We start from the raw sequence: 57,671 nt of genomic DNA on the forward strand, positions 1-57,671 counted from the left end.
GTGGTGCAGAACCGCATGGCTCACCGATCCCACCAGTAGTCCTGTGAATCCACCGAACCCACGGCTACCGACCACCAGGAGCTCAGCGGTGCGGCCCTGTTCGATCAGTACCTGGCGGGCCCCACCACGGACCACCGTCGGGGTGACCTCCACCGTGGGTGGGTGGTCCTCGGAAGCGAGAAAGGTGCCCAGACGCTCGCGAGCCTGCTGCTCACTGTCCGCCCGGGATGCCGATGGCGTGTCCGCATCGACGCTCGTCCAGCGGCGTGGTGGTTGCCAGGCCAACACCGCCCGAAGTCCGACATCCCGCGTCGCCGCCTCGGCGAGAGCGAAACGCAGGGCTGCACGGCAGGACGCGGATCCGTCGATCGCGGCGACGATCTCCCCCTCGGGACGGGCCGAATACGCCTCGGGAACGCTCACCACCGGGCCGAGCCCCAGGGCCACCAGCTCGGTGCCGGCGGAACCGATCAGTACGGCACCCACACCGCCCAGACCCCGGGAACCGACCACCATCACATGGGCCCTCCGCGCCTCCGCGGCCAGGACCGCGCGGCGGAATCCGGACACGTACTCCCCGGAGACCACGACCTCCGGGACCGCCTCCCGTGCTCGCGCCACCGCGTCGTCGACGATCCGCTGTGCGGCGTTGGCCAGTCCCGAGTCGGGCGGGCCGCCTGCCGGTGGACCGAGGTACACCTTGAACATCGGCCACTCGAAGGCATGCACGATCCGCAGCGGCCGGGCGTGCCGCCTGGCCGCGCCTGCGGCCCAGTCCACCGCGAGAAGCGCCTGCTCGGAGCCGTCTACCCCAACCACGATCGGGCTGGGTTGCGGGTTCATCACACGGATCCCTTCCTCGTCGCCGGCTCCGCGGGCACCGCGGAGGGGCGTCGAACCAGCGGCGCGCCACGGTGCGGTCCGCTGGTCCCGGCCTACGGTGCTGCCCGGCCGGGACCGGCTCGTGGCGGGCTATGGGAAGTGGCCTCAGATGGGGCGGGGAGCCGACGGAGGCAGCATGTCCTCCGTGATCCAGGTGAGCCGGTCCTGGATTCCGACCAGGCCATCCACCGTACGCACCATCTGGGTCACCGTTACACAGTGGCTGCGCTGTTCCAGCACACCCTCCAGCGTGACCATGCCGTCCTCGACAGAGTAGGAAAGCCGATCCGTGTCCAGCCACGGCGGCGCGGTGGCCAAAACAGACTCGAGGTCCTGCCGAATGTCCTCGTCGGGACGGACGAACACCCGCAGCAGGTCCCGGCGGCTCACCAGGCCGACCAGGTGGGCGTGCTCGTCCAGGACGGGCAGCTGGCGTACGTCGTAGCGGTCAATCATGCGGGCGGCGAACACCACGGTGTCCTCCGGCGAGACGGTGACCACGTCCGTGGTCATGACCTCGCGCGCGGTGTGGGCCTGGGCTTTGGTTTGCGGACTAGACGAGCCAGTTCGAAGCAGGCGACGTAGCCGCGAGCGCAGCGATTCGCCGTGGGCACCGTCCGGTCCCCCCGGAAGGTACTCCTCCTTGCGCAGCAGGTCTGTCTCCGAGACAAGCCCGACGAGCCGGTGTCCCTGGATAACCGGAAGGGCGGTGAGGTTGTCGTTGACGATGTGCTCGGCGAGGTCCTTGAATGTCGCCTCTGGGGCGACCGTGGTGACGTTCCGGGTCATCACGTCGCGAACGATCGTGGTCATGGGGGTCCTCCCTGTGTTCGTGACCTGGTTTAACGTTAGGTTTCGGAGGGCGCCGGCGGCAGAGAACTACGCCCCGAGGTCGTGGGACCTTCGCCCCTTCGTTGTCGATGGCTCGTTTCCCGACGGCGTCGAACACGCCGCAGGCGAACGGGGCGGCCCCTCGGTTCGGACGGGTTGGGGCGCGCCCACCGGTTCGCGTCCCGTAGGGGGCGCTTCCCCACCCACGGTGCGGGCCACGAAAGTGGGTCGGTCTACGGCGCCCCCGCGGACTGCCATGTCGTGTCCTGCGCCGGTTCCGCCACCGAGACGTCCTGGTTCCGGACCACGACTACGGGCACAGTGGCGTGCTGAAGTAGTGCCTGGCTGACCGAGCCCAGCAGGAGACCACGGAATCCACCGCGCCCACGGGATCCAACCACCACGAGCGCGGCTGTGGCCGATTCCGTAAGTAGAACGTGCGCCGGATGGTTCACCCCGATCACGATCTGCACGGGCACCTCCGCGGTGCGCGTGGATCGGGCCTCGGCCACCAGGGTTTCGACCCGGGCGTGGGCGCGGGAGCAGGCCTCCTCCTGATCGACGGTGTACCCCGAGGCGGCCAGCGCGGCCGGGTCGAGGGGAACCGGAACGTACCAGGCGTGCACCACGGTCAGTGACGCGTCCCGGCGCAGGGCCTCGTCCAGAGCGAACCGCAGCGCCGCGTCGGACAGTTCCGATCCGTCCACGCCCACGACCACGTGGCCCATCCGTTCCGCGGTGTGCGACGCCGCCGGCGGGATTACGGCGACCGGGACGGGTGCGTGGGCGGCGACGCGCAGCCCCACGGAACCACGGAACATCGCCGAGATGGTGCTGAGCCCACGGGATCCAACCACCACGAGTGTGGCTGCCGGTGCGGCGTCCAGCAGGGCGGTGGCCGGGTCACGTTTCGAGACGTTCGTGCGTACTGGCAGATGTGGATGGGAGGCGGTCACCCGGCGCGCGGCTTCCAGCAGTGGCGTATCCGAGGCCAGGGTGGACTCCTCCTCGGGGGGCGGCTCCGCGGGGAGGTAGGGGACTGCCGGACCCGGGTCGTTTCGCGCGAATAGCAGGTGTAGTTGGCCGTTGCGCAGTGTGGCCTCCTCGGCCGCCCAGTCCAGTGCGGTCATTGCCGGAGCCGACCCGTCGACGCCAACGAGGATTTCCGGCCGCTCGGATACGGGCACCTGTTCGGGTGGATGTGACATGGATTCGCTCCTGACGTCGTTGCGGCGGCAGCCCGTCCGGGCCCTGCGGAGTGGGGTCAATCCCTCTCCGGAACCAGGGTTGTCGGCTGTCCACATGGATTCCAGAGTCCTGAGGCCGTGGTTGCACGGGGCCTTCGTCCCAGATCGGATCCACACCACCCCGGGCCGGGCGCGCCACGGGGTGGGGACGGTATGGAGTCCCGCGGACGCCCGTGTGTCCTGACCCCGGTCCATTCCACTTCCCAGGCTCGGGTGGGCACCGCCGCGGCCGTAGCTGCGCGGCAAGGATCACCAACGTAGGCTGGTTCGTGTGCGAAGCGAGCGCCTGGTCGCCCTGATGTTCACCTTGCAGAATCGGCGCCGCGCCACGGTAGCGGAGCTGGCCGCCGAGCTGGAGGTGTCTCCGCGCACCGTGCACCGTGACCTTGCGGCGCTGCATGCCGTGGGAGTTCCGCTGTGGAGCGAGTCGGGGCGCCACGGCGGGGTGGGACTGGTGGAGGGATGGCGAACTCGGCTGGATGGGCTCAGTGCCCGCGAGGCCGTCACCCTGTTATCCATGACCGCTCCACAGGAGTTGGCCCACCTGGGCCTGGGGTCGGCGGTGACGGCGGCCCAGGCGAAGCTCACGGCCGCCCTTCCCGCATCCCTGCGCGACCAAGCCCAGCGGCTAGCCCGACGGTTCCATCTGGACGCCCCGGGGTGGTTCCGCGACGGTGACGACACCGAGCAGCTCGCACCGGTTGCCCGGGCCGTGTGGGAGCAGCGGCGACTGCGGATCACCTACCGGCGCGGTGACGGCACCGTACTCCGGCGGGTGGACCCGCTTGGCCTGGTCCTCAAGGCCGGGATCTGGTACCTCGCGGCCCGGGTCCTGGGCGAGGACACCAGCAAAGACCCCAGCGCCAGGCCGGTGCGTACCTACCGAGTTGGCCGCATCCTCGCGACCGAGGAGCTGGGAGTGGGCTTCCCCCACCCCGCGGATTTCGACTTGGCCACGTGGTGGGCGACATCGGCGGCCCACTTTGAGCGTTCCATCTGGCGCGGCACCGTGCGGCTGCGCCTCAGCCCGGCCGGAACACGGCTTCTTGCGCGGATCATGGAGGCTGAGAGCGCCACGTGGGCCCTGGAACAGGCGCCGGATCCCGAAGCCGACGGCTGGGTCGAGGTGCGCGTGCCCATGCAGGACCCGGAGATCACCGCCCACCAGCTGTTGGCGCTGGGGCCGGACGTGGAAGTTGTGGAACCCCCCGAGGTGCGTGCCCGGTTCGTCGAGTACGCTTCCCGCATGTTGGACAGGCACCGCTAGTCCAGCCTTTCTGCTGGTAGGGGTGCAGTTTGGGCAGATCCTGAGCCATCCTGGGGCGCATGACGATCCCACACGGACCCGCAGCGCAGCAGTTCGTCGGCGCGATCCACCAGGCCGCGGCGAATACCCCCTACACCTTCGTGCCCACCGAGCAGGGGTTCGATCTCATGATCGACCTGCCCCGCTGGCACGTGCGTATGAACGAACGCCTGTTGCAGCGCACCTTCGTGCACCGGGTGAAGCTCAACGAAGCCAAGCGGACCTTCACCATCACCCAGACCGAGCACGCCGTCACCTGGGGCGCCTACGGGCCGACGATCGGCGTGCAGGTGTCCGCCTTCCTTGGGCGCAGCCGGAACTTCACCTTCGGCGCGTCCTACGGACCGCGAGCCGACGGCAGCTTCGGCCAGACCGGAGGGTTCACCTTCGACTCCGAGGAGGGGCGACGCCTGATCAGTAACACCGGCCAGGCCCTGGGCTGGACGGAACGGATGAACACACCGGCCAAGATCGGACTCGGCTTCGCAGTGTTCGGGTTCGTGGGTGCTCTCGCGGCAGCCGTGGGGCTCCTGCTTTTCCTGTGAGCCATGGCGCTGCCGCGGTCTGTGCCAGAGGGACCCCGGGGCCGGAGGACGCCACCGTGGATGATGGTTCCCGAGCCGAGGGGGTGGGTGAGCCCCGCCGGATCGACGCGACCCACCCACGTGGACCAGATCAGTGCACGGGCACGCCGGGTCCGAGAGGAAGCCCCAGTGCGTACCAGCCGAGGAAGAACAGTGTCCACATCACGAAGATCGCCACCGAGAACGGCAGTGTCAGCGACACGAGCGTCCCGATTCCGCTGTCCCGCCGGTAGCGCTGCATGAAACCCAACACCAACACGAAGTATGGGCTCATCGGCGTGATGATGTTGGTGGAGGAGTCAGCGATCCGGTACAGGGCCTGCGTGGTCTCCGGGTTGATGCCCAGCAGCATCAACATCGGCACGAACACCGGCGCGATCAGGGTCCACTGTGCCGAACCACTGGTGATGAACATGTTCAGCAGTGCCGCCAGAGCGATGAAGCCCACGAACAGGACCGACGTGGGCAGGGCGAGATCCCCCAGCCACGCCGCCCCACGGATCGCCAGCACCTCGGCCATACCCGACCAGTCGAAGTAGGCGAGGAACTGCGCGGCCGCGAAAAACAGCACCAGCACCGGCGCGAGGTCCCGGATACCCTTCGCCATGTACACCGGAACGTCGGCCGGCTTCGTCACGGTGCCCGCCACAATCCCGTAGGCAACACCGATTGCCAGGAACACGATCGCCAGCACCAGCGCGATCTCCGACACCAGCGGCGACGCCATCACGGTTCCGTCCTCACCGCGGAACCACGACTCCTCCGGAACCAGCGCTGCGAGGAACATCCCCGCCGCAACGAGCAGGGTGAGGCCGGCGGCCACCAGCCCCCAGCGCTCCGCAGAACGCAGGGCGAGGCTGCCCAGCTCGTCGCCGGCGCTCTCCTCACCGTCCATGCCCGCGGTGCGTTTCCTCAGGAGCAGCTCTGTCACCAACGTGATGAGCAGGGCCAACATCACGGCGCTGCCAACGTTGAAGAAATAGTTGGCGATCGGCGTCACGACGGCGTCGTCGTCAACGAGCCGTGCCGCCTCCGTACTGATGCCGCCCAGAAGCGCATCGGTGGGCACCACGAACAGGGTCGCGTTCCACCCGGCCGACACGGCCGCGAAGGCCACGACGATACCCAGCGTGGGACTGCGTCCCACAGCCTGGAACACCACCGCCGCCAGCGGGATCAGCACAACATAGGCGGCGTCACTGGCGACGCTGCCGCAGATGCCGACCAGGGCGACCGTGAAGGTCATGTACTTCGCCGGCACCCGGACCACGCTGCCGCGCAGCAGCGCGTTGAGTAGCCCCGTCTGCTCGGCGACGACGACGCCGAGCATCATCACCACGATGAGGCCGAGCGGCGGAAAGTTGACGTAGTTCTCGATGGCATCACCGAAGATCACGTCAATGCCGTCCGGAGACAACAGACTGCGCACCTCGATGCGGTCACCGTCGACCGGGGAGACGGCGAACGCACCCAGCCGGCTCAGCAGCTCGCTGAGCAGGATCACGGCGACAGCCATCCCGGCAAACAGCCAGAACGGGTGCGGAAGCCGGTTCCCAACGCGTTCGATACCGCGCAGGAAGGCCAGGACAAGGGACAGTGATCTGCCTGGTGGCTTCTCGGTGGTGGTGGCCACGGACACACTCCTTTGCTGTGCCGGGGCCGCGGGATGGGCGGCCCCGGCACGGACAGAACCTCATGGGATAGCCCCATTGTGGAGTCACATCAGGTGATGATCCCAACTGTGTGGTCTTAGTTGCCTGGTGTCGTGCTCCGGGGCACACGCATCCCCCGGGGTGCGGCGGGCATGGTGAAGCGTCCATGTCGGAGTGTGGTCCACCCGTACACCGGTGCGGGGCTGGGTTCATCTCCTGGTGGGTGCGGTGTCGCGGGAGGTTGGTGGCGGTGATTGGGTGGCTGTGTGCGTCGTGTGTCTGTGCGTCGTGGTGGACGCTGCCGGCGGCCGAAAGCCGACACGAAGAGCATCCGGGCCGCACTATCCCCGCGGAGGGATTCTGGTTCTGGTGGTTGGTGAGTCGTGCGGGTGGTGTCGGCCGCCGGCGGCGTCGCGCCCTGGGGGCGCTCCCCCGCACGACGGCCAGCGGGAGTATTGGGGGCACGGTGGACGTGCCCCGGCCGGCCGGGAGATCCCCCACCCCGCTGGCCGTCCTACGGGGGAGCGTCGCAATCGGCTCAGGACGCGGCCAACCGCGTGGGTGCAGCCCTTTTCGGCTGACCTGAGGGGCGGCTGAGATACGGCCAACTGCAACTAGGAATGCAACTAGAGGCAAATCGGGGGGTTCGACGCTGAGCGTCGAACCCCCCGTGACCTGCGGAGGATGAGGGATTCGAACCCTCGAAGGAGTTGCCCCCTAACCGCATTAGCAGTGCGGCGCCCTAGGCCACTAGGCGAATCCTCCCGGCTGCGATAAGCGTACCGACCTGCTAGCAATCCAGCAAAACGAAGCTTGGAGCGGACCGTTATCGTCCCAGATCCGGCTCCGCTGCCAGCTCCGTGTCTTTGCGCAGCTTGGCCACGGCCCGCGCGACCGTGCTCTTGACCGTGCCCACACTTACCCCCAGCATGCGCGCAACCTCTGCCTCGGTGCGGTCCTCGTAGTACCGCAGCCGCAGCGTGGCCTGTTGCCGCGGCGGCAGTTTGGCCACCGCCCGCTCCACCGCGTCCGCCAGGTCACTGTGCCAGGTGGGGTCCTCGGTGAGCTGTTCCGGAATCTCGGCTGTCGGATAGATCTCCAGGCGTCGGCGGCGCCATTCCGAGATCTGCGTGTTGGTCATGGCCCGACGGACGTAGCCGTCCCGCGCACGGGGGCTGGAAATCCGGTCCCACGCGAAGAAGGTCTTCACCAGCGCGGTCTGGAGGAGATCCTCGGCGTCTTCCCGATTGCCCGCCACGGATATCGCCATGCGCAGCAGGGCCGGGCCGCGGTCCTCGACGTAGCTCGCGAACTCCGCGTACCGGGCGAGCGGGATCGACTCGGCCACACAACCACCGACCAGTGCCGTGGGGGCACAATGCCGCATTTGCGGCGGTACCCACCGTGTTGATCATTCTTGTCCCCACTGTCGCACGAAGTCAGTAATCAGGACCCACGATCCATCTCATAATCGAACAAACTGTCCTGGTCAGCTCCAGTTGCGCCGGAGCATCCAGCGCTCCCGGTCCGGGTCGAAAGCCAGGTCCGCGATACTCGCGTGTCCGGTGTCGGATTCGGACGCAACCCGTACCAGGCGCCCCCGCGCCGGGCCTGTGCGGGTTTCGCCGGCTGTCTCCCAGGTCTCGATCACCCGCCGTACCCGGTACAACTCGCCCCGCCAGGTGAACAGGGCCGGGTGCCCGCCCATGGTCGCCGCAACATCGATGTGCTCGTTCAGTAGACTCACACCTGCACCGTATCGAACACAGGTTCGATTTTGGTGGATTTTTCAGTCCGTGTCGCCTGACGTCGTATCTCACTCCAGGCCGCGGCGGCGTAGCTCGGCCACGATCCGGTCCAGGAAGGTGTCGACATCGCCGGGATGGTAGCTGGCCCCGAACCGCACCACCGGAAACTCCACGGCCTCGACCTCGGTGGCGGTGAGCCGCTGCTGGTCACCGACGCCGTGTGGGTCAGTGGCCAGTGTCGCTTCCACGCGATCCAGGAATGTGTCCACCGCCTCCTCGGCGTAACCGGGGCGCAGATAGACCGTACGGAACAGTACCCCACGCACGTCCGCCGTGGTCAGTTCCGGGGCCGTGCCGGCCACGGTGTCGGCCGCGTTACCCGTGTCGGTCCCGTCCGGCGGCCCGGCCTCGGGATGACCCCCGACGTGCTCGGGATCCTCGGTGGTCTCCTCGCTGTCGGTGGCCGACTCGGTGTCTCCGGGCGCGTCCCCCGTGCTGGGGGTGCAGTCGTCTGATGCCGCATCGGTCTCGGGCGCGGCCTGCTGGGTAGGCTGCGGCTGGACGGCGTTGGCGGCGTTGGCGGCGTTGGCGGCGTTGGCGGCGTTGGCGGTGCCGACTGTGTGTTCCGAGGCCACGGCTTCGTATCGGGTTCGCAGTTCGTAGGCGACGCGCAGGAGGAAGGCGTCAACTTCGGCCGGGTTGTAGCCCACCTGGAACACGCGGGTGCGGGGGAAGGTATGCTGCGCGATCTCCTCGGCCGTCAGCGGTGGTGTCTCCGGGCCCACGGCCGGATCTGTTCCGTCGCGGTGGGCCAGCGTTGCGGCGACCCGGTCCAGGAACGCGTCCACCTCATTCTCGCGGTAGCCGGCACGGAGCCACGTGGTGTGGAAGCGTGCCTTCTCTACATCATCCGACGTCAGTGGCATGAGCTCAGTGACCAACCCGCCCCTCGAGACGGGCGAGCTCGGCGATCATGGACGTGACGTGGCAGTCCACCTGCCGTCGGTCGATCCCGCGTAGCTGAACCGGGAGCATGCGGTGCACGGCTTCGGCGTCGCTGGCTGTGATGAGCACGGTGGAACCGTTCCCGGACCGTAGGGCGCACAGGCTCGCATCGAGCCGCACGATCAGATCCTCCACCTCCGTGGGCGCGTAGCCGCGCAGCACGGTGGGGAAGGTGGGGTGCCGGGACGACGTACGCGCCACCGTGGCCTGGGGGTCGTCCTCCAGCCGACGGAGTGTCGCGATCATGGAGCTGAGATGGGTGTCCACCTCGGCGCGGTTGTAGCCACGCCACACGGTCCCCAGGCTCTGGTGGGCGGTCTCGGCGTCCGTTGCGGACAGTGTTCGGGTCGGGGGCTCACCGTCGGTACGACGTAAGGTTGCGATGTTCTCCTCCAGCCCGGTCATCAGTGCGTCCACCTCGTCCCGGTCGTAGCCGCGCAGGACGATGTTGAATGCCGGACGGTCTGCGTGGGGAAGCGACATGGGACCATTCTGTAGCGTTCGGCAACAGGCGCTGTAAACGCGGTCATGGCCGGTTGCGGCCAGTGCGTCCCGGTCACAGGTGGTTCCGGATCGCGGTGTCGATCGCAGTCGCAGCATCGGCACGCCACGACTCATTGGTCAACAACTCGGCGTCCTCGGCGTTGCGCATGTTTCCCGCTTCCAGGAAGACGGCCGGTATCTCGGACAGGTTGAGTCCGCCCAGATCTCCCCGCACGTCGATGCCCTCGCTACCGACATAGTCGGCAACCGGCATGTCCGTACCGTCGCGGAAGGCATCGCGCAGGGACTCCGCGAAATCCAGCGAGGGTCCGGCAATGTCCTCGGTGTAGTCCGGCAGCAGCTCGGGTGCGATGACGTGGAAGCCGCGTCCGGTGGGAGGGCCGCCGTCGGCGTGGAGGGAGAGCATGAGCTCGGCGTCCGCGTCGTTGGCGATGGCGGCGCGTTCGTTGATGCAGGGGCCGACACCGTCGTTGTCCTCGCGGGTCAGTACCACCTCGGCTCCCGAGTCGCGGAGCTCCTCGGCAACCTGCTGCGCAAGCTCGAACGTGAACTCGTGTTCCGGGTAGCCGTCGCTCGTGGCTGCTCCCACAGTGTTGCAGGCCTTCGTCTCCGGGCCCGCATCCACCTCGCGGTTGATCTGTTCCGGGGCGTCGGCGTTGCCGCCGTTGTGCCCGGGGTCAACCACGATCGTGGTTCCGGACAGAGGGCCCTCGCTTTCGGCCGAGAGCGCGTCCGGGGCTTCGGCGGTGGGGGCGTCGGGCTCGGGCCGGGGCAGGGTGGCGGTGCTGTCCGCGTCGTCCGTGCCCCCGGGAAACGCATCCACATCTGAGGCTGCGCCGCACGCCGTCAGTGCCAGTGCCGCCACGGTAACCACCACGCCGTGTGCGACGCGACGGTGGCGAAGGCGGGTGCGGCTGAGCATGGATGTCAATCTCGGAGCGGGCGGAATCGGCCGTGTCCAAACCTATGCCATCATCCGCGACTGCGGTATGTGGGAGCCCCCGGTGGTGGGAATCCCGTCCCGCTCCGGTTGGTCGCAGCTTCCGCGCCGCAACCAACCGGAGCGGGCCGTTCCTACAGCAGGCCGTCCGTAACGTCGCCCACGTCGTCGGTGTCCACACCGTCGACGACGTCACCCACGTCGTCCAGGTCACCCACGTCGTCGAGATCACCCAGGTCGTCGAGATCACCCAGGTCGCCCAGGTCGCCGATGTCGACCATGTCGAGTAGCTCCACCAGCTCGGTCAGCTCCTCGACGTCAGCTCCCTGCAAGAGGGTGAGCAGCTCGTTCACCTGGGCAAGGTCGACACCGTCCACCAGCTCGGCGAACTCCGCCAGCTCCTCGGGGTCCGTGCCCTCCGGAAGCTCGGGGATCTCGTCCGGCACCTCATCGACGACGTCATCGGATATGTCAACCTCGGGCTCGTCCGGAGCATCGGCCGGCTCGGGTTCCGCCGCGGCGGGTGCGGCGGAGAACAGCAGTCCGGACGCGGCAATCGTGCTGATCAGCAGGGCCTTGTTGGATGTCATGCGTGAACTCCTCGTGAGTAGTGCGTCCCTACGGTGGCGGCACCGGTTCGTGCGCCCCGCTAGGCCCTGTTCCCGAGGACACCCCAATAGTCACTATATGAAGTTTTATTATTACTCAAGGTGAATATCGCGGCTGATGTTCCCGGAGCAGACACGTGTCGGGGCGAGTGATTCCACCCGCCCCGACACGTTCAAGGTTGCTGCGGACTAATCCCCCCGCTTGCCTGCCCCCCGAATGCCCTCGCACGGACCGGGGAGTCTACTCGGTGCGCTGGTTGGGGATCCCCGCCAGGAGTGCGCGAACTTCGGTCTCCCGGTACCGGCGGTGCCCACCCAGGGTTCGGATCGAGGTCAGCTTGCCGGCCTTCGCCCAGCGCGTGACGGTCTTGGGGTCCACGCGGAACATGGTGGCAACCTCGGCAGGGGTCAGCAGGGGCTCCGCCTCGGGCGTGCGAGTTGACATGTGTACGGCCTCTCCTCCTGGATCTGTGTGCCGATCCTGAGCCTTATCCTGGCACTTGGCCCGGATGTCCAATATTTACCGCTGGGTCTATATTGGCATCACCCGAGGTGATTGCGCGACCACTTAGTGCGACTTTCTCGGTGAAGCTCACCCAAACCTGTCGATGGTGCGCGTCACGCTGAGTGATTCTAGCGATACGTTTAGTGTCATGTGGCAGATTCGGTCAAAAGTTGGTTCTCCGGCCCTGTTTCACTCGATCCGAGGGGACGTGAGTGGTACCGCGCACCCGGTGCCGGCGGGCGTTCAGCCCCCGGGCGCGTGTCGCGCTAGCTCCCTGACCTGGGGTTCTCATTCCGTGCTGCCGAGGTGAGGGCGGTGGCCAACCTCGCGAAGAAATCTGGAATGCCACGTGCGCGTCCGACTCATGGTCCCGGCGCGTCGTTACGGAGCGTGTGTCGGCGTGTCGGCAGTCTAATCTGTCCAGATCATCCGTGTCTGCCCATATTCACGATGGTGCGGGAGCGTCCCGCTCCCTCCCGGTCTGGTTATGGGACCAGGACGCGCCCGACACGCCGAGGGCTACCCCAGCCTTCTCAGTTGGCGCGTCCCAGGGACCGCACCGCACGCCACCGCCGAGTCAGCCGGCGGTGCATCGCCACCGCGACCCCCTGCTGCTCCTGTTCGAGTCCCGTGACGACCGCCGACATCTCGGCCACCGAATGGTCGTTGGAAAGATGCTCGTCACCGAGTAGGCGCACCAGCCCGGCATAGTCGAGTTCCACCAGAGAGCTGGGATGCCAGTGGTGCAGCCAGTCCTGCACCTGGTGCACCTGCCCGGGCAGCGAACCACCGTCGGGCAGCTCGGCCACATCGAGGGCACGGACCGCCCGCTGCACCCGCTTACGGGCGCTGGCCATGTCCGTGACATAGAGCAGGGTCCTGGGCGGGGCAAGCACCTGCTCGGAATCCCTCCCGTCCCCATCCGGGCCGCAGGGACGCGGATCCTTGCCCGAGCCGAGGAACAGGCAGCGCTCCGACGCGTCGAACGGCACCAGCCATGCCAGTGGAACTTCCCACGTGTGTGTTCGGATCTGGGTTCGGGTGGAGTTGCCCGCGTCGCGCCACTGCTCGAAGTCGCGACGGGAGCGCTCGGACACGGAGACGGGGAGCCACTCCCGGGCGAGATGGGCGGGAAGCTGTTCGTGGGCGTCCTGGACGGCCAGCCAGGAACGCAAGCGCGTCTGCCAGGGGCAGATGAACACCTGTCCGCCCTGTCTGCGCACATAGGCCTCGGTGCTTTCCTCGGCCGGTGCGACAGCGGCGGGAGAGGCCGTCATCCGGCGCAGGCTATCCTCATGTTCGGCCGTCACCGCCGCTGCCCGCCGTGGGCGTCTCGGCGTGTCCGCATACGAGCGCCAGTGTGTGCGTTCGTGCGTCGGGAACGCTGGCAGCGGCTGGTACACGCGGAGATAGACGGTGTACGGCAGGAAGGGCAACACGCACGTATCCTGGCATACCCGCACAGTAGGCGCTCCCGCGGGGCCGTTGCCGCGCGTGGGCGGGGCTGCGTAGGCACGGTGGTGGCAAAGCGGGTACGGTTGTAGCAGGATGTAGGCTGGCGCCGCTCGTCCGTGCGGCAGGGTGGCGTGCAGCCCGGCGGGCTAATGACATGGGGTTTACCCAATCGTTGAGGGGGTCGAGCCAATGGGGCGCGGCCGAGCCAAGGCCAAGCAGCAGCGGGTCGCCCGGCGGCTGAAGTACAGTGCCGCAGGCGGGACCGATCTGGATCGGCTGCGGGCAGAGCTGGGTGTCGCTGACGAGGACCGGCCGTCCAGGTACGAGCCGGACGGTAACTATGCGGACCCTTACGATGAGTTGGTTGACCGCTACGCGGATTTCGCCGATGGCAACCCGCGTGGCACGGCGGAGGATGAGTCCGACCGCCACTGACGCGCGGCGAGGTCGGCCGACATCCGTACGGAGTCGGCCGGCCTGTGCCTGTGTGGGAGGCTTGCGGTAGCAGCATCCGACAACGGTTCCGCGGACGGGCCGGTTGGGTGCGATCGGTCAGCGGTGCGTGCCGGGGCCGGCACTACGGCTGTCGCCACGATCATGATCGGGTCCCATGGGTGCCCACCAGGCGGGCACGTCCCTCTCCGGCGGTGGTCGTTCCCAGCTGCCAGGCCGGGATTCCCCGGTCCTGGAGGAGAGCGAGCGCCGTGTTCACGGAATCCTCGGCAACCACCGCGACCATGCCCACGCCCATGTTGAATGTGGCTTCCATATCTGCCCGAGTGACGGATCCCGCCTCGGCGAGGACCTCGAAGACCGAATCCGGGGCCCAGGTGCCGCGGTCGACGATCGCGTCGACCGTGTCGGGGAGCGCACGCTCCAGGTTCGCGGCGAGCCCGCCACCGGTAATGTGACTCAGCGCTCGTACCTCGGTGGTTCTGATCAACTCCAGGCAGTGTGCGGCATAGATCCGGGTGGGTTCGAGAAGGACCTCGCCCAAGGGGCCTCCCAGTTCGGGAACGTGGGAGTACAGATCCAGCCCGGCGTCCGCAATGATGCGCCGGACCAGGGAGTAGCCGTTGGCGTGCGGGCCGGACGAGCCCAGAGCCACCAGGGCGTCACCCGCGTGGACCCGGCGCGGCCCCAGGATCGCGTCGCCTTCCACGATCCCGGTTCCCGAACCGGCGAGGTCGTACTCGTGGGGCTCGAGCGCACCGGGATGCTCGGCTGTCTCTCCGGCCAGCAGGGTGCAGCCCGCCTGCTCGCACCCGGTGGCGATACCGCCGACGATGTCGGCGATCCGTTCCGGGACGAGGCTGCCGCAGGCGATGTAGTCGGTGAGGTACAGCGGCTCGGCGCCGCACACCACCAGATCATCGACAACCATTCCGACCAGGTCCTGACCGATGGTGTCATGCCGGTCCAGCTGCTGGGCCAGCATGACCTTCGTACCGACACCGTCTGTGGAGGTGGCCAGAACGGGGTCGCTGTAGCCGCTGGTGTCCAGGCGGAACAGGCCTGCGAATCCACTCTCCTCGGCGAGCACTTCGGGCCGACGCGTCCGTGCCAGATGGGCCCGCATCAGGTCCACGGCACGTTCCCCGGCGGCGACATCGACACCCGCGGCAGCGTAGGCGCTCTCTGCGGCGGGGCTGGAACTGGAGGGTGTGGCGGAAGAGGACACGCGGAGCCTTTCTCAGCTGGTCTGCTCGAGCAGGAACTTCCCGCGGGACTGCTCGTCAACCGGGATGGGGTACTCGCCGTCGAAACAGGCCCGGCACAGCTGGTTCTTCGGCACCTGTGTCGCCTCGACGAGATCGTCCAGGTGGATGTGGGCGAGCGAGTCCGCGCCGATCGTCTCCCGAACCTCTTCCGGGGCGTGGCTACTGGCTAGTAGCTCCGAACGGCTGGCGAAGTCGACACCGTAGTAGCAGGGCCACATGATCGGGGGGCTTGCGATGCGTACATGCACCTCGGCAGCTCCGGCCTCCCGCAGCATGCTCACCAGGGCGCGCTGGGTGTTGCCGCGCACGATGGAGTCGTCCACCACGACCAGCCGCCTGCCGGCGATGACCTCGCGCAGCGGGTTCAGCTTGAGCCGGATCCCGAGCTGGCGCAGGCTCTGGCTTGGCTGTATGAAGGTGCGCCCCACATAGGAGTTCTTCACCAGCCCCTGACCGTAGGGGATGCCACTGGCCTCGGCATAGCCCACCGCAGCCGGAGTGCCCGACTCCGGAACCGGGATCACCAGGTCGGCGGTGGCAGGGTTCCGTCGTGCCAGCCGGCGACCGATCTCCACCCGCGCGTTGTTAACACTGCGCCCCGAGATCGTGGTGTCGGGACGGGCGAGGTACACATACTCGAACAGGCAGCCCCGTGGTTCCGCCTGTGCGAACCGCAGCGACCGCACCCCCCGCTCGTCGAGGGTGACCAGCTCTCCGGGCTCCACCTCACGCACCATCGTCGCCCCGACGATGTCCAGGGCCGCGGTCTCGCTCGCCACAACCCAGCCGTTGTCCAACCGTCCCAGAACCAACGGGCGGATGCCCTGGGGGTCCCGCGCGGCGTACACGGTGGTCTCGTCCATGAAGACCAGGGAGAAGGCGCCCCGCACCAGCGGCAGTACCGCCAGCGCGGCATCCTCGACCGAACGGTTGGGGTCGTCGGCCAACAGCTGGGTCAGCACCCCCGTGTCCGTGGTGGAGGAGAGCTGCTCGGACCGCAGCATCGCCGCCAGCTCCGGGGTGTTGATGAGATTCCCGTTGTGCCCCAGGGCCAGCCCGCCCGAGCCGAAGGTTCCCAGGGTTGGCTGGGCGTTGTCCCAGACCGACGATCCGGTCGTGGAATAGCGGCAGTGGCCGATCGCCAGGTCTCCGCGCAGCGTGTCCAGGGTCGCCTCGGTGAAAACCTGGGATACCAGCCCCATGTCCTTGTACACGAGGATACGTTCGGAGTCGCTCAGTGCGATCCCAGCGGACTCCTGTCCGCGGTGCTGGAGCGCGTACAGCCCGAAGTAGGTGAGCTTGCTGACTTCCTCGCCCGGGGCCCAGACGCCGAAGACCCCGCAGGCATCCTTCGGCCCACGTGCATCGGGGCCAGGCAGTTCGTCGGATTGCGACACATCCCCAGCCTAGTAGCTGACCGGGCGCGTCGTGGCCAGCGGGGTCAGTTCCCGGGCTGGACCGGATACAGCGGAAGGACCCGGCCCAGATCCGTGTGGGCGCCACTCGCCGCCACCTCCCGGGCCGCCACCGCGTGGTGCCAGTCCAGGTCCCCGCTGCACAACCGCAGCCACACCTGGGGTGTGGTCTCCACAACACTGGGTGGAGTGCCGCGTGTGTGTCGTGGCCCCTCCAGGCACTGCGCCGCTCCGAATGGGGGGACCCGCACTTCCAGGGTGGATCCGGGGGCGCGCCGACCCAGCTCCGCCAGCGACCCGCGCACCGCCGCCCGGAGTAGTCCCCGTTCGGGGGTGTGGCCGGAAGCCAGGGCGTCCACCGCGGTGCGCACAGCAGCACACACCAGCGCGGACTCAGAATCGGGGCCAGCGTAGGCCGGCCGATGCAGCTCGGCGAGCTGCTGGTTCAGGACGGTGCGTAGCTGGGCACGGCGTGCCGCCGCGGAGTTCTGGCGAGCCACACGCTCGAGCCTAGCGGCTGTCCCGCGCGAGGGTCTCGTCTCCGACCGTCTGCGCCCCCCGTCCCGGGCCTGCCCGCTCCGAGGCCAAATGTGATCTCCGTCGCGTTTGTGCAGCTACTGCGGCCACATGGAGACGGGAGTGTGACCTCCGTGGGGGTGCCCAGACCCCGCTCGCGATCACTAGGATGAGTGCGCCCGCCCAAGACCCGAGTTGACCGAACGGAAGGGGAGTGGGGTGTCCGAGCACCGCGTGGTGCAACGCGGGGATGACCGTTTTCCCTGCTCCAGGCCCGTAGTATCCCCAGCGACCGGATTTTCCCAATCGCACCTCGGGAGACGGATGTGCGTCTGCGCCTGACTCCGCGCGATGACAGCTATTACGACATGTTCGCGGACTCCGCGAACAATCTGGTGACGGCTGCTCGCCTGTTGGTCGAGCTGATCAGCGACGGCGCTGACCGAGCGGCGATCACCGAGAAAATTCGTGCCTGTGAGCATACTGGCGACGAACGTACGCACGCGATCATGCGGCGCCTCAACGAGAGCACCTCCCCACCGCTCCACCGCGAGGACATCTACCAGCTGGCGTCGCGCCTGGACGATGTCATGGACGCGATGGAGGCCGCTGCCGACCTCATCGGGCTGTACCAGCTGGAGGAACTGCCCAAGGGCATCATTGACCAGGTGGAGGTGCTGGAACGCGCGGCGGAGGTCACGGCACAGGCCATGCCACGGCTGCGCTCGTTGAAGGATCTCACCAACTACTGGATCGAGATCAACCAGCTGGAGAACCAGGCGGACCAGATCTACCGCAAGCTCCTGGCGCACCTGTTCGGCGGTTCCTACGACGCCCTGACCGTGCTCAAGCTCAAGGACGTGATCGAGGAGCTGGAAGCGGCCGCGGACGCGTTCGAACACGTGGCGAACACGGTCGAGGGTATCGCTGTGAAACGGTCCTGACCGTGTCTGGCACGCCCGCCGTCCGGAGCCGGACGGGATCTATTTCCGGGAGATGGAGCAAGCGGCCGGGAGCGCAGGCCGGGGGTCGCGCCGACTGACCCTCGCCTGGTCTAGCCGAACCGGCCGGTGATGTAGTCCTCGGTCTCCTTGCGGTCCGGGCGGGTGAAGATCTTGTTCGTGTCGCCCATCTCCACCAGGTGTCCCGGTTTCCCGGTTCCGGCGACGTTGAAGAACGCCGTGACGTCACTGACCCGCGCCGCCTGCTGCATGTTGTGGGTGACCATGCAGATCGTGTAGCTCTCCCGAAGCTTTGCGATCAGGTCCTCGATTGCGAGTGTCGAGATGGGGTCCAGAGCCGAGCACGGTTCGTCCATCAGTAGTACGTCCGGCTCCACGGCGATCGCACGCGCGATACACAGGCGCTGCTGCTGTCCGCCGGACAGTCCCGCTCCGGGGCGGTCCAGCCGGTCCTTGACCTCCTCCCAGAGGTTGGCTCCATGCAGGGAGCGCTCCACCAGCTCGTCGGCCACGGCCTTGGACATCCGCTGGTTGTTGAGCTTGGCTCCAGCGATCACGTTGTCGTAGATCGACATGGTGGGAAACGGGTTGGGCCGCTGGAACACCATTCCGATCTTCCGGCGTACCGCTACCGGGTCCACGTCGGGGCCGTAGATGTCCTCGTCATCCAGCAGAACCGTGCCGCTGACCCGCGCACCCGGAACGACCTCGTGCATCCGGTTGAGGGTGCGCAGGAACGTGGACTTGCCACACCCCGAGGAGCCGATGAAGGCCGTGACCGAACGCGGCTCGATGGTCATCGAGACGTTCTCCACAGCCAGGAAGTCTCCGTAGTAGACGTTCAGGCCGGATACGTCAATACGCTTCGCCACTGTGCGTCCCAACTGTCGTCGAAGTGGGCCAGGGAACGGGGCCGCTCATCGTGCCTGCTTCGGTGCGAAGAGTCGCCCGACGAGTCGGGCGGCCAAGAACAGCAGCATCACGACGAGAATCAGGGTCAGCGCCGCTGCCCACGCGCGTTCGTAGTTGATGGCGTCACCCATCCGAACCTGGGAGTAGATGAAGACGGGCAGGGTCATCATCTGGCCGTCGAAAAGGTTCCAGTTGATCCGCACAGCCGAGGATCCAGCGGTGAGGATCAGGGGCGCCGTCTCCCCGATCACGCGGGCCAGGGCCAGCATGATCCCGGTCGTGATTCCCGAGGCCGCGGTTGGCAGTACGACCTTGAGAATGGTCAGCCACTTGGGGACCCCCAGCGCGTAGGCGGCCTCCCGGAGCTCGTGCGGCACCAGCCGCAGCATCTCCTCGCAGGAACGCACCACCACGGGGATCATGAGGACGGACAGGGCCACCGCACCCGCAGCGCCGCTGCCCTGCCCGGGACCGAACAGGGTCATCCACAGTGCGACCACGAACAGCCCGGCCACGATCGAGGGAATGCCGGTCATGACGTCGACGAAGAACACGATGGCCTTCGCGAGCCGGCTGTTTCCTCCGTACTCGACCAGGTAGATCGCGGTCAGCAACCCGATCGGGACCGAGATCACCGCAGCCATTCCGGTGACCATCAGGGTGCCCACGATGGCGTGGTACACCCCACCGGCGTCCATCGTGGGGGTGACCCCGTTCATGGACACGGTCAGGAAGTCCAGACTCATCCGCTGCACACCGTTGGTGACCACGGTCCACAGCACCGACACCAGCGGCACCATCGCCAGGCCGAAGCAGGTGTAGACAACCGCGGTGACGAAGCGGTCCTTGGCTTTGCGGCCGCCCTCGACCCGCGCGCTGGCAACCGTGATCGTCGTCGTATAGACGAGCAGCACCGTCACCGCGAGCAGCGGCAGCGAGAAGCGCCCCAGGGCCAGCAACAGCGCACCGACCAGGACCACACTGCCCGCGAGTAGGACGGGAGCGATGTGCGGCGGCAGGGTTCCCTGGGCCAGCTCGGCCGGACGGGAGCGCGTTGCGGCCGGACCGGGGGTCGTGGTGGCGGACATCAGCGGAACTCCTTGCGGCGTGCGATGACCAGCCGGGCCACCACGTTGACGACCAGGGTGATGGCGAACAGCATCAGTCCCGCGGCGATCAACGCGGAAACCCCGTAGCCCGTGGCTTCCGGGTACTGGAGTGCGATGTGCGCGGCGATCGTCTGGTTGCCGCTCTGGAGGAGGAACCAGGAGATCACCAGCGAGGGCGAGAGGACCATTGCCACGGCCATCGTCTCGCCCAGGGCACGGCCGAGACCGAGCATCACCCCACCGATGATGCCGGGCCGGCCGTAGGGCAGAACCGCGATGCGGATCATCTCCCACCGGGTCGCCCCAAGGGCCAGGGCGGCCTCCCGGTGGTCGCGGGGAACCTGGTGCAGAACGTCCCGGGAAATCGCCGTGATGATCGGCAGGATCATCACGGCCAGGACGATTCCCACGCTGAGCATGGTGCGTCCCGTGGTGGACACCGGCCCCGCGAACAAGGGAATCCAGCCCAGCGCCCGCTCCATGGCGTCAAAGGGGCCGCGCAGCTGCACCACGAGCCAGCCGATGCCCCACAGTCCATAGACCACGCTCGGGATGGCCGCGAGTAGGTCGACCAGGTAGCCCAGCAGCGAGGCGAGTCGCCGCGGCGCGTAGTAGACGATGAACAGTGCGATTCCGATGGCCACCGGGGTGGCGATCACCAGGGCGATTCCCGCGGCGAGCACGGTACCGAAGGCGAGCGCGGCGATCCCGAACGCCGGCTCCTCACGGGTGTTGGCATCCCACTCGGAGGTGGTGAAGAAGTTCGCCACGTTCGCGCTGAGGGAGTCCGAGGACTGGATGATCAGGAACGCGGCGACCCCAGCCAGGATCGCGAGGATAAGAATCCCGGAACCGCGGGCGGTATTGGCGAAGACGACATCGCCGACCCGGCGCTTGCCCCGGGGAATCCGCCGGGGCGCGGCGGATGGGTCCGTAACGGTCATGCACGACTCCGGTCGAAGTGGTCAGCGATTGCCGTCCCGTGTCACATGCGAAGGTATGGACCACAGGTGACCAATTCCCCCGGATAAGATGAACGTGAAGTGAACGGGTGACGTGTGCTGCCTCACCACGTCCCCGTCAGCGCCGGTCAGCGCCGGTCAGCGCCGGTCAGCTCGCCGCGGGGGCCGGCTGGTACATGACGTCGGCGTCCCAGAGGGTGAACCCGAGCCCGCCATAGAGATCGACGGCCGGTCGGTTGTCCTCGTCCACGAACAGCAGGACCCAGGGCAGGCCCCGATCCCGCAGGTAACGCAGCCCGGTCACGGTGAGAACCCGCCCCAGGCCCGTGCCCTGCCAGGCCGGGTCCACTCCGACCACGTACACCTCACCCACGGGCTCGCCCGGGGTCAGCCCGGCCCCGTCGGCGTGGATCTTGGTCCAGTGGAAACCCGCGATGTCCCCGCTCACCCGATCCTCGGCGAGGAAGAAGCCGTTCGGGTCGAACCATTCCTCGGCTTCCCGCTGTCGCAGGTCAGACAGGTGCAAGCCACCCTGCTCCGGGTGGTCCGCGAAGGCCCGGCTGTTCGTCGCCAGCCAGGACTGCTCGTCGGCCCCGGGGACGAAGGTGCGGATGTGCAGCCGCTCGGCGAGTTCGGAGGAGAGCTTCACCTCCGGCAGCGGCAGTGGCTCCCCGTTGTGGAGCCGCATCCGCATCCGCAGCAGCCCGCGTACCCGCTCCAGCCCGAAGGCACGGGCGAGCGCCTGGGCCGCCGGAAGCTGCCCGTGCGCCCAGATCCGCGGCCGCGGGTGCCCGCTGCGCGTGGACTCCTCCAGGAGGGCGCGCACGAGCTGGCCGCCCCGGCCCGCACCGCGCAGCTCCGGATGGACCACCAGCTCTGCCGCCGCCTCCTGCGGGCCGGTGACCTCGAGGAAGGCAACACCGGCAAGGCCCGCGGCACCCTGGTCCGGCTCGTCGGCGCGCAACAGTAGGAAACGTGCTTCGGTGGGGGGCTCGGTGTCGGTGTCGCCGGTTTGCTCCGGGCGGGCGCGCAGCAAGGTCTGCTCGGAGAACGAGGCCACCCGGTCCTGACGCTCGGCCTCGTCAGCGAGAGTCCGGATAGCCGCAGCATCCTGGGCGGGCAGCTCGGCTGCCGCGTACGTTTCGATCATGCATCCCATGATGCCCGAGGCCGCGGGTCGCTGCGGGGCCCGTCGACCCGCGGTACCGGAGGTGAGCCTCAGGGGCGTCGGCGTTTGCCCCGGTAGGACTGTGCCACCCGTACCCGCCGCACGGGCGCCACCGGTGCGGCCAGGAGAAGCAGCAGCAGCAGGAACAGCAGCAGGATGCTGGGGGCGATGGCTCCAACGGCCCCCGGGTCGCTGGCGACGGGGCTGGCGGGATTCTCGTCGTCACCGTCGGCTGCCTCGTCCTCGCCGGGGCTCACGAAGGGCAGCTCGGCAAGGTCATCCCCGTTCTCCAGGCCCTCGAGCCCCTCCAGGTCATCGAGTCCACCCGGGGGTGGCGCGGTGTCCGGAAGGTCCGGAAGGTCCGGGGGGTCGGTGGGTAGTCCCTCCGGTGGCCCGGCTCCCCGGTCCGGGAGGGAGGTGTCTGGTGGCGCGCCGGGAAGTCCGTCCCGCGGTGCACCTCCAGAGCCGGGGCCGGCCTCGCCACCGGAGCCCGATCCCGCGGAGGCGCTATCCTCGTCGTCTTCGTCGCTTCGCGGTGGCCCCGACGGTGCACCGTCACTGCCGTCTCCCGAGTCCGGATCCGAGGTCACGCCACCCGAGGGTGGGTTCGGAGACTCCGGTGGGGCGGGCGTGGCCGTGACACTACCGGTCGGTTCGGGGGTGGGGTCGGGTGTCTCGGTGGGCGTGGGATCCGGAGTTTCCGTGGGCGTGGGGTCGGGTGTCTCGGTGGGCGTGGGATCCGGAGTTTCCGTGGGCGTGGGGTCGGGTGTCTCGGTGGGCGTGGGATCCGGAGTTTCCGTGGGCGTGGGGTCGGGTGTCTCCGTGGGTGTGGGATCCGGAGTTTCGGTAGGGGTCGGATCGGGTTCTGGCTCGACCGGGACCGTTACGGCGGCGCTGACCTCACCGTTGTCTGCCTCCGGCGGTTCCGCGTCGTCCTGGGTGGGGGCATCCTCGTCCACCCGGTAGGTGATCGTGACCAGGAGGTCCAGGTCGGTGGGCTCATCGGGGGCGGTGCCCCGTACGGTTCCCGAGGTCTGACTGCCGGCAGGAACTGCGGAGTCCTCTGTCGCCACGCGCCATGCGTCGGCACACTCGGGGGTGCAGTCGACCCTGTGGCCGGTCACCACCAGGTCCGGGCCGTCCTCCGGCGCATCCAGCTCCAGGTCCAGCTCGACATCAGCGCCGACCGTCACCGGATCCGGCGCAGTCAGCTCCAGGGTCGGCTTCGTTTCGTCCACGGGGTCGGCCCATGCGGGCACCGCCGGTGCCACCAGGGCCACTCCGGAGACCAGCACACCGGCACACAGGCCCACGGCAGGGCTCCCGCCCCGCCCACCGCGATCGCTCCTGGGGCTACGCATGAGTAGTTACTCCCTCAGTGGACAGCCTCCAGCATCGTAATCGGATCAGGCCGGACCTGACGACCCCCATCGGCCTTTTCTTGCCCCATGCACCGGAGGCCACCCCCAGACGCCGCAGCAGATCCACCGAGTCCGCCACATCCCGCGCCCCAGCCGAGAACACGTACTCGGTGCCTGCCACCGGCAAAGCCACATATCGATGCTCGTCATCCACCAATACCCAGGCCCGCCAGGCCAGTCCGTCCACCCCTGCACGCTCCGGACGCCACCTCGGCCAGCTCACCGTGCCTCGCAGCGAGTGGGCTGCCTTCCTGAACGCCGTGCGTACCCGGGAGCTCTAGCCGCACGCTGCCTGGCCCACCCGCGCCACACGGGCGCTGGCGCGTTCCAGGCCCCATGCCCCCGGCTGCCCACCCGGGGACAGTCAGAGCAGGCGGCTGTCGAATCCGGCGTCCACCAGGCGCCGATAGGCAGCCCAGACATCCTCGGGGACCTTCTGCGCGACCGCGAAGCCGAGCGCCGGATAACTCGACGACCCGCGGGAGGTCACAGCCGGCGAACCCGAGGCAGCCTGCGGTCACAGCCAACCCTTGGCACCGATCACCCGACCCGGCGAACCTTTCGGGGGCACAGCACTAGCGGACCGAGCCGGTGCCCAGGTCGAGACCGTAGTCAGCTGGGCCACGGCCCGTTCCGGCACCCGGACGGTCCGGACCGGTGTCCAGGTCGGCCTCGGCGTGGTCATCGAGTACGGCACCATCCCCGGACGCCGAGGCGTCGTTCTCGGAGCCGGTGCGGGGGCCGGGTTCGGGAACGAACCGGTAGCCCACATTGCGGACCGTGCCGATCAGCGCCTCGTACTCACTGCCGAGTTTGGCCCGGAGCCGCCGCACGTGCACATCGATGGTCCGGGTGCCACCGAAGTAGTCGTATCCCCAGACCTCCTGGAGCAGCTGGGCGCGGGTGAAGACCCGCCCCGGGTGTTGGGCGAGGAACTTCAGCAGCTCGAACTCCTTGAACGTCAGATCCAACACCCGACCGCGCATCCGGGCGGTGTAGGTGGCCTCGTCGATGGTGAGATCCCCCCGTCGGATCTCGTCCGGATCATCGGCCACCTCGGCCTGACCGACCGCAAGCCGCAGCCGGGCCTCGAGCTCGGCCGGCCCGCAGTCCCGCAGCAGGACATCGTCGACCGCCCATTCGGGGTTCACTGCCGCCAGTCCCCCCTCGGTGAGTACCGCCAGCAGTGGACAGTCCAGCCCGGTGTCGCGCAGGAGGCGGCACAGATCCCGCGCGGCCACCAGCTGGGAACGTGCGTCGACGAGGATCGCGTCGATCGGGCCGCCAGATCGGTCCGGGCCATAGGTGAGGAGGACACTTGGTTCCGCGGGCGCAACCCGGGTGCTGTGGGATAGCAGGCCCAGGGCCGGCAGAATCGTGTCCGATGGTTCAGTCGAGTTGGTCAGTAGCAACAGATGACTCATGCGTCACTTCCCGTCGTGCCGCGCGCCGCGGCCGGACACGAAGGCGCCGTTGCCCCCGGTGCGACAATTCCCGAAACCAGTAGTAGAACAAGAACCAGTGCCTCCGAGGACCCCAAGGATAGTCAATCGATGATTACGGTAACCATCCGGTACTGGGCGGCGGCGAAGGACGCGGCCGGTGTGGCCGAGGAGCAGTACCGCCTGGGGGAGCCCGACCTCGACGGGACCGACGCGTCCGGTCCGCATCGCCCCGTCGAGGTCACGCTTGCGGATCTCCTCACCGGGGTTCGGGCGCGGCACGCCGGCCAGGAACAGTTCCTGCGGGTCCTGGAGCGCTCCTCGCTGCTGGTGGAGGAACGTGCCGCCGGGAACCGGCCACCCTCCGAGGTGCCCCTGACCGAGGGGACTGTGGTGGAGGTACTCCCGCCCTTCGCCGGAGGCTGTGCATGAGAATCCCCGAGTTCGTCGAACGTGACCAAGAACACAGAATCATCCTGGTGGGTAAGGCCGACTGTCACCTCTGCGCCGAGGCGCGAGATGTGGTGACCCGCGTCGCCACGCAGCTCAACCTTGCCTGGACCGAACGTGATCTTGCCGACTGTAGCCAGGAGGAGCGCGACGAGTACTGGGACAAGATTCCGGTGACCTTTGTCGACGGCGCGGTACACGACTTCTGGCGCGTGGACGAGCGGCGTCTCCGGGCCGCGCTCGGTGTCGATACGACATAATCTGGGTCACAGCCCGCTCTCGACGCGCCGGCCCGCGGGTGGTGTCGACGGGAGCGTACGCCGCCAACCGCGGACCAGGAGCTCGCTCTGTGACCAGCTCGACCCCACCCCCGAAGGACCGCGGGATACCGGAGGCCACCGTCGCCCGCCTCCCGGTGTATCTCCGCGCCCTCCAGTCCCTGACCGAGCGGGGCATCCCCACGATCTCCTCGGAGGATTTGGCTGCCACGACCGGGGTCAACTCGGCGAAGCTTCGCAAGGACCTCTCACACCTGGGGTCCTACGGAACGCGCGGTGTGGGCTACGACGTCGAGTACCTCGTCTACCAGGTCTCACGTGAACTTGGTCTCACTCAGGACTGGTGTGTGGCGATCATCGGGGCCGGAAACCTGGGCCGCGCCCTCGCCAACTACGGGGGTTTCGGGAGTCGCGGGTTCCGCATCGCCGCGCTGCTCGACGCCGACCCGGATGTGGTTGGCTTGGGGGTGGCAGGTCTGACCGTTCGCCACACTGACATCCTGGAGGATGTGGTCGTCGACGAGGGCGTATCCATCGGTGTGATCGCCACTCCTGCGGCGGCGGCACAGGGCGTGTGTGACCGTTTCGTTCGGGCGGGGGTCACCAGTGTGCTGAACTTCGCCCCGGTGGTGCTGAATGTGCCCCCGACCGTTGATGTGCGTAAGGTCGACCTGTCCATCGAACTACAGATCCTGGCGTTCCACGCGCAGCGTAAGGCGGACGGGAACCGGCTGGGCCTGCTCGACGGCTGAGCCGATCGGGCGTGTCGCTGGTGGGTACCCCCGGCCCGGCTCGTTGCGGTTACGTTGGGTGCGCGAGAACCTGTTCCCAGGGCGGTGTTGGGGGGAGTAGATGAGTGTCCTCGTCGTCGGGCTGAGTCACCGGAGTTCGCCGGTGGCTCTCTTGGAGCGTGCCGCGCTGGAAGACGAGTCCCGTCGTACCTTGCTGGCGGAGCTCGTCGCCGCGGACTCCATCGACGAGGCCATCGTCGTGGCCACCTGTAACCGGCTGGAGGTGTACGCGGCGACCGGACTCGGGATCGACAGTGCCGATGGTGTCAACGGCGCTGGTGACAGTGCCGGTGCCGGTGTTGGTGTCGGTAGCGGTAGCGAGAGTGCCGTGTCCGCGATCACCGAGCTACTGGCGTGGCGTACCGGCGTCGGACTGGCCGAACTGTCCGAGCACCTCTACGTACGGCAGGGCGACCTCGCCGTGCAGCACCTCTTCTCCGTGGCCTGCGGCCTGGACTCGATGGTGGTCGGGGAAGGTCAGATCCTCGGGCAGGTCCGGGACGCGGTGAAGGAGGGACGCAGCGTCGGCACCGTGGGACGTGTCCTCGGGGACGTCGGCGAACGGGCACTCCGTGTGGGCAAGCGCGCCCACACGGAGACACACCTCGACCGCGCCGGGGCGGACATGGTCAGCACCGGCCTGCGGTTGGCCACCGCCAGCCTGGAATCCTCCGCCGCGTCGGCCGGGGCGGTGTCCGGGTCCGGCTGCCCCGCACCACCCCACGTGCGCGGCGACACCGCACCGGAATCCACGAGTATGGCCGATATGGCAGACACGGCGCAGCTGGCCGGTTGGCGAGTCCTCGTGCTCGGGGCCGGATCGATGAGTGCCCTGGCCGCGAACACCGCGGCGCGGGAGGGTGCCAGCACGCTCATCATCGCCAACCGAACCTTCGGCCGGGCCGATCGCGTGGCGGAGTGCCTCACCGAGGCCTACGCCCATATCGAGAGTCGTGCCGTCCCGCTGGAGCGGGTCGCGGCCGAACTTTCCGAGGTCGACCTGGTGATCTCCTGCACCGGAGCCCAGGAGGTGGTGCTGGGGTATCCGGAGGTGGCCGCGGCGGCCGGGGGACGGACGGGCCGCCCCCTCGTCCTGCTGGATCTGGCGCTTCCCCATGACGTGGATGCCCGCGTGCGCCAGCTACCCGGCGTACACCTCGTCAACCTCGAAGACCTGCAACGCGCCAGCCAGGAGCGCCGCGGTACGGAGCAGCGAGGCGACTCCGAGGCAGGGTCGGTTCCGGACCCCGATTCCGGAGGGGCCGCAGCGGCCACGAACCCGTTGACCGGGCTCGAGGTAGATCCCGTCGTTCCCGGCGTGCAGGCGATCGTCGCTGAAGAGGTCGCCGAGTACCGTTCGGTGCGGCGCGCCGAGCTGGTCACCCCCACCGTGGTGGCGCTGCGGGAACGCGCCGCTGACGTGGTCCAAGCCGAGGTGGAACGCCTACGCGGCCGGCTTCCCGAACTCGACGACGACGCCCGCTCCGAGGTTGCCTACGCCCTGCGCAGGGTCGCGGACAAACTGCTGCACCAGCCCACGGTCCGCGTCAAGCAGTTGGCCAGCGCCCCGGACGGGGACAGCTACGAGTTCGCGCTGCGTGAGCTGTTCGACCTGCCCGCCGGCGGACAGGGACAGGGGTAGCTCGTGGCTGATACTTCCGAGAGCGCCCCGTCAACGATTCGGCTCGGTACGCGGCGCAGCACCATGGCCACCACACAGTCGGGAGAACTGGCCGAGGTATTGCGAGCCCGCACGGGCGTAGCCGTGGAGCTGGTGCCCATCACCAGCTACGGGGACGTCACCCAGGCCCAGCTCACCCAGCTGGGCGGAACCGGTGTCTTCGTCAGTGCACTCCGTAACGAACTCCTGGCGGGCACCGTCGACATCGCAGTGCATTCGCTCAAGGATTTGCCGACCGCCGCTCCCGCGGACATTGAACTTGCCGCCGTGTCGCAGCGCGACGACCATCGGGACGCGCTGTGTGCCCGCGACGGCCTACGCCTGGCGCAGCTTCCCGCGGGCGCGCGGGTCGGCACCGGCTCGCCACGTCGGGTGGCCCAGCTGGCGGCCCTGCGGCCGGACCTGGAGTATGTCCCGATTCGGGGCAATGCCGAGACCCGGTTGGGCAAGGTGGCCTCTGGCGAGGTCGACGCTGTGGTGCTCGCCCACGCCGGTCTGCGTCGGGTCGGGCGTCTCGGTGACGTCACCGAGGTTCTGGAGGCCGAGGCCATGCTTCCCGCACCGGGGCAGGGTGCCCTCGCGGTCGAATGCCGCGCGGCGGATGCGGCCCCCGGAGGGCGTCTGGCCTTCCTCGCCGCGATCGACGACCCCGTGACCCGTGCCGAGGTCACGGCCGAACGAAGCGTGCTGGCGGAGTTGGAGGCCGGCTGTGCCGCCCCGGTCGGAGCTTTGGCCCGCACCCGGGACGGCCAGGTGTGGCTGCGTGCGGTGGCAGCCGCCACCGACGGCAGTGCCGCGGTGCGGGGCGAGTCCGTCCTGGAGGTCGAGAACGCCGCGAACGGTGGACGCGAACTGGCCCGCACCCTGATCACGAAGGGCGCGGACCGGCTCGTGGCAAACGCCCGGGACCTAGGCACGGTAAGCGAACGATGAGGCAGGGGAGCATCAGGTGAGCCGGCAGACTGACAACGACGCGCCGCGCACCGGCACCCAGGACGGGTCCGGACACGTGGCCCTGGTCGGGGCCGGGCCCGGGGATCCGGAGCTGCTGACGCTACGGGCCGTGGCCCTGTTGCAGCGAGCCGACGTGGTCGTCACTGTGCGCGAACCCGGCCCGGAACTCGCCCCGTACCGGCAACAGCTCCTGCGGCACTGCCCGGAGGACGTGGAGGTCGTGGATCCCGAGGAGTGCTCCGGTGACGGGGACGAGGTCGTGCTCGGCCACGCGCGGGAGGGACGCCGGGTGGTCCGGCTCTACAGTGGCGACCCACTTCTGGGCTGCCACGGGGAACGCCTCGCTGCTGCCTGTCATGACGCCGGCATCGAGTTCGACATCGCCCCCGGCCTGTCGTCCGTATCCGCCGTTCCCACCTATGCGGGCATCCCCCTCACCCCGGAGGGGACACCCGGGGTGCGTGTGCTGGACGCGAAACGCGGCGAGCTTTCCGTGGACGCGCTGGGACCGGCCGGAGACCCGAACGCGGAGACTCTGGTCGTCCTGTTCCCGGACTCCGGCCTGGAGTATCTCATCTCCACACTCCAGTCCTCGGGCCGGCCCGCCGACACCCCCGTGGCCCTGGTGCGCATGGGCACCACCACCGAACAGACCACGGTCAGCTCCACGTTGAACCGGCTCACCGCCGACCTCAAGTCCGCCGACGCCAAGGGAACCGCGGTACAGACCCCCGCGCTGCTCGTGGTGGGGGAGGCGGCCCGATGGCACGAGCGGATGTCCTGGTTCGAAACACGGCCGCTGTTCGGGTGGCGGATACTCGTTCCCCGAACCAAGGAGCAGGCCGCGGCCTTCTCCGAGCAGCTGCGTGGCTACGGGGCGGTACCCGAAGAGGTGCCCACCATCTCGGTGGAGCCCCCACGCACCCCCCAGCAGATCGAACGCGCCGTCCGCGGACTGGTGAACGGCCGCTTCCAGTGGGTGGCGTTCACCTCCACCAACGCGGTACGCGCCATTCGGGAACGCTTGGAGGACTACGAGCTGGACGCCCGCGCCTTCGCGGGGGTCAAGGTCGCCGCCGTCGGGGAACAGACCGCGGCGGCCCTGCGCGCGTTCGGTATTCAGCCAGACCTGTTGGCCCCACCGGAGGCCCAGTCCACCACCGGGCTCCTTCAGGTGTGGCCGCCCTATGACGCGGAGCTCGACCCCATCGAGCGGGTGCTGCTGCCCCGCGCCGACATCGCGACCGAGGCCCTGGCCGCCGGACTCGGCGAACTGGGCTGGGAGGTCGACGACGTCACCGCCTATCGGACCGTCCGTGCGGCCCCGCCGCCCGCACCCACGCGGGAGGCCATCAAGGGAGGCGGTTTCGACGCGGTACTGTTCACCTCCTCATCTACGGTGCGCAACCTTGTGGGGATCGCGGGCAAGCCCCACGCCACCACGGTGATCGGCGCGATCGGCCCGGAAACCGCGAAGACCGCCGCCGAGTACGGGCTTCGGGTGGACGTGGTCCCGGAGAAAGCGTCGGTTTCCGCCCTGGCGGAGGCGGTTGCGCAGTACGGTGTCCAACTGAGGGCGGAAGCGATCGCAGCCCGGAAACCCGTGCTGCGTCCCAGCCAGAAGCGGCGCGCCCGTCGGCGGAAGACCACCTGAGATCGCGGAGAGGAGGGGCGCATTGAGCGCGGGATTCCCAGTTGCGAGATCGCGCCGGCTGCGCGAGACCCCGGCCATGCGGGACTTGGTGGCCGAGACAAGCGTGCGCCCGGCTGAGCTGATCCTGCCGCTGTTCGTCAAGGAGGGGGCGGCGGAACCCCAGCCGGTCCCCTCCATGCCCGGGGTGGTGCAGCACACCCGGGACAGTGTGCGCAAAGCAGCTGAAGAGGCCGTCGACGCTGGTGTCGGCGGCCTCATGGTATTCGGGGTGCCCCAGCACAAGGATGAGCGTGGCTCGGGTGCCGACGACCCGGAGGGCATTGTGCAGCGGGTGCTGCGCGATCTCGCTACGGATCTCGGACCCAGTGGCGTCCGCCCCACGGTGTTGATGGCCGATCTGTGCCTGGACGAGTACACCTCTCACGGGCACTGTGGTCTGCTGACGGACACGGGGGCGGTGGACAACGACGCGACGCTGGAGCGCTACCGGTCCATCGCCGTGGCCCAGGCGCGTGCGGGCGTCGACGTGGTCGCCCCCAGCGGCATGATGGACGGTCAGGTCGCCGCGATTCGCGCGGCACTGGACGAGGTCGGGCGCCAGGACGTCGCGATTCTGTCCTACGCGGTGAAATACGCCTCGGCCTTCTACGGACCCTTCCGGGACGCGGCCGAGGCCGAACCGAGCTTCGGGGACCGGGCCAGCCACCAGATGGATCCCCGCAACACCGTTGAGGCTGTGCGGGAGGTCCGCCAGGACCTCGCCGAAGGCGCGGACATGGTCATGGTCAAACCAGGGCTGGCCTACCTCGACGTGGTGGCACGTGTCGCCGACACGGTGGATGTTCCCGTGTCGGCGTACCAGGTCAGTGGCGAGTACGCGATGGTGGAGGCAGCAGCCGCGAACGGCTGGCTGGACCGGGATCGGGTCATCCTCGAAACCCTCACCGCCTACCGACGGGCCGGGGCACGCCAGATTCTGACGTACTGGGCCGTGGACGGAGCTCGGCTCGTGCGCTGAGGCAGGACGACCAACACCGATACAGCGGCGAAGGGGCAGCGATATGGCCGACGTGTTGAGTAGGCGCAGACGGCGATGGCAGCCCGCACGCAGCATGCTCGCATCCGCCCTCGACTACGCGGCTCGTGGATGGCCGGTCTGTCGCGGGGCCGCGACCGCCGCTGAGGGTGCCCGCGCGTGCAGCTGTGACCGGCTGGGTTGTCCCGCCCCCGGGGCCCACCCCGTCTCCGCCGCGTGGGGGCTGGAGGCCAGCGTCGATCCGGAGGTCGTGAACCGGTGGTGGCGGGCGAATCCGAACGCGAACATCATTCTGCCCACCGGCCGGGTTTTCGACGTGTTTGACGTTCCGTCCACCGCCGGTGCCTCCGCCCTGGCCACCATGCGGCGTAACCGCACCCCGGTGGGCCCGGTGGCCGCGTTGGGGGAGAGCCGCTACCTCTTCTTCGTCGCGACGCGTGGAGCCCCCGAGGACGAGTCCGAATGGTGGCAGTGTCGCCTGGACTGTGTCCCGGAGACCCGGAACGACACCCCCGGGCTGCGGTGGCACTGTCGCGGCAGTTACGTGCCCGCCCCGCCCTCCCAACTGCCGGGAGGTGGCCGGGTGTCCTGGATCCAGGGGTATCGCTCCGGGACCCCCAGCGTCCTGCCCGATCCCATCGTCGTGCTGGATGTGCTCGCCGACACCTGTGGCTGAGCCTGACCGTGCCCGGTCCGGATGGCGTGTCGGGTCGTGCCGGCGCCCCAATCCGGGTCTTCGCTGTCGCAGGGCACCGTCCCGCATTCCGGAACGTCGCTGCCCTCGGGTGGCTGGCACACTGGATTCCGTGGATACACCAGCGACTTCGACGGAACTTTTTCGGCGGGCCAGTGCGGTCATTCCCGGCGGGGTGAACTCGCCTCCACGCGCCTTCGGCGCCGTCGGCGGAACACCGCCGTTCATGGCCTCGGGGGAGGGGCCGTACCTCACCGACGTGGACGGCCGTACCTACGTGGACCTCGTCTGCTCCTGGGGGCCCCTGATTCTGGGGCACGCGCATCCGGAGGTGGTGGCGGCCCTACACACCGCAACCAGCCAGGGAACCTCCTACGGCGCCCCGACGGTCGGCGAGGTGGAGCTCGCGGAAGAGATCGTCGCGCGTACCCCGGCGGAGCGGGTTCGCCTCGTCAACTCGGGAACCGAGGCCACCATGTCGGCGCTGCGACTGGCGCGTGGCGTGACCGGACGCCGAACGGTGGTGAAGTTCGCGGGTAACTACCACGGGCACGTTGATGCCCTGCTGGCCGCGGCCGGATCCGGGGTGGCGACACACGCCCTGCCCGACACGCCGGGTGTCACGGGGGCGAGCGCGGCGGACACGATCGTGGTCCCCTATAACGATCCCGCTGCCGTGGAGCAGGTCTTCGCCGAGCACGGACCGGAGATCGCGGCCGTGATCGCCGAGGCGTGCCCCGCCAACATGGGGGTGGTGCCGCCGACGGACGGCTTCAACGCCCGGCTGCGCGAACTCGCCACCCAACACGGTGCACTGCTCATCCTGGACGAGGTCCTGACTGGATTCCGGGTCGGCCCCGCGGGCTGGTACGGACTGGAGGGCGTCACCCCGGACCTGGTGACCTTCGGCAAGGTGATGGGTGGGGGGCTGCCCGCGGCCGCGTTCGGGGGACGCGCCGAGGTCATGAACCAGCTGGCACCCAGCGGCCCCGTGTACCAGGCCGGAACCCTGTCCGGGAACCCGCTGGCGACCGCGGCGGGACTCGCGACCCTGCGCAACGCCACTGCCGAGGTCTACGCCCACATCGATCAGGCGGCCCGCAAACTGTCCGAGGCGGTGGGAGCCGAGCTGTCGGCAGCCGGGGTCCCGCACCGGATCCAGCATGGCGGCAGCCTGTTCACCGTGTTCTTCACCGAGGAGAACGACACGCCGGTTCGGGACTTCGACGATGCTCGGGCCCAGCGCACCGACCGGTTCGCGGCCTTCTTCCACTCCATGCTGGAGCAGGGGGTTTACCTGCCGCCCGCCGCCTTCGAGTCCTGGTTCCTGTCCGCGGCTCACGACGACACCGCACTGGACCGTGTCGTCAGTGCGCTGCCCGCTGCCGCCCGCGCTGCCGGTCGCGTGTAGTCCCCGGGGCGGCGCGGGGCGGGTGGTGGTTACCCGCGCTGCCCGGAGCCACATAGGCTGGAGTGTGTCCGGGAGTTCGGGGAGATGCGTCCCGGCCCACCCGACCCAGCATGGACGGGTGGGGCTCTGGGGCGCTCGCCGGGGCCGCGCGGTGCCGTGGGTGGGGAGGGTCTCTCCGGCCGGGTAATGCGTGTGCCCGTACCGTGCGTTCGTTCGACGTCTGGAGAGGACCGGTTCGCAACGATGTCGACCACGACCGTTGTCCACCTGCTGCGGCACGGTGAGGTGTACAACCCCCAGCAGGTGCTGTACGGGAGACTGCCCGGTTACCACCTTAGCGACCGTGGACGGGCCATGGCCGAACTTGCCGCGAAGTGGCTCGCCGACCGGGATACCGTGACGGCCGTGTACTCCTCGCCGCTGGAACGGGCACAGGAGACGGCACAACCCGTGGCCGATGCCGCTGGGGTCACGCCCAGGCTCGACGAGCGTCTGATCGAAGCGGAGAACAGCTTCGAAGGTGAGTCCGTCACCGTGGCCGAGATGCTGGTCAACCCCCGAATGTGGGGGCGTGTCTACAATCCCCTGCGTCCGTCGTGGGGGGAGCCCTATGTGCACATCCGCGACCGGATGGTGGACATGATCAAGGCGGTCCGCCGGGAGACCTGGGGCGGAGTGGCCGTCTGCGTCAGCCACCAGCTGCCGATCTGGACGGTGCGTCGCGCCGCCGAGGGCCGCCCGCTGTGGCACCGCCCCGACCGTCGGCAGTGTTCCCTGGCCAGTGTCACCACGCTGACCTTCGAGGACCAGCGACTGTTGAGTGTGGGCTACAGTGAGCCGGCAGCGCAGCTGTACACGTAGGGTAGGCTGACTGTTCAGGGCGCCACGCCGCCGCTCAACGTCGGGAGGGCCCGCTGCGTGGCCGCGCCCAACCTTCCCGGGCAACCGCGTGCAGCGGACCGCCGTGCCTTTCCAGACAGCACTCGAGGAGTGATCCTGTGGGGTCGATCGTCAAGAAGCGCCGCAAGCGGATGGCCAAGAAGAAGCACCGCAAGATGCTGAAGCGGACCCGAGTTCAGCGTCGGAACAAGAAGTAGCGCCTCCCGGTTCGATCTCTCTCGTCAAGGGCACGGATATGTCCCGAGTCGTTCTCGTAACCGGCGTTTCACGCCACCTGGGTGCCCGGATCGCGAATGCTCTCCAGGCGGACCGGCGCGTGCGTCGGGTCATCGGTGTGGACGTGAACGGGGAACCGGACGCCCCCGGCACGCCGCAGGTGTCCGGGGCCGCCCCTCGTCAGCCGCTCGACGTGGATTCCGTGGAGTACGTGGATCTGCACGACGGCACGATCAGTTCCGTGGTTCGGGATATCGAACCGGACACGGTACTGGACCTGGGGCTGACGGTTCCCGCCACCCCGGCCGGGCGGAGTCGCGGTGCCGGCCCCGCGCGGCTCGGCACCATGCAGTTGCTGGCGGCCTGTCAGCAGGCCCCCTCCGTGCACAGACTCGTGGTGGGGACGGCCAGCGCCGCCGGCGTGCTCGCGGTCGCGGCCCCGCACGGGTCACGGACCAGGGGCCCTGATCGGCCCGGGGGCGACATGGTCGAGGATCCCGGTGACGAGCGGGGCGGCGTGGCCGGACACGTCGCGGGCCTGGTTCGGCGTCGTCCCGATATCGACGTGGCTACGGTCCGCCTGGCCAACGTCATCGGGCCGTCCACAGAGTCCCCGTTGACGCGCTATCTGGGGATGCCGGTCGTTCCGACCGTGCGGGGTTATGACCCTCGGATGCAGTTTCTCCACGAGGACGACATGGTCGAGGCGATGTGTCGCATGACCCTGTCGAGCTGCACGGGGTGTTTCGACGCGGCCGCACCGGGAACGGTTCCGCTGTCGTTGTGCCTGCGGTGGGCGGGACGGTCCCAGCGCCCGTTGCGGGAGCGTCGACTGCGCCTGCCAACTCCGTTGCGTCGGCTTGGTGGGAGGCGTGGCAGCCACAGCTACTCCCCGGAACAGGTGCGGCGGTTGTGTCCCGGGGGTGTGTTGAACGAGAGCGACCTGGAGCGCGCCCTGGGCTGGCGTCCCCGCTACACCTCGGTTGAGGCCTTCGCGTCCTTCGTGTCCACGCAGGCCGAGCAGCGTCCCGAGCCACGCTCCACACACTGAACGGTCCGCGTCCCGCCGGCCTGGCCCGCTCGGTGGGGATCGGCCGTGCCTGGCCTTCCGGTCGATGTCTCCGGGGTCAATTCCCGGGCCGGCGCCGCCACCGGCGGACCAGGCCCACGGTCAGCCCCCCGGCCACGGCTCCGGCCGCGGCCGCCGGAAGCCCGACACGCAGGGTTGCCCGGTGTCGCCGGAACTCGTGCACGGGCCAGCCCATCATCCGGGCGTGGCGGTACAGCTCCGGGTCCGGGTTGACCGCGTTGGGGTGGCCCACCATCGACAGCAGCGGCAGGTCGTTGTAGGAGTCGCTGTAGGCCGCGCATGTGGACAGGTCCAGCCGGGTGCGCGCCGACAGTGCCGCCACGGCCTCAGCCTTGGCAGGTCCGTGTAGCAGGTCACCGATGAGGCGGCCCGTGTAGACACCGTCAACGGACTCCGCGACGGTCCCGAGCGCTCCGGTTAAGCCCAGGCGGCGGGCCAGGATGTCGGCGAGTTCCACCGGGGTGGCTGTGACGAGCCACACGTTGTGCCCGGCGGCCCGGTGACGCTCCACGAGGGTGCGAGCCCCGCTCCAGATCCGGTCGGACATCGAGTCCTCGTAGATGTCCTCGCACAGCTCCACCAGTTCCGAGACCCGATGTCCGGCGACGAACGCGAGCGCGGCCTCGCGGGCAGCGTTGATGTGTGCACGCTGCTCCGTGCCGGTGAGCCGGAACACCAGCTGTCCCCACGCGAACCGGGTCAGGTCCCGGGTGGTGAACAGGTCGCGCGCGGCCAGGCCACGTGCGAAGTGGTAGATCGACGCTCCACGGAGCAGGGTGTTGTCGACATCGAAGAAGGCTGTGGGCGCGGCCGGCTGTGGCGAGGCGTCGGCTCCGGTCCGCAATGCCGCCTCGGCGGCGGTTCGTGCCTCGGTTCCGGCGGTCTGGGGTCCTGATGGCCTCCGCATGCCCCCGAGCCTACGAGGTTGCCGAAGATCCACTCGAGGGACACCCCCAGGCGTCGCCCTGAAGTAGGGTTACGGTCGTTGGAGCAGTACGTTCGCGCCGTTTTGGTGGAGAGTGCAGCGGTATCAGCTCGATGTTCCAGATAGGTCTGTCTGTCCTTGTCGCCCTGGGGGCGTGGAGTGTCACCGCTGCCCTCGGACTGATGGCGCTGCGCCGGCAGCGCCTGTTCGCGTGGATCGTTGTCGGGGCCGGTGCGGTGGTGGCGTCGTCGTTGACCGCGGCCGTGCTGGGCGCGATTCTCGGTTTCTCCCCGGCCCTGTTCCGTCTCTTGCACCTGGGGATGAGTCTGGTCGGTCCGCTGGGGCTGGCGTGGGCCGCGGTCGAATTGGTGACGAGGTCACCTCGGCGGCGCTTCGCTTTCCGCAACCTGCTGGCGATCCTGTTCGTGCTTCCCGTGGTCGTCCTGATGCTGGAGCCGGTGACCGGCGACCTGGCGGCACCCTATCCGCCGGTGGGCGACCATTACGGCATTGTGGCCCGGTTCGCCTTGACCGTGGTACACGCGGTGGTTCTGATCACCCTGCTGGCATTGGTGGTGTCCCTGGCCCGGCGGAGTTCGCTGCGGCTGGACCGCCTCGGGGGTGAACCGCTGGCCGTGGTGTTGTTCGCGCTTGCCGCGCTCGCGATGGTCTTGGTGGGGCACTATGGACTCGGTGTGTTCGGTCAGCTGCTGGCGGGCCTGGCCGTGGGGTGTGTGGTCGCTGGAATGTCCGTGTCTCCGGACGACGATCACGACCTCGAGGACGAGGAATTCCTGGGCGACGACTTCTTCGACGAGGACGAGGATGAGGACAGCCGTACCGGACGTACGGACCACACTTCCGGTGCGCAGTCCGCGGACGATCCCGTCGCCCCGCAGCGGCGAGGAGACCGGCGCGGCCGGGGAGCGGGGCGAGGAGGGGACCAGGGCATGGCGGCGGCCACGACCGGGGGAGTGGGGGCGCGTAACTCGCGGGTTCGGGGTGTCATCACGATCTACACCCTCAACGAGGGGCATGAGGCCGCGTTCGACCGGCTGGCCGGGGAGGTGGTCGAGCAGGTGCGCAGCCAGGAGCCGGACACCCTGCTCTACACCTGCCATACCGTGCCCAGTGCGGCCCACCAGCGGATCATGTACGCGATCTACCGGGATGACCTGGCCTACGAAGAGCACCAGCAGCAGGCCCACAACCTGGAGTTCGGTCAGCTCGCCGCGCAGCACATCGTGGCCACCAACGTCATCGAGCTGGGCCTACTCAGTGGCAAGGCCGAAGAGACCCTGAACGCCATGCTGGCCACGGGGCGATAGCGTCCCCATTGGAGTTCGCTGACAGTTTCCTGAGAAAACCGCCCGATCGTCGGGAAAAGCGGACGGGTCAAGTACGCTTCGGTGATGTCCGACCGGCAATCCGGACCGCCACTGCTGGGAGTGTGCTGAAGCTCGATGCGCAAGGTACTTGTCGTAGGTGTTCTTGTCCTGCTCGCCCTCGTGGTGGCTGCCGACCGTGGCCTGCACTACGCGACCGAGAACGAGGTCGGCAACCAGGTGGCACGCCAGTACCCCATGACCGCCGAGCCGGACGTCACGATCGGTGGGTTCCCCTTCCTGACCCAGGTCATCGCTGGCACCTACTCGGAGGTCAACGTGGTCACGGGTGCCTTCACGTACAACGAGGTGCAACTGGAGCGGGTGGACGTCACCCTCACCGATGTCGAGGCTCCGCTGTCCGACCTCCTGTCCGGAGAGCCGGACATCGTGGCGGAGGAAGCCGAGGGAACGATTCTCGTGCCCTACAGTGAGCTCCAGCAGCGGATCCAGCGCGAGGGCATGACCATCGAGCAGGAAGGTGGCACTCCGCGGATCACCGGAGACTTTGCGCACGGCGGGATCAGCGTCTCCGTGCAGAGTGACCTCGAACTGGCCGTGGAGGAGTCCACCATCTCGGTGTCGCCCCGCAATATCGAGGTCAGCGGGGACGTGCCGATCGATGTGGATCTGGTCGAGGACTCACTGGCCTTCGAGCTGCCCCTGGGCGAACTCCCGTTCGGGCTTCGCGTCACCGACATCCAGACCGAGCCGAACGGGCTGGAGGTCACGGCCGAGGGTGAGGATGTGCCGGTCGCAGGGGTCCCCACGGGCCGGTGACGGCTATGGGGGCGCGGTCGCCCCGGTGGTGTGAGCTGGCCCACGGATGACAGGGAGTCCGCAAGGTCGTAACATCGAAGACGTGAGTTCGGATGCCCTGCTAACGAGACGACGCGCAGTCGACTACTGCCGCGTCGCCACAGCGCTCTGTCCGGCGTCCCACTAGAGCGGACCGAACTGGCCCTCGTGGGTGAACGCCAGCGCTGTCGCGGCAGGTTGACCCTCCTCATTCGTCGACGGTGTTCATTCGGAGTCCCGTCCGGTTGCGTGCCAACCCTGCACCGTGTGGACCCGGTCCAGCCGTGGGAACGGCGTTTTGGATCCGGCAACCGGCGGTGACGGCCACGGGGGCGGTCCGCCCGAGGTGCCAGCCCGATCACCCCAACCACTGCGCAGGTACACAACTCAAGGAGGATTCCCATGAGCCGCTCCGACGTCCTGGTGGACGCCGACTGGGTGGAGGCTCACCTGGACGACCCACAGGTGATCCTCGTCGAGGTTGACGAGGACACGACCGCCTACGACAAGGGCCACATCCGTGGTGCCGTGAAGATCGACTGGAAGCAGGACCTGCAAGACCCCGTACGCCGGGACTTCATCGACAAGACCGGCTTCGAACGGCTGCTGTCGGCGCGGGGGATCGCCAACGACCACACCGTGGTGCTGTACGGCGGCAACAACAACTGGTTCGCGGCCTACGCCTACTGGTACTTCAAGCTGTACGGGCACCAGGACGTGCGCCTGCTGGACGGCGGGCGCAAGAAGTGGGAGCTGGACTCCCGCGAGCTGGTGACCGACGTACCCGAGCGTGCCGCAACCAGCTACACCGCCAGCGAGCAGGATTCCAGCATCCGGGCGCTCCGCGACGAGGTGGTCGACGCCATCGGCACCAAGGATCTCGTTGATGTCCGTTCGCCCGACGAGTTCGTTGGAAAGCTGCTGGCCCCGGCCCACCTGCCGCAGGAGTCGGCGCAGCGTGCGGGCCACATTCCGACCGCGCGCAACATCCCCTGGTCCCAGGCGGCGAACGAGGACGGCACCTTCAAGTCCAACGAGGAGCTGCGTGAGCTCTACGAGGAGGCCGGTGTCGACCTCAACAAGGACATCATCGCCTACTGCCGCATCGGCGAGCGCTCCTCGCACACGTGGTTCGCGCTGCACGAGCTGCTGGGACTGGACAACGTCAAGAACTACGACGGCTCGTGGACCGAGTACGGCTCCCTCGTCGGCGTCCCGGTCGAGCTCGGGGAGGCCAAGTGAGCGCGGGTAACGGGTGCGGAGCCCCGGAGGGTGGAGTCACTCTCACCGACGGCCAGGCCGAAGACCAGGCGGTCATCCAGGGCACGGTGACCCGGGACGCCCAGCCCCTGCGCGGCGCCTATGCCCGGCTACTCAACACGGACGGCGAGTTTGCCGGTGAGGTTGCCACCGGCGATGAGGGAACGTTCCGGTTCTTCGCCGCCGACGGGGACTGGCGGATTCGGGTCCTGGCCTCCCAGGGGTTCAGTGCCGAGTACGAGGTCACGGCGCAGACCGGCAAGGTGGTGGACCTCCAAGTTCACGCCTGAGGACTCCACCGGCCCCACTCGCGACATTAACCAAGGCCGCCGCGGGATTTCGATTCCGCGGCGGCCTTGTGTGGTTTCGGGATGTCGAATCTCGCCACGTTCATGACAAGCCCGACGATTCCTGCCACTATGCGGGCGTAGGGGAATCAGCGAGGCGGTGACGAAGCGTGAGTTCCCAGGAGCGAGGCGAGTCCGTGGCACTCGGCTGGCAGTACGCCCAGCTGGTCCCCGACCCCGGCCCGCCACCACAGCGCCCCAGCCCCGAGGAGTACGAGCGGCTCAGCGAGGACTGGCTCGCCGAGCAGCGATGCAGTGAAACCGAAGTCAACCGTCCGCTATGGATCGTCCTCACGATGCTGGCCCTGGCCGTGGGTGCACTCGTGCTCCTCACCGTCACACGACTGCTTCCGGCCCTGTTCGCCGTGGCGGGCGCCCTCGGGTGCCTCGTGGTGGCGGTGCCCGTGAGTGTGGCCCTGGTGCAGGCCCGCCGGGTGACCCGTGCCCGAATCGCCGAGGAGCAGCAGCGCCTGGCCGAACGCAGGGACGAGGCACTGGACCAGCTCCGGGGCCGGCAGGAGGAGCACGCCCGGGACTATGCGCGCTGGGAAGCACGCCGTCGCGCCTTCGAGGCCCAGCCACACTGGTACCTCGTCACCGCTGCGCCACACATCCGGCGCATCCAGGTACTCGGTGGCGATGAAGTCGGCTGGTCGGCACTGCTCACCAGCATTGGCGCGGGACGGCTGCGGGCCGGCAGCGATGTCACGGTCGTGGACCTCTCCGGTCGGGCCGTGGCCGCCGACCTGCTGGAGCTGTCCACGGCCTGCGGGGTCGCCGCACGACGTTGGATTCTCCCCGCGGACGTGCCCAGCCTGGACATTGGAACGAACCTCGGGGCCGACGCTTTCGCGGACATTCTCGCGACCGTCGTCGCCGCGCGCAGCCACGACCAGGAACAGGAGCCCGCCGCCGCGCTGCTGAAACAGGTGTTGGACATTCTGGATGACGGCGCGGGGGTGGCCGCGGTGAATGCCGCCCTGCGGGTCCTCACCGAGGAACCCACCGGACGTGCCACCGGGACCGACACCGCGTCCGTGGTTGCTTCCACAGTGCCGCACGATACGAGGCGTGGCCCGGAGGCCACGGACACCCCGGACGCGGCCGGGGGCGCCCCCGGGGCGGGGGCGGACGCGCATGCCGGACCGGGCGTTGCGGCCGGAGGCGCGGGTGACCTCGGCGAACTCACCCCCCGACAGCGTGCTCAGCTGCGTTCCCGGATCGGCACGGACCCGCAGACACGGCACCGCGCCTGGCTCATGGAGCAGCATCTGTCGCCGCTCGACGGGCTTGCCCTCCGGGGAGCTGACCCGTCCGGCTACGCCCAGGTCAAGGTGATCGCAGTCGACCGGACCACCGGAGAGGCCGCGCGCCGCACCTACGGCACCTACACGGTGACCGCGCTACGGCACCTCCTGGGGGAGCTCGCCCGCAGGACCGTGGCCGGACGACCATGGGACCACACCATCGTGGTGGTCGGTGCCGACCTCGTTCCCGCAGCCGAGCGGGAGAAACTGGTATCCGCCGCGCAGTCCACCGGAAGCTGTGGCGTGGTGCTGGCGCACCGCACCGCGCGGTCCCTGGACACCCGGGCTGAGCCGCCCGACGCGGCGACCCTGCCGGTCGTTATGCGCCCGCCCGACGACACCACGGCCCGCGTCGCGCTGACGATGCTGGGCGCGGGCGAAGGGAGCCCCACCCAGCCGTGGCCAACGAGCAGACTGACCGAGGTCATCAGCGGGGCCCTGTCCGACGCCGTCCCGGAGTCCTACCTCGGAGCAGTCCCCTCGGCCCCCCGAACGGACAAGGACACAGCATCGGCGAGCTCCGCGGCGTCCGCACCCGCGCGGGGTCAGGCGGCCGGCCGGCGCCGGGTTCCGCCCCTCGAACTCACCCGCGCCCTGGCCACATCCAGTGTCTGGGGGCGGGGGACGCGCCAGGCACAGGACATGGACCGGCAAACCGACAGCGACGAGGACCCGCGCCAGCATCGGCAGCCGGGACGGCCCGGGGAACCGCCCACCGATTCCGCCAACGCCACCAACGCTGGGGTGCGCGTTCCGCCGCTGGGGCAGCTGCCCGCGACCGCTATGCTGCTGGGCGGGGACCAGCCCCCGGTCCTCGCGGATGCCAACCCGGGGATCCTCACCCTCGCGACCGCGACCCTGTCCACCCTCGCCGAGACCGACCCCCAGCGCATGACCCCCGACCCGGAGACTCTCGCCGACATCGCCGCCAACCTCGGTCCACCACGGCAGCGACTCGACTGGCGCGGGTAGGTCCGCGTCGGCACTGCCCGGTCCCGGGCCGTGCGTGACGGACCGTACAGCTGACCTGGCCGATTGTGCCGGGGCTCCGCAGGCGCGCGGTCGCACTGAGTAGGCTGGCCGGTATGGAGTCGACGAATCCGCTGCCGCACCTCCCAACCCTGTCCCGATGTCTGGTCATGGGCATCGTAAACGTCACGCCGGACTCGTTCTCCGACGGTGGCCAGTGGGACGATACGCACGCCGCGGTGGAACGGGGCCGCCAACTGGCGGCCGAGGGGGCTGACATCATCGACGTGGGCGGTGAGTCCACACGCCCGGGCGCGGATCGCGTCTCTGTCGAGGAGGAGCTACGCCGGGTACACCCCGTCGTCGGTGAGTTGGCGCGCCAGGGGATCGTGACCAGCGTTGACACCATGCGGGCGGAGGTGGCCGAGGCCGCCGTGGCCGCCGGTGCCCGGATCGTCAACGATGTCAGTGGGGGTCTGGCCGACCCGGCCATGGCCGACGTTGTCGCGCGTAGCGGTGTCGGCTATGTGGTGTCCCACTGGCGCGGACACAGCCGCGGGATGCAGGACCAGGCCAGCTATACCGATGTGGTCACCGATGTGGTCACCGAGTTGGAAACACGGATGACCGAACTGCGCGACTCCGGAGTGCACCCGGAACAGATGGTCCTGGACCCCGGCCTGGGGTTCGCGAAGAGTGTTGCCGAGGGGCACAACTGGTCCCTGCTGGCGGGGATCCAGGAACTGCGGCGACTGGGGCGGCCGGTTCTCGTGGGCGCCTCCCGCAAACGCTTCCTCGGACATTTGCTGCGGGCCTCGGACGAGGAGCTGCGTCCGGCACCCGGCCGGGACGACGCAACCGTGGCGCTGACGGCCCTGGCGGCCTACCACGGTGCATGGGCGGTCCGGGTCCACGAGGTGTCCGGGAACGCCGATGCCGTCCGTGTCGCCGACGCCTGGCGTGGCGCCGCGGATGGCATGCCCGCAGCAACGACAGGGGGAGGGGCGTGGTGAGGGCCCGGCAGGAGATCCTCGAACGGGTGGCCGAGGCCAACGCGGACTTCTACCACGCCATCGAGACCGGCGACCTCGACCTCATGGAGCGGGTCTGGGCACACGAGGAGCAGGCCCCGGATCTGGTGTGTGTCAATCCGGGCTGGACACTGCTCCGCGGACGTTCCGAGATCCTGCGTGCCTGGGCGCTGATCATGGCCAACGTTCCCTACATCCAGTACGTACTGACCGACACCCACGTGGGGGTCAGCGGGGAGATCGCCATGGTGACCTGCTCGGAGAACGTACTCACGGCGGAGGACGACAGCCCGGGCTTCGTGGCCGGTGGCCAGGTGGTGACCACGAACCTCTTCGTGCGGGTGGGACAGAGCTGGCGGCTGTGGTCCCATCACGCCTCTCCGGTCATGACCGATGAGGACGGCGATGAGGATCCGACCGCCGGCGGTGCGACGGGAGGACTCTAGATGACCGGGGTTTATGCGGCCGGACGCGGCACAGCCGCTGCGGAGCTGGACCGGATCGCGCTGCGCGGGCTGCGCGCACGCGGGTGGCACGGCGTGTACGCCGAGGAACGTCGCGAGGGGCAGGAGTTCGTGGTGGACGTCGTGCTGGGGCTCGACACCGCGCCCGCGGCGGCCAACGACGAGCTGGCGCACACGGTTCACTATGGTGAACTGAGTCAGCGGTTGCTGGGTGTCGTTTCCGGTGAACCCGTGCAGCTGATCGAGACGCTGGCCGAACGAATCGCGCGGACGTGCCTGGCCGAGCCGCTGGTTCGGGAGGTGGAGGTCACCGTGCACAAGCCGGAGGCCCCCATTCCCGAGGTCACGTTCGAGGACGTGTCGGTGACGATCCGGCGGCCGCGGTTCGCACCGTGACGGCAGGTTGCCAAACCAGCAGGGGGTGGGCGCGACACGATGCAGCAGACGCAGGATATGAGCCAGGCGCGGACCGTGGTGTTGGCGCTCGGGAGCAACCTGGGGGAGCGCCTGGACAACCTTCAGGGTGCACTGGACGGATTGTTCGAGGCGCCGGGAATGGAACTGACCGGGGTCTCCCCGGTGTACGAGACCGTCCCGGTCGGCGGGCCACCACAGCCGAACTTTCTCAACGCGGTGGTCCTCGCCCGGACCATGCTCGAGGGCGCGGCCGTGTTGGAGCGAGCACGCGGGATCGAGGAGGCCCTGCACCGCCTGCGGGATGTGCGCTGGGGGCCCCGCCCCATCGACGTCGACATCATCACCCTGGGGCAGGAGTACAGCGCTGCGCCGGAGCTGACCCTGCCGCATCCCCGGGCGCACGAACGCGCCTTCGTGCTACGGCCGTGGGCCGATGTGGACCCGGACGCCGAACTGCTCGGCCACGGCCGCGTGGGCGACCTCCTTGATGCGGTGGCCGACCAGGAGGTACTTCGTCGCGACGACCTACCGCTACGGCTGCCCGGATGAGCGGGCACAGCCCGGACGGATCGGATCGGCGGGACGGGCACCTGCGACCCATCGGCTGGCGGGTACCCGTCGGCGTGACGGTGGCCGCTGCGGTTGTCGCCTTCCTCGGTGTCGACCAGCTCTACGCCCAACTACCACCGATTCCCTGGACGGCGATCCCCACGCTCGTGCTCCTCGCGTCCGCGGAGTTCCTCGCGGCCTACCAGGTGCGGCGGCGGATTCGCCGGGTTCCGGGGACAGAGCCGGTGGAGCCATTGAGCGTGGCGCGTCTCTTCGCGTTGGCGCGGGCGAGCACCCTGTTCGCGTCCGCCGCCGTGGGACTGTTCGCGGGGGTGGTGCTGGCCCTGTTGGGTCGGTTGGGCCGGATGGCCCCGGCGGTTCGTGTCGACGTGCTCGTGTCCACGGGCACCCTGGTTGCGGCACTGGTGCTTCTGGCCGCGGGGCTGGTGCTGGAGTACTGCTGTCGCGTCCCGCGGGGCGCGGAGCCGGATCGAGCACGCGGGCCGGACGAGCTCCCGGGGTCTGGCTAGGGAGTGCTTGCGGAAGGTGTGCGGGGCAGGGAGCGCCGCCCGCCGGGCGACGCGGAGACGTACGCCCGTACGGGTTCCCAAAGCGGGTCCACGGCGTGTTCCCGCGCATCCGGGACGAACGTGGTTCACTGGGGCACGTGGATGACGACAGCGCCGGGGACGCGGCGTCGACCGCGCGTCCCCGTATGGAGCCCAATACCGGCTCGGCGTGGGATGGCGGCCTGTCCTCGTCTCCCGCGGCGGACGGGGAGTTCGCGCAGCTGGAGTGGCGGGGCGTGTCGCAGAAGCTGGCGTGGCACCGGTTCGTGACCATCCTGGCGACGCTCGTCGCGGTGGGCGGTGTCGGCGTGGTCGTCGCGATCGTGTGGCTGCCACCGGCTGCCCTCCTGGTGTGGGGCGGGGTGGTGCTCGGCGCCGCAGTAGTGGCGCTGGCCTACAGTAGGGCCGCGGCGAACCGCTGGTGCTGGGCGGAGGGCGCGACGGACCTGGTTATCGCCTACGGGGTGCTGGTGCGACAGGTCGTAATGGTCCCCTACGGCCGGATCCAGGTCGTCGATGTCACCGTGAGCCCCGTGGAGCAGTGGCTGGGAATCGCCACAGTGCGGGTCCACACCGCAGCGACCACGATCGATGCCTGCGTGTGTGGCCTGACGGAGACGGAGGCCACCCAGTTGCGCACGCGCCTGGCGAATCGGAGTGAGACGTTCACGACCGGGCTCTGAGGAGGGGTGCTGCGACGTGGCGACGGAGAGGCGACGGGGATCGCCGGCCGATGTGGAGCACTCCCCGGCCCCGCCCGGGGCCACAGTGAGCGGGTCCTGGTTCGGGCTGCGCTGGAACAACACCGGGGCCGGGGCGGGGGCCGACACCAACGGTGCGCGGCAGTCGCCATCCCCGCGCGGCAGCGCGACCACCGGAGGGTTCTCCGGGCTTCCCGCGTTACGGGAGGTCCGTTCCCCGACGGGGGGATCAACGGGGACCTCGTCGCCGGCCGGCGACACTCCCGCGGCGTCGGCGTCGGCGTCGGCCCACACGGAGCTGTCCCCCGATTCCAGGGAGCATCCGGCGGCACCTCCGCCACGACTGGCCCCCGCGACCCGGACCCCCGAGCCGAGCCCGGACCACTACTCGCCCCACACCCCGCCTCCACTGAGCTCCAGCCGGAGCAGCCCCCAGTGGGCCCGTCCGCCTGCAAGCGGTAGGGATACCGGCTCCGCGCCGGCAGTGCCTGGGCCACCGGCGGAACGGGGTGGCGGCGAACCGGGCCCGGAGGGGCCACACCAGCTGCACTGGCTCACGGTCCCGCTGCGGGTCCTTCTCGTGACGACGGTGATGTTCGCTGTCGTCGGTGTGCTGCTACTGGAGCTGGAACCGGACCTGGGGCCGGTGCTGACGATGGCGGTGACACTCCTGTTCATCGGGGCGACCGGGGCCGTGTGCCTGGCGGACTGGTGGACCCACACCTACGAACTGTCCGGCGATCATCTCCTGCTGCGGCGGGGCCTCGTCCACCATGTGGAGCGGGAGGTTCCCCTGAGCCGTCTCCAGACGGTGGACACGGTGTGCCCGCTGCTGGTTCGTGTGCTCGGGCTGGCGGAGGTGCGGATCGAGCTGGCGGGAGGGGACCGAAGCGAGGTCCGGCTGGCCTATCTGTCCCGGTACGAGGCCGATCGGCTGCGTTCCGCGCTGATCGCGCACGCAGCCGGCCTCCCCGGGGGGACCCCGCCGCCCGAGGACCGGCCGCTCTTCGTCCTGGGTACTCCCATGCTGCTCACCGCCCTGGTGGCGCAGCTCCCGGTTCTGGTGGCCTTCGGCGGCCTCCTGGTGCTGGCCGTTGTGGGCCTGGCATTTCGTGAGCCCGCGGTCCTGGGGGCGGTCATTCCGCTGGCGCTGGGTCTGATTCGTGGATTCCTCGGCCCCCTCCTGCGGTATGGCGGGTTCCGGGCTGCCGTTGCCCCGGACGGGCTACGTCTGCGTTTCGGTCTGGTGCAGCGCCGCGATCAGACGGTTCCGCCAGGCCGGGTCCACGCGGTGCGGGTCGTGGAGCCCCTGCTGTGGCAGCTCCTCGGGCTGGCCCGGCTGGATGCCAACATCGCCGGGCATGTGGGCGAGCGCCAGATGGATTCGGCCACGCTGTTGCCGGTGGTCCCGCGGCGTCTCGCCTTCGAGCTCACCCACCACCTACTGCCGGGGGTCGACCCGGGACGAGCCCAGCTGGTACCCGCACGCGGTCTGCGGGGGCGGACCGCGGAACTCGGGGTCACGGAGACCGCGCTGGTGGCCCGGAGTGGAGTCCTGTGCCGCACGGCGGTGATCGTCGCTCATTCCGCCGTGCAGAGCATCCGGCTGGCTTCGGGGCCAGTCGAGCGGTGGTTGGGGCGTGTGTCCCTGGTGGTCGAGACCGTCCCCGGGCCGGTGCGGCTGCACGCCCCCGCCCGCGGTGTGCGGGAGGGCTGGCGCGTGCTGGCGCGGGTGAGCTCGGGGGTGGACCGCGGTCGGATGCGTGGTCACGGGCCGGAGCGGTGGGTCACCCGGACCGATCGGTGGCCCGTGCGGAACTGAGTGGTTCCCGGGATCTATCCACGGTGGGGCTGCCGATCTCGCCACGCGGGGCGTCCGCCGTATCCCGATGTGATGTGAGTTGCGCCACTCCCGATCGCTGTGTCGGCGCAAAAAAGCGAAGAAAATCCGGACATACATGGTCACAATACGTGTTTATCTGATTACTATCTGGGATAGTATCTCGCGAAAACGCTGTAAATCATGTGTCTGGTGTGGCTAGATAGAGATGCGAGCACACCAGGTGTTCGAGATCGTACGTACAGTCAGAATGTCAGGCGGTAGCCCCCCGCCGGCATATCCAGAGGAGTAGTGCAGTGCTGAAGAAGTTCATTGCCACCAGCGCAGTCGCGGCCGCCGCCACCTTCACGCTGATGGGTGCGCCGGCCCACGCGGTCGACGACGTGCAGACCTCCGGCGACGGCTCGGTGCTCAGCGGCAACCAGGTGGTGGCCGAGGCCAACGTTCCCGTCAACGTGTGCGGCAACTCCATCGCCATCCTGGGCGTCTCCTCCGCCAACTGCTACAAGTCCGGCGCGGCCGTCTTCAACTAGCCGGAGCGCACACCGCGGCGCCGCAATGCCGGCACTGGTGCCGCGGAAATATCCCGGGCCGGTGCCGCTCCCACGGGGGCGGCACCGGCCCTGTGCATGTCGAGGCTTAGCCTGAGGGAGACATCCGGTACCCCGACCGGGACTGGAATGCGAGAGAGATGCACAACGACGCTACTAGCCAACGTCCGGCGCGCCTGACCGTCGGGATCGTCGGCCCGGGACGGGTCGGCTCGGTCCTCGGCATGGCCCTCAGCCGCGCCGGCCACCACGTGGTCGCCAGCACCGCGCTGTCCCAGGCCTCCCGCGACCGTGTGGAGCAGCGACTGCCAACAGCACGGATCGCCGAACCCACCGAGGTTCTGGAGCAGGCGGACCTGGTGCTGTTGTGTGTGCCCGACGACACCCTGGGCCCACTCGTGCAGGGGCTGGTCAACACCGGCGCCCCCGTCGCGGGCACCTTGCTCGCCCACACCAGTGGCAGCCACGGAATCACGGTTCTGGAGCCGGCAACCGCCGCCGGCGCCCTACCCCTGGCACTCCACCCGGTGCAGACCTTCACCGGGCGCATGGAGGATCTCCAGCGACTGTCCTCCTGCACCTTCGGAGTCACGGCTCCCGAAAGTCTGCGTCCCATCGCCGAAGCCCTCGTGGTGGAGATGGGTGCAGAACCGGTCTGGATCGAGGAGCAGGCGCGCGGCCTGTACCACGCCGCACTCGCCAGCGGCGCCAACCACCTCGTCACCCTGGTGGCCGACAGTGCCGAGCTCCTACGGACGGCCGGCGTGGACGAACCAGGACGGATGCTCGGGCCCCTGTTGGGCGCCGCCCTGGACAACGCCCTGCGCCTGGGTATCGATGGCCTCAGCGGCCCCGTGGTCCGTGGGGACGCGGATACTGTCGCCCGCCATCTCACCGAGCTGCGCCAGAATAGTCCGGACGCCGTTGCCAGCTATGTCGCCCTGGCACGGCGCACGGCCGACCGTGCCCTGGCCGCCGGACACCTCAAACCCACTGATGCCGAACAGCTGCTGGACGTGCTGCGCGACCCCACCTGACGGGGAACGCTCCCCACTCCCGGCGCTAAGAGGAAAACCCATGAGTGACACCCCGACTTCCACGCACGCGCCCCGACTCGTCCGGACGGGCGAGGAGTTGGACCAGCTACGGCCAGACCTGGACGCGGTCGTACTGGTGCCCACGATGGGTGCCCTGCACACGGGACACCGCAGTCTGATCCGCCAGGCTCGGGAGCACGCCGGCCCCAGCGGAACCGTGGTCGTCAGCATCTTCGTGAACCCACTCCAGTTCGGCCCGAACGAGGACTACGCGGAATACCCCCGAACGCTCGACGCCGATCTCGAGGTCTGCGCGAACGAAGGCGTGGACGTGGTCTTCGCCCCCAGCGTCGACACGATGTATCCCGATGGTCCGGGCGGGGCGATGGTGACCGTGCGTCCCGGACCGACCGGCACGATCCTGGAGGGCGCCACCCGCCCCGGCTTCTTCGACGGGGTCCTCACCGTGGTGGCCAAGCTGTTCCACCTCGTGCGGCCAGACGCCGCCGTGTTCGGGCAGAAGGACGCCCAGCAGCTGGCACTTGTGCGACGCATGGTCCGCGACCTGTCCATGCCGGTAGCGATCCACGCCGCCGACATCGTCCGCGACCGGGACGGCCTGGCCACGTCCAGCCGCAACGTCTACCTCAGCCCCGAGGAACGGGACACGGCACTGGCCCTCTCCCGCGCCCTGCGCGCCGGCCGGGACCTCGCCGCACGGGCCGCCACCGCCACCGCGGTACGGGACGCGGCCGACTCCGTGCTCGCCTCCGCGGCCAAAGCAACCCCGCCCCTGGAACTGGACTATCTCGTCCTGGTCGATCCCGACACGTTCACCGACGTCGATACAGACCACCACGGACCGGCGGTCCTGGCCGTCGCCGCCTGGGTGGGCGAGACCCGACTTATCGACAACATGCCCCTCCACATAGAGTGAGCTGGTTTGCCGTCCACCCGCGGGCGGAGTAACCAGGAGAGAGAGATGAGCGAGACCTCGTTGCGCGTGCCCCGGCGTCTGGCCGCTCCACCAGCCAGCTGGAGCAGGGACACTGACGTCGTGGTGGTTGGCTCCGGCATCGCCGGGCTGAGCACGGCACTGCGCTATGTCGAGCGCGCCCCACGTGGACGTGTCGTTCTGGTGACCAAGGACGTGATCGCCAACGGTTCCACCCGGTGGGCCCAGGGCGGGATCGCCGCCGTCACCGACCCCACGGACAGTCCCCTGGCACACATGGTGGACACCATGGCCGCCGGTGCGGGACTGTGCGACCCCACCGCCGTGCGGACCCTGGTCACCCAGGGAGCCCAGGCTCTGCGCTGGCTGGTGGAGCGGGGCACAACCTTCGACGAGACACCGGAGGGCTCGCTGGCCCTCACCCGCGAGGGTGGCCATCGCGCGGCACGTATCGCCCACGCCGGGGGTGACGCCACCGGGGCCGAAATCGAACGCGCACTCGTCGAACGGGTGCGCGCCGAGCCACGGATCGAACTTATCGAGCACGCGTTCGTCCCCGACCTCCTGTGCGGAACCGACGCCAGCGGCCACCCGGCCGTGTGTGGCGTCACAGTGCACGTCATGGGCGAGGGACGGGAGGATGGTGTCGGCGAGGTGCACTCCCGCGCCGTCGTCCTGGCCACCGGTGGGATGGGGCAGGTTTTCGCCGCGACCACCAACCCCGCCGTGTCCACCGGCGACGGCCTGGCCCTGGCACTGCGCGTCAACGCCCCACTCTGTGACCTGGAATTCGTCCAGTTCCACCCCACAGTGTTGTGGCTGGGCGGGGCCGCACGCGGACAGCAGCCCCTCATATCCGAGGCCGTGCGTGGGGAGGGGGCCGTACTACGTTCCCCGGACGGCGAGCGGTTCATGACTGCCGAGCACGAGCTCGCCGACCTGGCGCCCCGGGACGTCGTCTCCCGTGCGATCGCCCGGGTCATGGCACGAACACATTCGGACCATGTCTACCTCGACGCCCGACACTTCTCCGCGGCGACGTGGCAGGAACGCTTTCCCACCATTCTGGCCAGCTGCCGCGACCACGGCGTGGATCCGGTCCACGAGATGATCCCGGTCGTTCCGGCCGCGCACTACGCCTCCGGCGGTGTGCTCGTCGACGGCCACGGGGCCACGCGCGTACCCGGGCTGTACGCCGTGGGAGAAGTTGCCCGAACCGGAGTGCACGGAGCGAACCGACTCGCGTCCAACTCCCTGCTGGAGGGAGTCGTGTTCGCCGACCGGATCGCTGGCCGCCTGGCCCACGCCCTGCCCGACCCCATACCGCCCACCCCGAGAAGCCAGCAGCCCACCGGGGAACTGGTCGACCCGGACACCGTGACCGCGGTGCGCACCGCCATGTCCCGACACGCCGGTGTACGCCGAGACGAGGAGGGACTACACGAGCTGGAACAGGTCCTCGCCGAACTCGGCACCACCGGATCCACCGTCACCCCGGGCGTCGCGGCCTGGGAAGCGACGAACCTGCACACCGTGGCCGCTGCCGTGGCCCGGTCGGCCAGGAATCGCCGCGAAACCCGGGGGTCCCACTGGAGGGCGGACCACCCCGAGCCCGCCCCCCAGAAACGCGTGCACCAGCTCGTCTGTGCCCCCCAGGGCAGTATCAACCTGCACCGCCTTGTCGGCGCTGACCCGGATCCCCAGGACAGCCCCGTCCACGCAGAGTTGGCAGACCTCGCGGCACCCGCCCTGACCGCTCGCCGCGCCCCCGGCACGGTGGACACGCACGACCCCACCGGTGCCACCGTTGCCGCCGAGCACGTCACCGCGATCGTCGCGGCGGCACTGGCTGAAGACCTCGGCCCCGCCCCGGCGCCACTCGCCGATGCCACCAGCGCGGCCACCATTCCCGAGACACAACTGGGAACAGCCGATGTCGTGGCGCGCGCCGATGGGGTGATCGCCGGGCTCCCCCTGGCCGAACACATTTTTTGGACGGTCACCGAGGGGGCAGTGACCATGGAACGCGTCGCCGCGGACGGTGAGGAGGTCAAGGCCGGAGACACCCTACTGACGGTGACTGGTCGGGTCCGCGACCTGCTGACCGCGGAACGCACCGCCCTCAACCTGCTGACCCACCTGTCCGGGATCGCGACCGCAACCAACCAGTGGGTGCGCGCCATCGCCGGCACCTCGGCACGGATCCGGGACACCCGCAAAACCCACGCGGGATTGCGCGTGCTGGAGAAGTACGCGGTGCGGTGCGGTGGTGGCACCAACCACCGGTTCGGACTCGATGATGTCGCCCTCATCAAGGACAACCACGTCGCCGCCGCCGGAGGTGTCGCGGCTGCGGTGCGGGCCGTGCGCGCGGCCCGTCCGGAGCTGGCGCTGGAGGTTGAGGTGGACCGGATCGCCCAGATCGAACCCGCGCTGGAGGCGGGAGCCAACGAACTCCTGCTCGACAATTTCGATGTGGAGTCCATGGCCCGGGCGGTACGGCTCGTGGCCGGCCGAGCGCGGCTGGAGGCCAGCGGTGGGCTCACCCTGGACAACGCGTCCACGGTCGCCGCGACAGGGGTCGACTACCTGGCCGTGGGCGCACTGACCCACTCCAGTCCGGCCCTGGACATAGCCATGGACCTTCGGGACACGGACCCGCGGACGAACTGAGGGACACGCCCACCGGCACCGGACGAGACGGTAGAGAAGCACTCATGCTCCTGACGATCGATGTAGGCAACTCCCACACCGTGCTCGGCCTGTTCGACGGGACCGAGCTCCTGGGGCACTGGCGTGTGGCCACCGACACCCGACGCACCTCCGACGAGTGGAGCGTTCTCCTGGATGGCCTCGTCTCCGGGGGCGGGCATGCGCCCGTCACCGGTCTGGCCCTGTGCTGCACCGTGCCACCGGTCCAGCACGCGATGCGGGAGATGGTGCGACAGCATTACACGAAGGCCGATGTGGTGATCGTGGAGCCAGGGGTACGCACCGGTGTCCCCATCCGGATGGACAATCCGAAGGAGGTGGGCAGCGACCGCATCGTGAACGCCCTGGCGGCGGCACGCCGATACGGAGGCCCCTGTGTGGTCGTGGACTTCGGCACCGCCACCACGTTCGATGCGGTCAGTACCACCGGTGCCTACCTCGGTGGGGCCATTGCCCCCGGTATCGACATCTCGGTCGAGGCGCTGTCCCAGCGGGGTGCCCAGCTGCACATGGTCGAGCTCGTCCGGCCCAGACACGCGATCGCCAAGAGCACCAGCGAAGCCCTGCGATCCGGCATCGTCTACGGTTTCGCTGGCCAGGTGGACGGCATCGTGGACCGTATGGCCCAGGAGCTCGCCGAGGAGGGCGGGACCACCCCCGAGGCGGTGACCGTCATCGCTACCGGCGGGCTCGCCGAAACCGTCATCGACGAGTGCGAGAGCGTGGATGTGCACGAGCCCCTGTTGACCCTGCACGGCCTGCGCCTGCTCTACGAACGCAATGCCGGTTCGGCGTGAGGACCGGGACGTTCTCCTGCCTCCTGCCGCGCGGCGGCGAATAAGCACAGGGGCCGGGGCACTCCTGTCGCGAATCGGCCTGGACATCGTCCGCGCCATGGTCAATGGGCAATCGTGGTGCCGGTGGTTGGTGAGCCATGTGCGCCGTGTTGGCCGCCGGCGGCGTCGCGCCGTGGTGGTCCCTGGTGGTGTCCTGTTTCCGGGGCGCTCCCCCGCACGACGGCCAGCGGGGTGTAGGGGCGGTGCGGGGGGAGCGGCGTGGAGGCGAATAGGCACAGGGCCCGGGGTACGCCTGGCGCGAATCGGCCTGGACATCGTCCGCGCCATGGTCAACACGGCGCGTGCAGCCACCCAACCACCAGCACCACGCTCCCAACCAAGCCACGTCGAGTCGTGGATCGGTACGTCTCCAGCCGAGGGCTGGACGGGGGCTGGAGCTGGTAACCGGCCTGGCATCGACAACAACCGCACGCCGATATGATGCGGATCGTGACTGACGAGGCTGTGTCCACGGGTGACGTGTATTCCGAGCTGCCCGAGCAGGTGCGGGTGCGCCGGGACAAACTTCAGCGGCTGCGCGACTCGGGGGTGGATGTCTACCCACCGGGATATCCGCGCACGCACGAGATCGCGCGGGTGCGTTCCGAGTACGCGGGCCTGGACGCCGACGTGCACACCAACGAGCGGGTGGGCGTTGTCGGCCGGGTTCTGCTGTCGCGGACCGGGGGCAAGTTGTGCTTTGCCACGGTCCGGGACGGATCCGGTGAGATTCAGCTCATGTTGTCCTTGGATCGGTTGGGTGAGGAGTCCCTGGCCGCATGGAAGTCCGATGTGGATCTGGGCGATCACGTGGGGGTGCGGGGTGAGGTGATCACCTCCCGTCGGGGGGAGTTGTCCGTGCTGGTGGAGGAGTGGACCCTCACGGCCAAGTGCCTGCGTCCCCTCCCGGAGAAGCACAAGGGGTTGACCGACCCGGAGGCGCGGGTGCGGCAGCGGTACGTGGACCTGATCGTGAACCCCGAGGCACGGGCCATGGTCACCACACGGGCCGCGGCCGTGCGGGCACTACGCGAGGGTTTGCAGGAGCACGGTTTCATCGAGGTGGAAACCCCGATGTTGCAACAGGTGCACGGGGGGGCCACCGCACGCCCGTTCACCACGCACATCAACGCCTACGATCTGGATCTGTATCTACGGATTGCCCCGGAGTTGTTCCTCAAGCGGTTGGTTGTCGGTGGGATCGAGCGCGTGTTCGAGATCAACCGGAACTTCCGGAACGAGGGGGCGGACGCCACGCACAACCCCGAGTTCACCATGTTGGAGTTCTACCAGGCCTACACCGACTACACCGAGGTCGCCACACTCACCCGCGAACTCGTCCAGACGGCGGCCCGTGCAGCCTTCGGCGGCACGGTGATCGAGCGGGACGGGGGAAAGGTGGACATCGGCGGTGAGTGGCCCTGGCTACCGCTGTACACCGCGGTGTCCGAGGCGGTGGCCACTGAGGTAACTCCCCGTACCCCGCTGGTGGAGCTGCGGCGCCTGGCCGATGAGCGCGAGATTTCCTGGGACCCGAGCTGGGGGCCGGGCAAGTTCGCCGAGCACCTGTTCGAAGAGTTGGTCGAGCCCACCCTCGTGCAGCCCACATTCGTATGTGACTTCCCCCTCGAGACCAGTCCGTTGACCCGCCAGCATCGCGCGGATCCGCTTCTGACGGAGAAGTGGGACCTCATCGGTTTCGGGATGGAGTTGGGCACCGGCTATACGGAGCTGGTCGATCCTGTGGAACAGCGGCGACGGTTGACCGAGCAGTCCCTCATGGCGGCCGAGGGCGACCCGGAGGCCATGCAGCTCGATGAGGACTTCCTGCGTGCCCTGGAATACGGAATGCCACCCACCGGTGGTGTGGGTGTGGGTATCGACCGCCTCCTCATGGCATTCACGGGACACAACATCCGGGAGACCGTCACTTTCCCTCTCGTCAAGCCGGAGTAGTCCCGCGGTGTGCTCCGGGCAGGCGTGATCCTCAACACGCTTGCCCGGGGTGTGGATATCGCTTTCGCCATACTGGGAATACTCTTTACTAACTCTGTTCCTGGATCCCCGCGAGGCCAGTCGCCAGTAGGATCCCTGCGCACAGTGCCCATTCACGTTTTGGTCACAGATCATTCTCACTTTTGGTGATTGTCTGGACTCACTGTGTACCTGACTGGCTCTTGACGTGCTGCTGAGATCGGCCTAGCGTTCCCAATCGAGCGGGGACGTCCCGCATGCCGTCAAAGCGGTTCAAAATGAGGGTGATCGGGATGGGCAAACAACAACCAGGCACCCATCCCATCCCGTGTGTGCGTTCGCGTGGCCTGTCCGTCCCAGGCCGTCGTGACCAGACACCCGCACCAGTCGTTCCGTCTCATTTCCCGGGATCGGGGATTGTCGGCTGGAGCATGTGTGTCGACGCATACCTGTCCGGAAGTGCCGGTTACCGCGCACCGTATGTGTGCGGCATCCGCGGTGATGAGTCGAAGTTCCGCGCTCACCACGGACGAGGGAGGACGGAGTGGATCAGGCCACACTCGTACGTCATGCTGTCAAGGAGTCTCCAGACGGAGGGCTGACCAGCTCGCCCGACGGGACGCTTCGGCAGGCTTCAGCCCCGCCGGATCCTCGCGTCGGTGAGGAAACCCGGGACCCCACGACGGGCGGGGGTGCCGCGCAGATTGAGTTGTCCACTGAGGAGATCGAGCTGCTGGCGGAGATCGCTACCGGGGTAACGACCGATGTCGCCGCTCGTCGCCTCGAACTCAGTGCGAGAACTCTACGGCGCAGGCTACGCACGGTATGCGATCGACTGGATGTCAACACGCCGATCGAGGCGGTCGTGTGGGCGGCTCGGCGCCAGCTGATCTAGCTGTTCTCGGGCATCGTTTCGGGGCGGGTTTCCGCCCTTCCCGCTGGGGCTGATTCGTGTGGATGCCCCAGCGGGGTCTCGAACGAGATGGGCGGCACC

58 protein-coding genes and 1 tRNA gene (1 of these 59 running past the window's edge) are annotated in these 57,671 nt (G+C 68.8%); 35 read left to right on the forward strand and 24 right to left on the reverse strand.

Translation table 11 applies throughout. The features are described from left to right. The 3 genes from RIF23_RS16355 to RIF23_RS16365 form a co-directional block, all read right to left on the reverse strand. A protein-coding gene (locus RIF23_RS16355; RefSeq protein ID WP_310913428.1) for a universal stress protein crosses the window boundary here: on the reverse strand, positions 1-843 show its 5' portion. It extends 36 nt beyond the left edge of the window; 843 of the gene's 879 nt are visible here — the first part of the coding sequence; its start codon is at positions 841-843; its stop codon lies off the left edge, out of view. Between the two features lie 144 nt (positions 844-987). Then, on the reverse strand, positions 988-1,695 hold the full coding sequence (locus tag RIF23_RS16360) for a CBS domain-containing protein (protein WP_310913429.1): 708 nt from the start codon (positions 1,693-1,695) through the stop codon (positions 988-990). A 251-nt stretch (positions 1,696-1,946) separates the two neighbouring features. Then, positions 1,947-2,921 carry a universal stress protein gene (locus RIF23_RS16365; protein ID WP_310913430.1) on the reverse strand — a complete coding sequence of 325 codons (975 nt, stop codon included), beginning with the start codon at positions 2,919-2,921 and terminating at the stop codon, positions 1,947-1,949. Between the two features lie 310 nt (positions 2,922-3,231). Here RIF23_RS16365 and RIF23_RS16370 point away from each other — a divergent pair, with 310 nt between their 5' ends. Further along, entirely contained in the window at positions 3,232-4,227 is a 996-nt protein-coding gene (locus RIF23_RS16370) for a helix-turn-helix transcriptional regulator (protein WP_310913431.1), read from the forward strand. Between the two features lie 59 nt (positions 4,228-4,286). Further along, positions 4,287-4,811 (forward strand): hypothetical protein, encoded by a 525-nt coding sequence (locus tag RIF23_RS16375; RefSeq protein ID WP_310913432.1) that lies wholly within the window; start codon positions 4,287-4,289, stop codon positions 4,809-4,811. A gap of 130 nt (positions 4,812-4,941) precedes the next feature. Here the strand turns inward: RIF23_RS16375 and RIF23_RS16380 are convergent, their stop codons facing one another. From RIF23_RS16380 to RIF23_RS16425, 10 genes are all read right to left on the reverse strand, one after another. Then, positions 4,942-6,483: an AbgT family transporter gene (locus tag RIF23_RS16380; protein WP_407659488.1), complete on the reverse strand. Its 1,542-nt coding sequence runs from the start codon at positions 6,481-6,483 to the stop codon at positions 4,942-4,944. Positions 6,484-7,180: 697 nt separating this feature from the next. Further along, positions 7,181-7,267: transfer RNA gene (locus tag RIF23_RS16385), tRNA-Ser, on the reverse strand. 61 nt (positions 7,268-7,328) lie between these two features. Further along, positions 7,329-7,850 carry a SigE family RNA polymerase sigma factor gene (locus tag RIF23_RS16390; protein ID WP_310913433.1) on the reverse strand — a complete coding sequence of 174 codons (522 nt, stop codon included), beginning with the start codon at positions 7,848-7,850 and terminating at the stop codon, positions 7,329-7,331. Positions 7,851-7,991: 141 nt separating this feature from the next. Further along, positions 7,992-8,249, reverse strand: coding sequence for a DUF6504 family protein (locus tag RIF23_RS16395; RefSeq protein WP_310913434.1), 258 nt, complete (start codon positions 8,247-8,249; stop codon positions 7,992-7,994). Positions 8,250-8,318: 69 nt separating this feature from the next. Then, positions 8,319-9,176, reverse strand: coding sequence for a DivIVA domain-containing protein (locus RIF23_RS16400; protein WP_310913435.1), 858 nt, complete (start codon positions 9,174-9,176; stop codon positions 8,319-8,321). Between the two features lie 4 nt (positions 9,177-9,180). Then, the gene (locus RIF23_RS16405) at positions 9,181-9,738 is read right to left on the reverse strand and encodes a hypothetical protein (RefSeq protein ID WP_310913436.1); all 558 of its coding nucleotides are present in this window, start codon (positions 9,736-9,738) and stop codon (positions 9,181-9,183) included. 73 nt (positions 9,739-9,811) lie between these two features. Next, positions 9,812-10,681 (reverse strand): N-acetylmuramoyl-L-alanine amidase, encoded by an 870-nt coding sequence (locus tag RIF23_RS16410; protein WP_310913438.1) that lies wholly within the window; start codon positions 10,679-10,681, stop codon positions 9,812-9,814. 152 nt (positions 10,682-10,833) lie between these two features. Further along, the gene (locus RIF23_RS16415) at positions 10,834-11,289 is read right to left on the reverse strand and encodes a hypothetical protein (RefSeq protein ID WP_310913439.1); all 456 of its coding nucleotides are present in this window, start codon (positions 11,287-11,289) and stop codon (positions 10,834-10,836) included. Positions 11,290-11,548: 259 nt separating this feature from the next. Beyond that, complete coding sequence (gene bldC, locus RIF23_RS16420) at positions 11,549-11,752, reverse strand: developmental transcriptional regulator BldC (RefSeq protein ID WP_017600591.1); 204 nt, start codon at positions 11,750-11,752, stop codon at positions 11,549-11,551. A gap of 593 nt (positions 11,753-12,345) precedes the next feature. Next, positions 12,346-13,089, reverse strand: a complete 744-nt coding sequence (locus RIF23_RS16425; protein ID WP_310913440.1) for a hypothetical protein — start codon at positions 13,087-13,089, stop codon at positions 12,346-12,348. Between the two features lie 367 nt (positions 13,090-13,456). On the opposite strand from RIF23_RS16425, the gene RIF23_RS16430 reads away from it, so the two are divergent. After that, positions 13,457-13,702: a DUF3073 family protein gene (locus tag RIF23_RS16430; RefSeq protein WP_310913441.1), complete on the forward strand. Its 246-nt coding sequence runs from the start codon at positions 13,457-13,459 to the stop codon at positions 13,700-13,702. Positions 13,703-13,862: 160 nt separating this feature from the next. Here the strand turns inward: RIF23_RS16430 and purM are convergent, their stop codons facing one another. From purM to RIF23_RS16445, 3 genes are read right to left on the reverse strand one after another with little or no spacing between them, the layout of a single operon-like run. Continuing rightward, a complete protein-coding gene (gene purM, locus RIF23_RS16435) occupies positions 13,863-14,948 on the reverse strand; it encodes a phosphoribosylformylglycinamidine cyclo-ligase (RefSeq protein WP_310913442.1) in 1,086 nt (361 codons plus the stop codon). A 12-nt stretch (positions 14,949-14,960) separates the two neighbouring features. Continuing rightward, the gene (gene purF, locus RIF23_RS16440; RefSeq protein ID WP_310913443.1) at positions 14,961-16,385 is read right to left on the reverse strand and encodes an amidophosphoribosyltransferase; all 1,425 of its coding nucleotides are present in this window, start codon (positions 16,383-16,385) and stop codon (positions 14,961-14,963) included. A 44-nt stretch (positions 16,386-16,429) separates the two neighbouring features. Further along, the gene (locus tag RIF23_RS16445; RefSeq protein WP_310913444.1) at positions 16,430-16,903 is read right to left on the reverse strand and encodes a sterol carrier family protein; all 474 of its coding nucleotides are present in this window, start codon (positions 16,901-16,903) and stop codon (positions 16,430-16,432) included. A gap of 342 nt (positions 16,904-17,245) precedes the next feature. On the opposite strand from RIF23_RS16445, the gene RIF23_RS16450 reads away from it, so the two are divergent. Further along, positions 17,246-17,863, forward strand: coding sequence for a DUF47 domain-containing protein (locus RIF23_RS16450; RefSeq protein ID WP_310913445.1), 618 nt, complete (start codon positions 17,246-17,248; stop codon positions 17,861-17,863). A gap of 110 nt (positions 17,864-17,973) precedes the next feature. Here the strand turns inward: RIF23_RS16450 and pstB are convergent, their stop codons facing one another. From pstB to RIF23_RS16485, 7 genes are all read right to left on the reverse strand, one after another. Further along, positions 17,974-18,753 (reverse strand): phosphate ABC transporter ATP-binding protein PstB, encoded by a 780-nt coding sequence (gene pstB / locus RIF23_RS16455; RefSeq protein WP_310913446.1) that lies wholly within the window; start codon positions 18,751-18,753, stop codon positions 17,974-17,976. Between the two features lie 45 nt (positions 18,754-18,798). Continuing rightward, positions 18,799-19,881: a phosphate ABC transporter permease PstA gene (pstA, locus tag RIF23_RS16460; protein WP_310913447.1), complete on the reverse strand. Its 1,083-nt coding sequence runs from the start codon at positions 19,879-19,881 to the stop codon at positions 18,799-18,801. After that, on the reverse strand, positions 19,881-20,846 hold the full coding sequence (pstC, locus tag RIF23_RS16465) for a phosphate ABC transporter permease subunit PstC (protein WP_310913448.1): 966 nt from the start codon (positions 20,844-20,846) through the stop codon (positions 19,881-19,883). The genes pstA and pstC overlap by 1 nt, the downstream gene beginning before the upstream one ends. A gap of 166 nt (positions 20,847-21,012) precedes the next feature. Then, on the reverse strand, positions 21,013-22,014 hold the full coding sequence (gene mshD / locus RIF23_RS16470; RefSeq protein WP_310913449.1) for a mycothiol synthase: 1,002 nt from the start codon (positions 22,012-22,014) through the stop codon (positions 21,013-21,015). Between the two features lie 68 nt (positions 22,015-22,082). After that, the gene (locus RIF23_RS16475; RefSeq protein WP_310913450.1) at positions 22,083-23,393 is read right to left on the reverse strand and encodes a hypothetical protein; all 1,311 of its coding nucleotides are present in this window, start codon (positions 23,391-23,393) and stop codon (positions 22,083-22,085) included. 424 nt (positions 23,394-23,817) lie between these two features. Then, positions 23,818-23,943 carry a hypothetical protein gene (locus RIF23_RS16480; RefSeq protein WP_310913451.1) on the reverse strand — a complete coding sequence of 42 codons (126 nt, stop codon included), beginning with the start codon at positions 23,941-23,943 and terminating at the stop codon, positions 23,818-23,820. Between the two features lie 85 nt (positions 23,944-24,028). Next, positions 24,029-24,877 (reverse strand): winged helix-turn-helix transcriptional regulator, encoded by an 849-nt coding sequence (locus RIF23_RS16485; protein WP_310913452.1) that lies wholly within the window; start codon positions 24,875-24,877, stop codon positions 24,029-24,031. Between the two features lie 129 nt (positions 24,878-25,006). Between RIF23_RS16485 and RIF23_RS16490 the strand changes: the two genes are divergently transcribed. From RIF23_RS16490 to RIF23_RS16545, 12 genes are all read left to right on the forward strand, one after another. Then, positions 25,007-25,327: a MoaD/ThiS family protein gene (locus RIF23_RS16490; RefSeq protein ID WP_310913453.1), complete on the forward strand. Its 321-nt coding sequence runs from the start codon at positions 25,007-25,009 to the stop codon at positions 25,325-25,327. Further along, on the forward strand, positions 25,324-25,605 hold the full coding sequence (locus RIF23_RS16495) for a glutaredoxin family protein (protein ID WP_310913454.1): 282 nt from the start codon (positions 25,324-25,326) through the stop codon (positions 25,603-25,605). The genes RIF23_RS16490 and RIF23_RS16495 overlap by 4 nt, the downstream gene beginning before the upstream one ends. An 89-nt stretch (positions 25,606-25,694) precedes the next feature. Further along, complete coding sequence (locus tag RIF23_RS16500; protein ID WP_310913455.1) at positions 25,695-26,375, forward strand: redox-sensing transcriptional repressor Rex; 681 nt, start codon at positions 25,695-25,697, stop codon at positions 26,373-26,375. A gap of 100 nt (positions 26,376-26,475) precedes the next feature. Beyond that, positions 26,476-28,056, forward strand: coding sequence for a glutamyl-tRNA reductase (locus tag RIF23_RS16505; protein WP_310913456.1), 1,581 nt, complete (start codon positions 26,476-26,478; stop codon positions 28,054-28,056). Positions 28,057-28,059: 3 nt separating this feature from the next. Further along, the gene (hemC, locus tag RIF23_RS16510; RefSeq protein WP_310913457.1) at positions 28,060-29,028 is read left to right on the forward strand and encodes a hydroxymethylbilane synthase; all 969 of its coding nucleotides are present in this window, start codon (positions 28,060-28,062) and stop codon (positions 29,026-29,028) included. 16 nt (positions 29,029-29,044) lie between these two features. Then, positions 29,045-30,703, forward strand: coding sequence for a bifunctional uroporphyrinogen-III C-methyltransferase/uroporphyrinogen-III synthase (locus RIF23_RS16515; protein WP_310913458.1), 1,659 nt, complete (start codon positions 29,045-29,047; stop codon positions 30,701-30,703). A gap of 22 nt (positions 30,704-30,725) precedes the next feature. Next, on the forward strand, positions 30,726-31,721 hold the full coding sequence (gene hemB, locus RIF23_RS16520; RefSeq protein WP_310913459.1) for a porphobilinogen synthase: 996 nt from the start codon (positions 30,726-30,728) through the stop codon (positions 31,719-31,721). Between the two features lie 43 nt (positions 31,722-31,764). After that, positions 31,765-32,415, forward strand: a complete 651-nt coding sequence (locus tag RIF23_RS16525; protein ID WP_310913460.1) for a bifunctional DNA primase/polymerase — start codon at positions 31,765-31,767, stop codon at positions 32,413-32,415. 130 nt (positions 32,416-32,545) lie between these two features. Next, entirely contained in the window at positions 32,546-33,844 is a 1,299-nt protein-coding gene (gene hemL / locus RIF23_RS16530; protein WP_310913461.1) for a glutamate-1-semialdehyde 2,1-aminomutase, read from the forward strand. Between the two features lie 243 nt (positions 33,845-34,087). After that, complete coding sequence (locus RIF23_RS16535) at positions 34,088-34,705, forward strand: histidine phosphatase family protein (protein ID WP_310913462.1); 618 nt, start codon at positions 34,088-34,090, stop codon at positions 34,703-34,705. A 137-nt stretch (positions 34,706-34,842) separates the two neighbouring features. Continuing rightward, entirely contained in the window at positions 34,843-34,941 is a 99-nt protein-coding gene (locus RIF23_RS16540; protein ID WP_310913463.1) for a 30S ribosomal protein bS22, read from the forward strand. 38 nt (positions 34,942-34,979) lie between these two features. After that, the gene (locus RIF23_RS16545; protein ID WP_310913465.1) at positions 34,980-36,011 is read left to right on the forward strand and encodes an NAD-dependent epimerase/dehydratase family protein; all 1,032 of its coding nucleotides are present in this window, start codon (positions 34,980-34,982) and stop codon (positions 36,009-36,011) included. 76 nt (positions 36,012-36,087) lie between these two features. On the opposite strand, the gene RIF23_RS16550 is transcribed toward RIF23_RS16545, so the two are convergent. Beyond that, positions 36,088-36,957, reverse strand: coding sequence for an HAD family hydrolase (locus tag RIF23_RS16550; protein ID WP_310913466.1), 870 nt, complete (start codon positions 36,955-36,957; stop codon positions 36,088-36,090). 131 nt (positions 36,958-37,088) lie between these two features. On the opposite strand from RIF23_RS16550, the gene RIF23_RS16555 reads away from it, so the two are divergent. The 19 genes from RIF23_RS16555 to RIF23_RS16645 all read left to right on the forward strand — a co-directional run bounded on the left by RIF23_RS16555 (position 37,089) and on the right by RIF23_RS16645 (position 57,572). Beyond that, positions 37,089-38,303, forward strand: a complete 1,215-nt coding sequence (locus tag RIF23_RS16555) for a putative quinol monooxygenase (protein WP_310913467.1) — start codon at positions 37,089-37,091, stop codon at positions 38,301-38,303. A gap of 135 nt (positions 38,304-38,438) precedes the next feature. Next, positions 38,439-39,140, forward strand: a complete 702-nt coding sequence (locus tag RIF23_RS16560) for an LmeA family phospholipid-binding protein (protein WP_310913468.1) — start codon at positions 38,439-38,441, stop codon at positions 39,138-39,140. A gap of 420 nt (positions 39,141-39,560) precedes the next feature. After that, positions 39,561-40,400 carry a sulfurtransferase gene (locus tag RIF23_RS16565; RefSeq protein ID WP_310913469.1) on the forward strand — a complete coding sequence of 280 codons (840 nt, stop codon included), beginning with the start codon at positions 39,561-39,563 and terminating at the stop codon, positions 40,398-40,400. Then, entirely contained in the window at positions 40,397-40,708 is a 312-nt protein-coding gene (locus RIF23_RS16570; RefSeq protein WP_310913470.1) for a DUF1416 domain-containing protein, read from the forward strand. Before RIF23_RS16565 ends, RIF23_RS16570 begins: the two co-directional genes overlap by 4 nt. Positions 40,709-40,875: 167 nt before the next feature. Continuing rightward, a complete protein-coding gene (locus tag RIF23_RS16575) occupies positions 40,876-43,044 on the forward strand; it encodes a coiled-coil domain-containing protein (RefSeq protein WP_310913471.1) in 2,169 nt (722 codons plus the stop codon). Positions 43,045-43,157: 113 nt separating this feature from the next. Then, complete coding sequence (gene folP, locus RIF23_RS16580; protein WP_310913472.1) at positions 43,158-44,054, forward strand: dihydropteroate synthase; 897 nt, start codon at positions 43,158-43,160, stop codon at positions 44,052-44,054. Continuing rightward, positions 44,051-44,518, forward strand: a complete 468-nt coding sequence (locus RIF23_RS16585) for a nuclear transport factor 2 family protein (RefSeq protein WP_310913473.1) — start codon at positions 44,051-44,053, stop codon at positions 44,516-44,518. The genes folP and RIF23_RS16585 overlap by 4 nt, the downstream gene beginning before the upstream one ends. After that, positions 44,519-44,932, forward strand: a complete 414-nt coding sequence (gene folB / locus RIF23_RS16590) for a dihydroneopterin aldolase (protein ID WP_310913474.1) — start codon at positions 44,519-44,521, stop codon at positions 44,930-44,932. Between the two features lie 39 nt (positions 44,933-44,971). Then, the gene (folK, locus tag RIF23_RS16595) at positions 44,972-45,502 is read left to right on the forward strand and encodes a 2-amino-4-hydroxy-6-hydroxymethyldihydropteridine diphosphokinase (RefSeq protein WP_310913475.1); all 531 of its coding nucleotides are present in this window, start codon (positions 44,972-44,974) and stop codon (positions 45,500-45,502) included. Continuing rightward, positions 45,499-46,032, forward strand: a complete 534-nt coding sequence (locus RIF23_RS16600) for a DUF3180 domain-containing protein (RefSeq protein WP_310913476.1) — start codon at positions 45,499-45,501, stop codon at positions 46,030-46,032. Before folK ends, RIF23_RS16600 begins: the two co-directional genes overlap by 4 nt. Positions 46,033-46,169: 137 nt before the next feature. Continuing rightward, positions 46,170-46,754 carry a PH domain-containing protein gene (locus RIF23_RS16605; RefSeq protein ID WP_310913477.1) on the forward strand — a complete coding sequence of 195 codons (585 nt, stop codon included), beginning with the start codon at positions 46,170-46,172 and terminating at the stop codon, positions 46,752-46,754. A 502-nt stretch (positions 46,755-47,256) separates the two neighbouring features. Further along, a complete protein-coding gene (locus RIF23_RS16610) occupies positions 47,257-48,594 on the forward strand; it encodes a PH domain-containing protein (protein ID WP_310913478.1) in 1,338 nt (445 codons plus the stop codon). A 314-nt stretch (positions 48,595-48,908) separates the two neighbouring features. Then, positions 48,909-49,145, forward strand: a complete 237-nt coding sequence (locus tag RIF23_RS16615) for a chaplin family protein (protein WP_310913479.1) — start codon at positions 48,909-48,911, stop codon at positions 49,143-49,145. A 122-nt stretch (positions 49,146-49,267) separates the two neighbouring features. Then, complete coding sequence (locus RIF23_RS16620) at positions 49,268-50,200, forward strand: Rossmann-like and DUF2520 domain-containing protein (RefSeq protein WP_310913501.1); 933 nt, start codon at positions 49,268-49,270, stop codon at positions 50,198-50,200. Between the two features lie 40 nt (positions 50,201-50,240). Continuing rightward, on the forward strand, positions 50,241-51,137 hold the full coding sequence (panC, locus tag RIF23_RS16625; RefSeq protein ID WP_310913480.1) for a pantoate--beta-alanine ligase: 897 nt from the start codon (positions 50,241-50,243) through the stop codon (positions 51,135-51,137). Between the two features lie 45 nt (positions 51,138-51,182). Further along, positions 51,183-53,828 (forward strand): L-aspartate oxidase, encoded by a 2,646-nt coding sequence (locus RIF23_RS16630; RefSeq protein WP_310913481.1) that lies wholly within the window; start codon positions 51,183-51,185, stop codon positions 53,826-53,828. A gap of 44 nt (positions 53,829-53,872) precedes the next feature. Then, complete coding sequence (locus tag RIF23_RS16635) at positions 53,873-54,664, forward strand: type III pantothenate kinase (RefSeq protein ID WP_310913482.1); 792 nt, start codon at positions 53,873-53,875, stop codon at positions 54,662-54,664. Between the two features lie 489 nt (positions 54,665-55,153). Continuing rightward, complete coding sequence (lysX, locus tag RIF23_RS16640) at positions 55,154-56,659, forward strand: bifunctional lysylphosphatidylglycerol synthetase/lysine--tRNA ligase LysX (RefSeq protein WP_310913483.1); 1,506 nt, start codon at positions 55,154-55,156, stop codon at positions 56,657-56,659. A gap of 562 nt (positions 56,660-57,221) precedes the next feature. Further along, positions 57,222-57,572: a helix-turn-helix domain-containing protein gene (locus RIF23_RS16645; protein WP_310913484.1), complete on the forward strand. Its 351-nt coding sequence runs from the start codon at positions 57,222-57,224 to the stop codon at positions 57,570-57,572. The last annotated feature ends 99 nt before the right edge of the window (positions 57,573-57,671 follow it).

Origin of the sequence: Lipingzhangella rawalii (assembly GCF_031628175.1) — a bacterium.
Lineage (GTDB): Bacteria > Actinomycetota > Actinomycetes > Streptosporangiales > Streptosporangiaceae > Lipingzhangella_A > Lipingzhangella_A rawalii.

Bases quoted from the DNA above. Each gene is read 5' to 3' on its own strand.
- folK (WP_310913475.1), top strand. From the start codon at position 44,972: ATGCAGCAGACGCAGGATATGAGCCAGGCGCGGACCGTGGTGTTGGCG.
- RIF23_RS16365 (WP_310913430.1), bottom strand. From the start codon at position 2,921: ATGTCACATCCACCCGAACAGGTGCCCGTATCCGAGCGGCCGGAAATC.
- RIF23_RS16550 (WP_310913466.1), bottom strand. From the start codon at position 36,957: ATGCGGAGGCCATCAGGACCCCAGACCGCCGGAACCGAGGCACGAACC.
- RIF23_RS16600 (WP_310913476.1), top strand. From the start codon at position 45,499: ATGAGCGGGCACAGCCCGGACGGATCGGATCGGCGGGACGGGCACCTG.
- mshD (WP_310913449.1), bottom strand. From the start codon at position 22,014: ATGATCGAAACGTACGCGGCAGCCGAGCTGCCCGCCCAGGATGCTGCG.
- folB (WP_310913474.1), top strand. From the start codon at position 44,519: ATGACCGGGGTTTATGCGGCCGGACGCGGCACAGCCGCTGCGGAGCTG.
- RIF23_RS16555 (WP_310913467.1), top strand. From the start codon at position 37,089: ATGTTCCAGATAGGTCTGTCTGTCCTTGTCGCCCTGGGGGCGTGGAGT.
- RIF23_RS16415 (WP_310913439.1), bottom strand. From the start codon at position 11,289: ATGACATCCAACAAGGCCCTGCTGATCAGCACGATTGCCGCGTCCGGA.
- RIF23_RS16630 (WP_310913481.1), top strand. From the start codon at position 51,183: ATGAGCGAGACCTCGTTGCGCGTGCCCCGGCGTCTGGCCGCTCCACCA.
- pstC (WP_310913448.1), bottom strand. From the start codon at position 20,846: ATGACCGTTACGGACCCATCCGCCGCGCCCCGGCGGATTCCCCGGGGC.
- folP (WP_310913472.1), top strand. From the start codon at position 43,158: ATGGAGTCGACGAATCCGCTGCCGCACCTCCCAACCCTGTCCCGATGT.
- RIF23_RS16475 (WP_310913450.1), bottom strand. From the start codon at position 23,393: ATGCGTAGCCCCAGGAGCGATCGCGGTGGGCGGGGCGGGAGCCCTGCC.
- RIF23_RS16360 (WP_310913429.1), bottom strand. From the start codon at position 1,695: ATGACCACGATCGTTCGCGACGTGATGACCCGGAACGTCACCACGGTC.
- RIF23_RS16410 (WP_310913438.1), bottom strand. From the start codon at position 10,681: ATGCTCAGCCGCACCCGCCTTCGCCACCGTCGCGTCGCACACGGCGTG.
- RIF23_RS16525 (WP_310913460.1), top strand. From the start codon at position 31,765: ATGGCCGACGTGTTGAGTAGGCGCAGACGGCGATGGCAGCCCGCACGC.
- pstA (WP_310913447.1), bottom strand. From the start codon at position 19,881: ATGTCCGCCACCACGACCCCCGGTCCGGCCGCAACGCGCTCCCGTCCG.
- RIF23_RS16430 (WP_310913441.1), top strand. From the start codon at position 13,457: ATGGGGCGCGGCCGAGCCAAGGCCAAGCAGCAGCGGGTCGCCCGGCGG.
- RIF23_RS16425 (WP_310913440.1), bottom strand. From the start codon at position 13,089: ATGACGGCCTCTCCCGCCGCTGTCGCACCGGCCGAGGAAAGCACCGAG.
- bldC (WP_017600591.1), bottom strand. From the start codon at position 11,752: ATGTCAACTCGCACGCCCGAGGCGGAGCCCCTGCTGACCCCTGCCGAG.
- RIF23_RS16405 (WP_310913436.1), bottom strand. From the start codon at position 9,738: ATGTCGCTTCCCCACGCAGACCGTCCGGCATTCAACATCGTCCTGCGC.
- RIF23_RS16565 (WP_310913469.1), top strand. From the start codon at position 39,561: ATGAGCCGCTCCGACGTCCTGGTGGACGCCGACTGGGTGGAGGCTCAC.
- RIF23_RS16495 (WP_310913454.1), top strand. From the start codon at position 25,324: ATGAGAATCCCCGAGTTCGTCGAACGTGACCAAGAACACAGAATCATC.
- RIF23_RS16545 (WP_310913465.1), top strand. From the start codon at position 34,980: ATGTCCCGAGTCGTTCTCGTAACCGGCGTTTCACGCCACCTGGGTGCC.
- RIF23_RS16505 (WP_310913456.1), top strand. From the start codon at position 26,476: ATGAGTGTCCTCGTCGTCGGGCTGAGTCACCGGAGTTCGCCGGTGGCT.
- RIF23_RS16400 (WP_310913435.1), bottom strand. From the start codon at position 9,176: ATGCCACTGACGTCGGATGATGTAGAGAAGGCACGCTTCCACACCACG.
- RIF23_RS16490 (WP_310913453.1), top strand. From the start codon at position 25,007: ATGATTACGGTAACCATCCGGTACTGGGCGGCGGCGAAGGACGCGGCC.
- RIF23_RS16635 (WP_310913482.1), top strand. From the start codon at position 53,873: ATGCTCCTGACGATCGATGTAGGCAACTCCCACACCGTGCTCGGCCTG.
- RIF23_RS16485 (WP_310913452.1), bottom strand. From the start codon at position 24,877: ATGAGTCATCTGTTGCTACTGACCAACTCGACTGAACCATCGGACACG.
- RIF23_RS16560 (WP_310913468.1), top strand. From the start codon at position 38,439: ATGCGCAAGGTACTTGTCGTAGGTGTTCTTGTCCTGCTCGCCCTCGTG.
- panC (WP_310913480.1), top strand. From the start codon at position 50,241: ATGAGTGACACCCCGACTTCCACGCACGCGCCCCGACTCGTCCGGACG.
- RIF23_RS16535 (WP_310913462.1), top strand. From the start codon at position 34,088: ATGTCGACCACGACCGTTGTCCACCTGCTGCGGCACGGTGAGGTGTAC.
- RIF23_RS16375 (WP_310913432.1), top strand. From the start codon at position 4,287: ATGACGATCCCACACGGACCCGCAGCGCAGCAGTTCGTCGGCGCGATC.